The organism is Pseudomonas sp. UFMG81 (assembly GCF_015354575.1).
Classification (GTDB): domain Bacteria; phylum Pseudomonadota; class Gammaproteobacteria; order Pseudomonadales; family Pseudomonadaceae; genus Aquipseudomonas.
In genome coordinates this window covers 1-56,331 of the sequence record NZ_JACAFQ010000030.1, presented here as the reverse complement: position 1 = coordinate 56,331, position 56,331 = coordinate 1, and the positions used below count along the sequence as shown (strand labels likewise).

The following is a 56,331-nucleotide window of genomic DNA, read 5'->3' as shown; positions in this document are numbered from 1 at the left end:
TGGTCAACGGTGGTGCTGATGTCGTACCCGGTCAGGCGGCAGAAGCCTTCGTTCACTTCCAGCAGCAGGCCGTCGCTCTGGCGTGACAACAGCAGGCCATCGGGCGAGGCGTGGAAGGCCTTGGCGAACTTCTCTTCGGAGGTTTGCAGCTGTTGCTGGGTTTCTTTAAGCTGGCTGATGTCGCGCACCGCCACCACCAGGGCCTTGGTGCCGTCGAGGTCGAAGGTTTCGGCGGAGGTCAGGCCGGTGAACAGCTGGCCATTGCTGCGGCGGAAGGTCATCTCCATGTTGCGGATGCCGCCGCGCTGCAAGCGTTCGAGCAGGGCCGGGCCGCTGCCGGTGACACCCCAGACGTCGAGTTCGGTGGCGGTGCGGCCCACCACCTGATTCGGGCTGTAGCCAATCTGTTCCTCGAAGGCTTCGTTGACCTCCAGCAGGCAGCCGTCGCTTTGCCGGGCGATGACCAGGATGTCCGGGCATTGCTGGAACACCGAGGCGAACTTCTGTTCCGACAGGCGCAGGGCGTCCTCGGTGTGCTTGGTTTCGCTGATATCGATCATCAGGCCGCGCATCAGCGGCTTGTGGCCGTGCTCGATCATGCTGACGATGTTGCGTACCCACAAGGTGTGGCCGTCGGCACGGATTACCCGGTAGTCGAGGCTGTGGTCGCGCCCGGCGGCGGTTTCACTGTCGCAGTAGGCCTGGGCCCAGAGTGCGTCCTCGGGGTGCAGGATGCTGCGCCAGAACCCGGGCTTGAGCCACTCGCCCAGGGGGTAGCCGAGCAGGTCCTCGGCGTGGGGCGACACGTAGTTGTAGGTGAAGTCGTTGGCGTCGGCTTGCCAGGCGATGGCTGACAGGCTCTCGACCAGGCCGCGGTAGTGGTATTCGCTGCTGCGCAGTTCCTGTTCCAGGGCGATGCGCCGGGAGATTTCCGAGCTCAGCCGGCGGTTGATGCGGATCACCACGGCGAGGATGGCCACCAGCAGCAGGACGCCGGGCAGGCCATAGATCAGCAGGTCGTGCCAGAAAGTGCGTTGATCGACGACGTTGCCCACCCAGCGCTGCTGGATTTTGCTGATTTCGCCGCTGCTCATGTCGGCCATGACCTTGTCGAGGATGCTGACGAGGATCTTCTGGCCTTGTGGCGCCGCCATGGCCAGCTGGTAGCGGTAGGGCGTCTCGCCGCTGACATACAGGCCATCGAGCTTGAGCTGGCGCAGGCTCCAGATGCTCGAGGCGAGATCGCCGACCACCGCGTCCACCGCGTCGGTGGCCAGGGCCTGCAACGCCGAACTGACGTTGGGCATCGCCACCAGGTTGAGGTCCGGGTGATGGGTGCGCAGCAGTTCGTGGGGGGCGTAGTTCTCTACCACGGCGATCTTCAGCCCGTACAGGTCCTTGAGGCTACGCGGTTGCGCACCACCGGCGTGGGCGAGGATGACGATCGGGAAGTCGAGATAGGGGCGGGTGAACGCGAGATAGCTCTGCCGTTCCGGAGTGGACATGATCCCGGGCAGCAGGTCGATACGGTTGTGGCGTGCCTGTTCCAGTACCTCGGTCCAGCTGCTGGGCTCGATTGGCTGCAGCTTGACGCCCAGGCGTTCCTGAATAAGGGCAATGTAATCGGCGGCCAATCCCTGGTAGCGGCCTTCCTGATCGCGAAATTCGAACGGCGGCCAAGAAGCGTCGACGCCCAGGCGCAGCTGCGGGTGCGCGCTGAGCCAGGCTTGTTCCTCGTCGGTCAGGGTCAGGGCGCCGGCCGTTGTGTTCCAGGCGAGCAGGAGCAGCAACAGGAAGGCCGGCATCACGGGCATAGTGGCCTCTGGATCAGGATGTCTGCAACGAGTGTAGACGGGCATCCCGGGCGCAGGGTGGTGCGGGCCACGACCTTTTGTCACATAAGAAAAACCCCGGCCTGGGCCGGGGTTCGTCATCACTCGTCGAGGAAGGAGCGCAAGTGCTCGCTTCGCGTCGGGTGGCGCAGCTTGCGCAGCGCCTTGGCTTCGATCTGACGGATCCGCTCGCGGGTCACGTCGAACTGCTTGCCGACTTCTTCGAGGGTGTGGTCGGTGTTCATGTCGATACCGAAACGCATGCGCAGCACCTTGGCTTCGCGTGCGGTCAGGCCCGAGAGCACGTCGCGAGTCGCTTCCTTGAGGCTTTCGACCGTGGCCACGTCGATCGGGGACTGCATGGTGGAGTCCTCGATGAAGTCGCCCAGGTGCGAATCTTCGTCGTCACCGATCGGGGTTTCCATGGAGATCGGCTCTTTGGCGATCTTCAATACCTTGCGGATCTTGTCCTCAGGCATTTCCATGCGCTCACCCAGCTCTTCCGGGGTCGGTTCACGGCCCATTTCCTGCAGCATCTGCCGGGAAATACGGTTGAGCTTGTTGATCGTCTCGATCATGTGCACCGGAATACGGATGGTGCGCGCCTGGTCGGCGATCGAACGGGTGATCGCCTGGCGGATCCACCAGGTGGCGTAGGTCGAGAACTTGTAGCCGCGGCGGTATTCGAACTTGTCCACCGCTTTCATCAAGCCGATGTTGCCTTCCTGGATCAGATCGAGGAATTGCAGGCCACGGTTGGTGTACTTCTTGGCGATGGAGATCACCAGACGCAGGTTCGCCTCGACCATTTCCTTCTTGGCGCGGCGGGCCTTGGCCTCGCCGATGGACATGCGACGGTTGATGTCCTTGATTTCGGAGACGGTCAGGCCGGTCTCGGTCTCGAGGTCGATCAGTTTCTGCTGGCAGGCGACGATCGCGGCGTCTTTCTCACCCAGGGCGGCGGCCCACTTGGTGCTGCGCTTGGCCAGGTCACCGGACCAGGTCTGGTCGGTTTCGTTGCTTGGGAACAGGCGCAGGAAGTCGGCACGCGGCATGCGCGCATCACGCACGCACAGCTGCATGATTGCGCGCTCTTGCTGGCGCAGGCGATCCAGTGCACCGCGCACGCGTTCCACCAGCACGTCAAACTGTTTAGGTACCAGCTTGATCGGCATGAACAGATCGGCCAGGGTCTGCATGGCCGCGACGCTGTCGGCGTGGGCGCGGCCGTGCTTCTTCAGCACCTTGAGGGTGATGACAAGCTGGTCGGACACGGCACCGAAGCGCTGGCGGGCGATTTCCGGATCGGGGCCGCTTTCGCCCTCTTCCTCGTCGTCGCTGCTCTCTTCGCTCTCTTCTTCCTCGTCCTCTTCTTCCTTCGCGGCGGCGGTTTTGGCACCTGGAATCGGTACTTCTTCGGTCGGCGCGGCGATGTTGTCGTCAGGGTCGATGTAACCGCTGAGAACGTCGGAGAGGCGGCCACCTTCGGTGGTCACACGATCATATTCGCTGAGTATGTGGTCGACAGTGCCCGGGAAGTGAGCGATGGCGCCCATGACTTCACGGATGCCTTCCTCGATGCGTTTGGCGATTTCGATCTCGCCTTCGCGGGTCAGCAGCTCGACGGTACCCATTTCGCGCATGTACATGCGCACCGGGTCGGTCGTACGGCCGATATCGGTCTCAACGGCCGCCAACGCTGCGGCGGCTTCTTCGGCTGCGGCTTCGTCGGTGTCGGCTTCCGCCAACAACAGGGCATCCGCATCCGGAGCACTCTCGAATACGTTGATCCCCATGTCGTTGATCATGCGGATGATGTCTTCCACCTGCTCCGGATCTGAAATATCCTCTGGCAGGTGGTCGTTGACCTCCGCGTAAGTCAGGTAGCCCTGCTCACGACCGCGGGTGATCAACTCTTTGATACGAGACTGCTGTTGCGCTTTTCCGGACATAACACCCTATCCACTGAAGGTCTTGGCGGGCAAAAAACAAGCCGAGGATTATACCCGAGCATGGACCTCACGCGCCAGATGAGGTCGGGTTTTGTGCGGGAACATTCCGGCTCAGCAGCACGAGGAGCTGAGATTTTTCCTCGCTGGTCAATTCGCTTTGACGTGATTTCCTGAGCAGTTGTTCCAGGCTGCGCTCGCGTTGGCGGGCGGACAAGCTAGTTATAGTGTCGAAAAACTGTTGTTCAAGGTTCTCGACCTGGATCAGCCATTCCTTTTCGGCAAGGGCCCTCAGCAGGCGGCCTTGCTCCGTTCCGTGCCAGCGTGCAATCAACTGCATTGAGCTTAGCTTAGGATTCTTCTGTGCGGCCTCGATCAGCGCCACCAGCAGTTGGCTGTAGAGCTGGTCTTCGCCGGCAAAGTGGCTGGCGTCCTCGACCTTGCCGGCCAGCGGCGGGTGATGCAGCAGGGTGCGCAGGGCCGACAGCGTCGGAGGTTCGACCGGTGCGGGTACGCGCGGTGGCGCCTCGCCCCGCTGGCCATCGCGCTGCCAGGGTTTGCCACCCTTCTTGTCCCAGGGCTTGCCTTCCCACTGTTTCTTGCCACCGCCCTTGTTCGGCGTCCAGGGGCGTTGCTCCTGGTGCACGGGGGCGTGGTCGGGCTGATAGGTGTCGGCATAGTCCGGCGTGTAGCTGGCCATGGCGTCGTAATCGTAGCCGGGGTCGTAGTCTGGCACGCTGGCGGCAGGCGCTTGCTGTGCCAGCTGCTCCATCTGCTGTGGATCGAGGCCGGTAATCTCGCGCAGGCGATTGCGCATCAGCTGGCGCAGGTTGGCGCCGGGGATCTGCTCGATCAGCGGCGCGGCCAGCGTGGCCAGGTGCGCCTTGCCTTCCAGCGAGCGTGGGTCGGCCTCGTTGCTCAGCTGCTCGAAGAAGTAGTCGGCCAGCGGCTGGGCGTGCTGGTTGATGCGGGCATGGAAGGCGTCGGTGCCTTCGGCGCGGACCAGGCTGTCCGGATCCTCGCCTTCGGGCAGGAACAGGAAGCGTGCGCGGCGGCCGTCCTGCAGGCTCGACAAGGTCGACTCCAGGGCGCGCCAGGCGGCCTTGCGCCCAGCCTGGTCGCCGTCGAAGCAGAACAGTACGCTGGGCACTACGCGGAACAGGCGCTTGAGGTGCTCCTCGCTGGTCGCTGTGCCCAGGGTTGCCACCGCATTGCGCAACCCCTGCTGGGCGAGCGCGATCACATCCATGTAGCCCTCGACCACGATGATCTCGTCGAGGTTGCGGTTGTGTTTGCGCGCTTCGAACAGGCCGTAGAGTTCCTGGCCTTTGTGAAATACCGGGGTTTCCGGTGAGTTCAGGTACTTGGGCTTATCGTCGCCCAGCACCCGGCCACCGAACGCGATCACCCGGCCGCGACTGTCGCGGATGGGGAACATTACCCGGTCGCGGAAGCGGTCATAGCGCTTGCCGCTTTCGGCGTTCTCGATCAGCAGGCCGGCATCGATCATCACTTTCTGCTGCAGTGCGTCGGCGCCCAGGTGCTTGAGCAGGTTGTCCCAGCCGGGTGGGGCGAAACCCAGGCCGAAGTCGCGGGCGATTTCGCCGGACAGGCCGCGGCCTTTCAAATACTCCACCGCCGCCTTGCGGGTTGGGTGGCTGCGCAGGGCCTGGCGATAGAATTCACTGGCCGCCTCGAGCAGCGGGTACAGTGGCGAATCCACCGGCTGGCGCGGCTTTTGCCCGCGCCGGCCCTCTTCGCGTGGCACTTCCATGCCAGCGGCGCGGGCCAGTTCCTCTACCGCCTGGGGGAAGTCCAGGTTGTCGTGGTCCATGATGAAACCCAGCGCGTTGCCGCCGGCACCACAGCCGAAGCAGTAATAGAACTGCTTGTCGGGGCTGACGGTGAAGGAGGGCGACTTCTCCTTGTGAAACGGGCAGCAGGCGGAAAGATTCTTACCGGTCTTTTTCAGCTGAACGCGCGAACTCACCACGTCGACGATGTCGGTGCGGTTGAGAAGGTCATCGATAAAGCTTTGGGGAATCAGCCCGGCCATGGCAGCCTCGTCATCTGGCAACTGGCAAGTCTAAACGCTGGTGCGCGGGTTCTGGTGGGGTATAGCAGGAAGAGGTGTTGTGCGCGTCGCAGCCCGTAAGGGCTCGTCAGCAAGGACGTGCACACCTGGCCAAAGACCAGTTCTGACGCATTGAGGCAGGTTGCCCATGGCTTGTGCCGGGGCGCCCATGGCGCATGGCCAAGGGCTTGAAGCGACCGCTGCCATCAGCCCGGCACGAGGCCGGGCGGGGCAGAAGCTTTGCGTAGAACGCCTGTATTAGTACAGACGAACGGCGCGGCGCTGTTCGCGCTGAACTTTCTTGGCGTGACGCTTAACAGCAGCAGCTGCTTTGCGCTTACGCTCGGCGGTCGGCTTCTCGTAAAACTCGCGGCTACGAACTTCAGCCAGTACACCGGCTTTTTCGCAGGAGCGCTTGAAACGACGCAGAGCTACGTCGAAGGGTTCGTTCTCTTTAACTTTGACGGCTGGCATCCAGGGCTACCTTAATTCATTACCGGGGTAGACGTGCTCCTGGCAAAACATAAGGTGTGCTGGAGAACGTCGGTTTTCAAGGGTTGCGGATGTTAACCCTTAGCTGGCCGGAATGCAAAGCCTCTGATCGAAAACCGCTGGTCGGCACTGGGTGCGGGGACTATCATGCGCGCCTTCGAATTCAGCCTCCACAAGGCACGGACCCATGCTAGTACTGGGATTGGAAACATCCTGCGACGAAACTGGCGTCGCATTATACGACAGTGAACGCGGCCTGCTGGCCGACGCGCTGTTCAGCCAGATCGACCTGCACCGCGCCTATGGCGGCGTGGTGCCCGAGCTCGCCTCGCGTGATCACGTCAAGCGCATGCTGCCGCTGATTCGCCAGGTGCTGGAGGAGGCCGACTGTGTCGCCACCGAGATCGACGCCATCGCCTACACCGCAGGCCCTGGCCTGGTCGGCGCATTGCTGGTGGGCGCTTCGTGCGCCCAGGCCCTGGCGTTTGCCTGGGATATTCCGACGATCGGTGTGCACCATATGGAAGGCCATCTGCTGGCGCCGATGCTCGAAGAGCAGCCGCCGGAATTTCCGTTCGTCGCCTTGTTGGTGTCGGGTGGTCACACGCAGCTGGTGCGGGTCGATGGCATCGGCCAATACGAGCTGCTTGGTGAGAGCCTGGACGATGCCGCCGGCGAGGCGTTCGACAAAACGGCCAAGCTGATCGGCCTCAACTACCCGGGCGGCCCCGAGATCGCGCGCCTGGCCGAACGGGGCACCCCTGGGCGCTTCGTGTTCCCACGCCCGATGTGCGATCGGCCGGGCCTGCAGTTCAGCTTCAGCGGCCTGAAGACCTTCGCCCTCAACACCTGGCAGCAGTGCCGTGAGGCCGGAGACGACAACGAGCAAACCCGTTGCGACGTGTCGCTGGCGTTCCAGCAGGCGGTGGTGGAGACTCTGACCTTCAAGTGCAAGCGCGCCCTCAAGCAGACGGGCCTCAAGCGGCTGGTCATCGCCGGTGGCGTGAGTGCCAACCAGGCCCTGCGTGCTTCGCTGGAAGAGATGCTGGCCAGCATCAAGGGCAACGTCTATTACGCGCGTCCCCGTTTCTGTACCGACAATGGCGCGATGATCGCCTACGCGGGCTGTCAGCGTCTGTTGGCCGGGCAGCAGCAGGACCTGGCAATCAGCGTGCAGGCGCGCTGGCCGATGGAGCAATTGCCCGCGGTGTGAGGGTGGCGTTTCAGAAGTGCCGTTCGCGCCCGGCGAACAGGTCCCGCAGGTTGCTGCGGTGACGCCACACGATCATCACCGTCAGTACGGTCATCGGCAGCAGGGCCCCGGGCTCGCGCCAGGCCAGTAGCGGTAAGGTGAGTGGCGTGGCGATCAGGGCGGCGAGCGAGCTGGTGCGGGTCAGGTAGAAGGTCAGTAGCCAGGCGCCGATGGCCAGCAGTGCGGCCGGGAAGTACAGGGCCATGAGCATGCCGGCGGCAGTGGCCACGCCCTTGCCGCCCTGGAAGCGGAAGTAGATCGGGAACAGATGCCCCAGCACTGCGCAGATGCCCACCCAGGCCTGCTCTTGCACGTCCAGCCCGGCGGCCCGTGCCAGCAGCACCGGCAACATGCCCTTGCACAGGTCGCCCAGCAGCGTCAGGATCGCCAGCTTGCGCCCAGCCAGGCGCAGCATGTTGGTCGCACCGGCATTGCCCGAGCCACTGGAGCGTGGGTCGGGGCTGCCACTGAGGCGGCTCAGGACGATGGCGAAGGACAGAGAGCCAAGCAGGTAGGCAAGCAGCGCCAGTGACCAAAACATGCTAACTATTCCGGGCGAGGTTGCCCCGATTCTAACGGCGCCCGTCGCCCTTGTCGTGTTGTGGAGAGAAGTGCTTGGACAGAGTGTTCATCGAAGGCCTGGAAGTCGATACCGTCATCGGTGCCTATGACTGGGAGCGGGATATCCGCCAATGCCTGCGCCTGGACCTGAGTTTCGCCTGGGACAATCGGCCGGCCGCTGCCGGGGATGACCTGTCCCTGGCGCTGGACTACGCCAGCGTTTCGGCACGCATCCAGGCCTTTGCCGAGCAGGCGCGCTTCGAACTGGTCGAAACCTTCGCCGAGCGCCTGGTGGCGGTGCTGATGGCCGAGTTCAACATCCCCTGGGTACGCCTGAAACTCACCAAGCCGGGTGCGGTGCCTGCGGCCCGCGGTGGTGTGGGTGTGGAGATCGAGCGCGGATGTCTCTGAGCACGGTTTACCTCGGGCTGGGCAGCAACATCGACCGCGAGCGGCACCTGTGCGCGGGGCTCGACGCGCTGGCGGCGATACTCACCGACATGCGCTGCTCGCCGGCCTTCGAGAGCCAGGCGGTGGGGATCAAGAGCGGGCCGTTCATCAATTTCGTGGTGGCCGGCAAGACCGAATTGCCGCTGCTGGAGCTGGACCGCCGGCTCAAGTTCATCGAGGCCGACAATGGCCGCTATGCGCCGGACCGCAAGGGGCTGCCGCTGGATATCGATGTGCTGCTGTATGACGACCTGCACGGCACGTTCGACGGACTGGTGCTGCCACGGGCGGAAATCCTGAAGAACGCCTTTGTATTGTGGCCCTTGTCGTTGTTGGCGCCGGAGCTGGTGCACCCGGGGGTGGGCAAGCCGATGGCGCAGTTGTGGCAGGAGGCGAGCATCGACCAGGTACTGGCGCCGGTGCCGTTCGAGTGGCGGGGATTGCAGCTGATTCAGGTGTAAGTTCAAGGCCATATCGCGGGGCAAGCCCGCTCCCACGGCTCTGTGGGAGCGGGCTTGCCCCGCGATGACTCAGCCCGGCTTGTACGCTTCCAGCGTTTTCAGCCGCTGCGCTTTGAGCGCCTCGCCCAGCTGCTGGCCGGTCAGGCCTTGTTCGATCAAGGGTTTAACATCTACCGCCCGCACCGCTTCAGCCGCACCGCGCAAGTACTCGCCCTGTGGATAAGCGGCCCCCTGCGCCGCCATCTTGCATACAGCGATGAAGTCTTCGAAACGCTGCGGGCGTCGGTATACATCGAACTTCTGCAGCATTTCCAACAGCGCTGGCGGCTCCAGCGCCGGGGCGTCATCCGCTCGTTCGGCAAATTCGCCCACCAGCACCGCCAGTTCCTGGCATTCCCGCGGGGCCTTGAAGCGCTGGTTGAGCGCCTTGATGGCCGCAGGCTCCAGCCCACGCAGCAGGCACGCCCAGCGCACTGGCAGCGACTGCTGGTGCGTGGCGGCCTGGTGCAGTGCTGCCAGGGTATCGGTGCCGCGCTCCAGCTCCGGCATCAACTCCTGGAGCGCGCCGCAACTGCGCAGCACCTCGATGAATACCTGCGGCTGGCTTTCCATCAGCGCCCGCTCGATTTCCTTCCAACTGCGTTCGGCGGTCAGTGCCTGCAACTCGCCCGACTCGGCGATCTGGCGCATCAGGGCGAGGGTCTCTTCGGCTACGCGGAAACCCAAGGGTGCATAACGAGCGGCAAAGCGGGCGACCCGGAGGACACGCAAGGGATCTTCGGCGAACGCCGGAGAAACATGGCGCAAAATCCGCTCATCCAGATCGTGCTTGCCGTGGTAGGGGTCGTACAGCGTGCCCTGTTCATCCTCGGCCATGGCGTTGATGGTCAGGTCGCGGCGGATCAGGTCGTCTTCGAGGGTGACATCGGGGCTGGCGTGGAATGTGAAACCGCCATAGCCGCGCCCGCTCTTGCGTTCGGTGCGGGCCAGGGCGTACTCCTCACCGGTTTTAGGGTGAAGGAAAACCGGGAAATCAGCGCCGACCGGGCGAAAGCCTTGGGCTTGCATCTGTTCGACCGTGGCGCCCACCACCAACCAGTCGATATCACTGACCTGGCGGCCGAGCAGGCGATCGCGCACGGCGCCGCCAACCTTGTAGATCTGCATGTGAAACCTCCATTACTGGCCACAGGATACCCTGTCGCCAGTAATGGTGTGGTTCAGAGATGGTGCACCACCGCCAAGTCCATGCGCCCATAGTCGCTGGCTTCGCCATGCTCGCTGCGCGGTGGCATGTGGTGGGTCTTGACCACCTGGTCGCCTTGCACGGTCTCCAGGTGGATATCGAAACCCCACAGGCGGTGCAGGTGCTTGAGCACTTCTTCCGTCGAATCGCCCAGCGGTTTGCGGTTGTGCTGCAGGTGACGCAGGGTCAGCGAGCGGTCGCCGCGTCGATCGATGCTGAAGATCTGCACGTTGGGTTCACGGTTGCCGAGATTGTATTGCGCGGCCAGCTGCTCACGGATGGTGCGATAGCCGTCTTCGTCGTGGATCGCCGGGACCAGCAGGTCGTCGCGCTGGTCGTCGTCGAGGATGCTGAAAAGCTTGAGGTCGCGGATCACCTTCGGTGACAGGTACTGCAGGATGAAACTCTCGTCCTTGAAGCTGCTCATGGCGAACTTGATGGTCGACAGCCAATCACTGCCGGCGATGTCGGGGAACCAGCGGCGGTCCTCGTCGGTGGGGTTTTCGCACATGCGGCGGATGTCGGTGTACATGGCGAACCCCAGTGCGTAGGGGTTGATGCCGCTGTAATAGGGGCTGTCGAAGCCTGGCTGGAACACCACGCTGGTGTGCGACTGGAGAAACTCCATCATGAAGCCTTCGGTGATCAGCCCTTCGTCGTACAGGTCGTTCATCAGCGTGTAGTGCCAGAACGTCGCCCAGCCTTCGTTCATCACCTGGGTCTGGCGCTGTGGGTAGAAGTACTGGGCGATCTTGCGCACGATGCGCACCACTTCACGCTGCCAGGGTTCCAGCAACGGCGCGTGTTTCTCGATGAAGTAGAGGATGTTCTCCTGGGGTTCGGCGGGGAACCGTGCATCATCCCGTTCGCCGCCCTTTTCCGAGCCTTTGGGGATGGTGCGCCACAAATCGTTGATCTGCCGTTGCAGGTGCTCCTCACGCTCTTTCTGCCGGCGTCGCTCCTCTTCCGCGGAGATGGGGTAGGGGCGCTTGTAGCGGTCCACGCCATAGTTCATCAGGGCATGGCAGGAGTCGATCAGGTCTTCCACCGCATCGATGCCGTGGCGCTCCTCGCACTGGGCGATGTACTGCTTGGCGAACACCAGGTAGTCGATGATCGAGCTGGCGTCGGTCCAGGTGCGGAACAGGTAGTTGCCTTTGAAGAAGCTGTTGTGGCCATAGCAGGCGTGGGCGATCACCAGTGCCTGCATGCACATGGTGTTCTCTTCCATGAGATAGGCGATGCACGGATCGGAATTGATCACGATCTCGTAGGCAAGGCCCATCTGGCCGCGGCTGTAGGACTTCTCGGTGCTGAGGAACTGCTTGCCGTAGGACCAGTGGTGATAACCCAGCGGCATGCCCACCGAGGCGTAGGCGTCCATCATCTGCTCGGCAGTGATCACCTCGATCTGGTTGGGGTAGGTGTCCAGCGCGTAGCGGGCGGCCAGGCGGCTGATCTCGCGGTCGTACGTCTGGATCAGCTCGAAGGTCCACTCGGAACCGGTGGAAATGGGTTGGCGTCTCTGCTCTCTGGCGGTCATGTGGCTAACCTGCGCTGGAAGAGTTCACGGAAGACCGGGTAGATGTCGCCGGCCGATACCAACTGCTGCTGGGCGAATGTGTCGGGGTAGGCTTCGCCGATGCGTTCGTACTCGTACCACAGCGCCTGATGCTCACGGGGGGTGATCTCGACGTAAGTGTAGTACTGCACGTGGGGCATGATCTGGTTGGCCAGGATGTCGCGGCAGATCGGCGAGTCGTCGTTCCAGTTGTCGCCGTCCGAGGCTTGCGCTGCGTAGATGTTCCAGTCGCTGGCCGGGTAGCGATCGGCCATGACCTCCTGCATCAGCTTGAGCGCGCTGGAGACGATGGTGCCGCCGGTCTCGCGGGAATAGAAGAACTCTTCCTCGTCGACTTCGCGGGCACTGGTGTGGTGGCGAATGAATACCACCTCGATGCGGTCGTAGTTGCGCTTGAGGAACAGGTACAAAAGGATGAAGAAGCGCTTGGCGATGTCCTTGGTGGCCTGGGTCATGGAGCCGGAGACGTCCATCAGGCAGAACATCACCGCCTTGGAGCTGGGGTTGGGCTGCTTGACCAGCAGGTTGTACTTGAGGTCGAAGGTGTCGAGGAACGGCAGGCGGTTGATGCGCGCCTTGAGCCGCTCGATCTCGGCTTCGGTGTCCTGGATGTCGGTGAAGTTGTCCGGCTCCTCGACTTTCAAACGCTCCAGCTCTTTTTGCGCCTCGCGCAGCAACGCCCGGCTGCTGCCGGTCAGGGCGATACGTCGGGCGTGGGCCGAGCGCAGGGTGCGCACGATGTTGATGCGCGACGGGTTGCCTTCGTTGGCGATGCCGGCGCGCACGGTCTTGAAGGTGTCGGCCCCGGTGAGGTGGCGTTTGACCAGGTTGGGCAGCTCCAGGTCCTCGAACATGAACTCGAGGAATTCTTCCTGGGTGATCTGGAACACGAAGTCGTCCATGCCTTCGCCGGAGTTGCCGGCCTTGCCACGGCCGCCACCGCCACCACCGCCCTGAGGTCGGGCGATGTGTTCGCCAGCGGTGAATTCCTTGTTGCCGGGATGCACGATGGTCTGCTTGCCGCCGCGACCGTGGTGCAGCACGGGTTCGTCGATGTCACGGCCTGGGATGCTGATCTGTTCGCCATGCTCCATGTCCATGATGGAGCGGCGGCTCACGGCCTCTTCGACGGCTTTCTTGATGTGCTCGCGGTACCGCCGCAGGAAACGCTGGCGGTTGACCGTGCTCTTGTTCTTGCCGTTCAGGCGTCGGTCGATTACGTAGCTCATGATCCCTCCGGTGACTGGATGCAGCTACAAGCCTTTGAGCTACAAGCCTTGAGCTTCAAGCTGCAAGATAGAGCAGCCACCGCGGCTGCAAGCCAGGGCGCCAACGCTGGGCGTGGCGCCTCACGGCTTGCAGCTTGCGGCTTGTCGCTTGCCGCTTTACTGCGATTTGCGGACCCGCAGGTACCATTCCGAGAGCAGGCGCACCTGCTTGTCGGTGTAGCCACGCTCGACCATCCGGGTGACGAAGTCGTTGTGCTTCTGTTGATCCTCCTTGCTGGCCTTGGCGTTGAAGCTGATGACCGGCAGCAGGTCTTCGGTGTTGGAGAACATTTTCTTCTCGATCACCACTCGCAGCTTCTCATAGCTGAGCCAGCTGGGGTTCTTGCCATTGTTGTTGGCCCGGGCGCGCAGCACGAAGTTGACGATCTCGTTGCGGAAGTCTTTCGGGTTGCTGATGCCGGCCGGCTTCTCGATCTTCTCCAGTTCCTCGTTGAGGGCAATGCGGTTGAGGATCTCGCCGGTTTCCGGGTCGCGGTACTCCTGGTCCTGGATCCAGAAATCGGCGTACAGCACGTAGCGGTCGAAGATGTTCTGGCCGTATTCGCTGTAGGACTCCAGGTAGGCGGTCTGGATTTCCTTGCCGATGAACTCGATGTAGCGCGGTGCGAGATACTCTTTCAGATAACGCAGGTAGCGCTCGCGCACCTCGGCGGGGAACTGCTCCTGCTCGATCTGCTGCTCCAGCACGTACAGCAGGTGCACCGGGTTGGCCGCCACCTCGTGCGGGTCGAAGTTGAACACCTTGGAGAGGATCTTGAAGGCGAAGCGGGTCGACAGGCCGTTCATGCCTTCGTCGACGCCCGCGGCGTCACGGTACTCCTGGATCGACTTGGCTTTCGGGTCGGTATCCTTGAGGTTTTCGCCGTCGTACACCCGCATCTTGGAGTAGATGTTGGAGTTCTCCGGCTCTTTCAGGCGTGACAGCACGGTGAACTGGGCGAGCATCTTCAGCGTGTCTGGCGCGCAATGCGCCTTGGCCAGCGAGCTGTTGACCAGCAGCTTGTCGTAGATCTTGATCTCGTCGCTGACGCGCAGGCAGTACGGCACCTTGACGATGTAGATCCGGTCGATGAACGCCTCGTTGTTCTTGTTGTTGCGGAAGGTGTGCCATTCCGATTCGTTGGAGTGGGCCAGCAGGATCCCGGAGTAGGGGATCGCGCCGAGACCTTCGGTGCTGTTGTAGTTGCCTTCCTGGGTGGCCGTCAGCAGCGGATGCAGGACCTTGATGGGTGCCTTGAACATCTCGACGAATTCCATCAGGCCCTGGTTGGCCCGGCACAGCGCGCCCGAGTAGCTGTAGGCGTCGGCGTCGTTCTGCGGGAACTCCTCGAGCTTGCGGATATCCACCTTGCCGACCAGGGCAGAGATGTCCTGGTTGTTCTCGTCGCCCGGTTCGGTCTTGGCGATGGCGATCTGGTTGAGGATGGACGGATACAGCTTGACCACCTTGAACTTGCTGATGTCACCGCCGAACTCCTGCAGGCGCTTGGTGGCCCAGGGCGACATGATGGTGTTCAGGTAGCGCCGCGAGATACCGAACTCTTCTTCGAGGATCGCCCCATCCTCAGTGGCATTGAACAGCCCCAGGGGGGACTCGAATACCGGTGATCCCTTGATGGCATAGAAGGGTACTTTCTCCATCAGCTGCTTGAGTTTTTCGGCCAGCGACGATTTACCACCGCCCACCGGGCCCAGCAGATAGAGGATCTGTTTCTTCTCTTCCAGGCCTTGGGCGGCGTGGCGGAAGTAGGAGACGATCTGGTCGATGCACTCTTCCATCCCGTGGAAGTCGGCAAAGGCCGGATAGCGGCGGATCACCTTGTTGGAGAAGATCCGCGACAGCCTGGAGTTGCTTGAGGTGTCGATCAGCTCCGGTTCGCCGATGGCCAGCAACAGCCGTTCGGCCGCCGAGGCGTAGGCGCTGCGATCCTCTTTGCACAGCTCGAGGTACTCCTGCAGCGAAAGTTCTTCCTGGCGGGTGGACTCGAAACGTTGTTGGAAGTGGCTAAAAATGCTCATGACGTCACCTCGCTCGATACGTGGAGACGACGCCGGATCAGTCAGCCGATGCTGGCATGCAACCGGTTTTGCCGATTGCTGTATACCCCCCAGAACACCCTGAAACGCTACCGATGACCCGCACGCCGGTGTACCGGCTCTCCCCTTTTTTTGGATGGCCTGCGCTTAAGGATAGTTGGTTATACGAGAGGTCAAGTGCGGGGGGCGAAGAAGACGCTTGCGACCGTTCGTCAGGTCGGGCGGGAGCCCACGCAGAGCGTGGGCTGCAGGAAAAATGAAAAAATTATTCGGCGTTGCCCTGGGCGGTTTCGGCCGGGTAGGTGCTACGCCACAGCTCGAAGCCGCCGTCGATGCTGTAGACATCGGAGAAGCCTTGGCCAACCAGGTAGGCGGCGGCGCTCTGGCTGGAGTTGCCGTGGTAGCAGACCACCAGGGTCGGGGCGTCGAGGTCGGCGTTGCGGATGAACTCGGCGACCGAATGGTTATCCAGGTGGGTGGCGCCGGTGATGTGGCCGGCGGCAAAGGCTTGCGGGTCGCGAATGTCGACCACGACCGCACCTTTTGCACGCAGGGCGAGGGCCTGCTCGGGGGGGATGCGCTTGAATTCGCTCATGGGGCGTTTCCTTCAGGGCTGATCGTTGGGGCGGCCGCGGGTGCCGCCAGGCGAGGGGTGCCCTCGCGGGTGCAGTCGCAGCGGTGGTATTGGCCGCTGTCGACGTTGTACAGGGTCATCGCGCCGCCCCACACGCAGCCGGTGTCCAGGGCGATCACGCCCGGCACGTCGACGCGGCCTTCTAGGGCGGCCCAGTGGCCGAAGATGATCTTCACATGGCGTGAGCGACGGTCCGGGTGGTCGAACCAGGGCTTGTAGCCTTTGGGCGCGCTGTCCAGGCCTTCCTTGCTCTTGAGGTCGAGCTTGCCGGCGGCGGTGCAGAAACGCATGCGGGTGAAATAGTTGGTGATAACCCGCAGGCGCTCGACACCGGCGAGGTCCTTGCTCCACTTGTTCGGCTCGTTGCCGTACATGCCGTCGAGATACAGCTTGAAGCGGTTGTCGTCGCGCAGCACTTCCTCGACTTCGGCCGCCAGCTCCAGTGCCCTGCCCAAGGTCCATTGCGGTGGGATGCCGGCATGGGCCATGGCAATGCCTCGCGCCTCGTCATAGTGCAGCAGCTTCTGCTGGCGCAGCCAGTCGAACAGTTGGTCGGCGTCGGGCGCCTCGATGATCTCGCGCAGGGTGTCGCTTTTCTTCAGGCGTTCGACGTTGTGCCAGGCGGCCAGCAGGTGCAGGTCGTGGTTGCCCAGCACGCATACCAGGGCGTGGCGGATCGAGTACAGGTAGCGCAGGGTCTCCAGCGACTCCGGGCCGCGGTTGACCAGGTCGCCCACCAGCCACAGGCGGTCGACGGCCGGGTCGAAGCGTACCCGTTCGAGCAGGCACTTGAGGGGTTGCAGGCAGCCTTGCAGGTCACCGACGGCGTAGGTGGCCATCAGTGCAGTGCTCCGGGCACGGCGAGGCGGAAGGGGGCGATCTGGGCGTCGAAGCGTTTGCCGTCTTCGGCGAACATCTGGTAGCTGCCCTGCATGGTGCCGACGCGGGTGCTGATCACTGCGCCACTGCTGTAGGTGTGGCTCTGGCCGGGTTCGATCAGCGGTTGCTGGCCGACCACACCGGCGCCGCGCACCTCTTCCACTTCGCCATCACCATTGGTGATCAGCCAGTGGCGGGACATCAGCTTGGCCTTGACCGTACCGTTGTTCTGCACGGTGATGGTGTAGGCGAAGGCGAAACGACTGTTATCGGGGTCGGATTGGTCTTTGAGGTAGCGGGTCACGACGCTGACGTCGATCTGGTAGCGGGGGTCGGACATGCAAGGGCCTTGGGCGAGCTGACGCAATAATGCAGTCTAGGCCATTGGCGGGGGGAAGGGCCAGTGTGGAGGTAGGCGTGTGTTTGCACTGGCGTTATCGCCGGCAAGCCGGCTCCCACAGTTTGAATCGTACCCTGGGGGAGCTGGCTTGCCAGCGATGGGTGTTATGCGCCCTGCTGTTCGGCCAGCTTGTCGGCCAGGCGCACGAAGGCGGCCAGGTCCAACTGCTCGGGGCGCAGGCTGCCGTCGACACCCGCGGCTTCGATGGCCTGGCTGTCGAGCAGGCCCTTGAGGGTGTTGCGCAGGGTTTTGCGGCGCTGGTTGAAGGCTTCGCGCACCACGTGCTCCAGCAGTTTCGGGTTTTTCGCCGGGTGCGGCAGCACCTCGTGCGGCACCAGGCGCACGATGGCCGAGTCGACCTTCGGTGGCGGGTTGAAGGCACCCGGGCCGACATTGAACAGGTGCTCCACACGGCAGTGGTACTGCACCATGATCGACAGGCGGCCCCAGTCACCGCCACCAGGGCCTGCGGCCATGCGCTCGACCACTTCCTTCTGCAGCATGAAGTGCATGTCGCGGATCAGGTTGGCGTGGGCCAGCAAGTGGAAGATCAGCGGGGTGGAGATGTTGTAGGGCAGGTTGCCCACCACCTTGAGGCTGCGCTCGGGCACGCCCAGCTGGTTGAAGTCGAATTTCAGCGCATCGCCCTGGTGCAGGCGGAAATTGCCGCGCCCGGCGAACTTGTGCTGCAGGATCGGCACCAGGTCCTTGTCCAGCTCCACCACGTCCAGCTGTGCGCCGCTGCCCAGCAGGCCCTCGGTGAGGGCACCCTGGCCAGGGCCGATTTCCAGCAGGTGTTCGCCGGCCTTGGCGTTGATCGCCCGCAGGATGCGGTCGATGATTCCGGCGTCGTGCAGGAAGTTCTGGCCGAAGCGCTTGCGCGCCCGGTGTTGGTATTGCTCGTTCATGGTCGGTTCTCGGCCATCTGGTAGGCGGTTTGCAGGGCGACGCGCAGGCTGCCGGTGTCGACCTTGCCGCTGCCGGCCAGGTCCAGGGCGGTGCCATGGTCGACCGAGGTGCGGATGATCGGCAGGCCCAGCGTCACGTTGACCGCAGCGCCAAAGCCCTTGTACTTGAGCACGGGCAGGCCTTGGTCGTGGTACATCGCCAGCACTGCATCGCAGTGCTCCAGATATTTGGGGGTAAAGAGGGTATCGGCCGGCAGTGGACCGCGCAGGTCCATGCCCTCGGCGCGCAGGCGCTCGAGCGCGGGCTCGATGATGTCGATTTCTTCGCGGCCCAGGTGGCCGCCTTCACCGGCATGCGGGTTGAGGCCGCAGACCAGGATGCGTGGGTTGGGAATGCCGAATTTGTCGCGCATGTCCGCATGCAGGATGCGGGTCACGCGCTCCAGGCGTTCACCCGTGATGGCGTCGGCGATATCACGCAGGGGCAGGTGGGTGGTCACCAGGGCCACGCGCAGGCCATGGGTGGCCAGCATCATGACCACCTGTGCGGTATGGGTGAGCTCGGCGAGGAACTCGGTATGCCCGGAGAAGGCAATGCCACTCTCGTTGATCACGCCCTTGTGCACCGGTGCGGTGATCATGCCGGCGAAATCGCCGGTCAGGCAGCCGTTGCCGGCACGGGTGAGGGTTTCCAGCACGAACGCGGCGTTGGCTTTGTCCAGCTGCCCGGCGCTCACCGGCTTGGCCAGCGGCGTGTCCCAGACGTACAGGCTGCCGGCGGGGGCGGGCTGCTCGGGAAACTGGCCTGGCGCGACCGAAATCAGGCTGACCGCCAGCCCCAGCTGCGCGGCCCGCTCGGCGAGCAGGTCACGGCTGGTGATGGCGATCAGGGGGTGAGGCTGGGCCTCGGCGGCGAGCAGCAGGCACAGGTCGGGGCCTATGCCGGCTGGTTCGCCAGGGGTAACGGCGAAGCGCAGGGGCTTCACTGGGCGGCCTGGTCGGCGCCAGGCAGCTTGATCTCGACGTAGGCTTCGTCGCGGATCTGGCGCAGCCAGGTCTGCAGCTCTTCGTCGTACTTGCGGTTGCGCAGCACGTTCATGGCCTGCTGTTCGCGGGCCTGGTCGGTGCTGTCGGTGGCGCGGCGACCCATCACTTCCAGTACGTGCCAGCCGTACTGGGTCTTGAACGGCTTGGTCACCTGGCCTTGCTGGGCGTTGGCCATCTGCTCGCGGAACTCCGGCACCAGGCTGTTCGGGTCGACCCAGTTGAGGTCGCCGCCGTTAAGCGCGGAGCCCGGGTCTTCCGAGAAGCTCTTGGCCAGGGTGGCAAAGTCTTCGCCGTTGCTGATCCGCTCGTAGAGTCGTTCCGCCAGCTGCTCGGTGGCCGCTTCGCTGCGCACTTCGCTTGGCTTGATCAGGATGTGGCGCACGTGAACTTCGTCACGCAGGATGCTTTCGCTGCCGCCACGCTTTTCCTGCAACTTGAGGATCAGGAAACCGTTGGGAATGCGCAGTGGCTCGGTCACTTCGCCGACGGCCATGCCGCTGAGCTTGTCGGCGAGCTGGGGCGGCAACTGGCCGGCTTTGCGCCAGCCCATCTCGCCGCCTTCCAGGGCGTTCTCGCTGGCTGAGCGGGCGATGGCCAGGCGGCCGAAGTCGGCACCTTGCCTGAGCTGCTGGTAAACGTCGCCAGCCTGTTGCGCCGCTGCCTGGATGGCCGTGGAATTGGCGCTTTCCGGGGTCGGGATGAGGATGTTGGCCAGGCGGTACTCTTCCGAGAGCTGCATTTTGCCAAGGTCGGAGTTGAGGAAGTTCTTCACCTCCTGCTCGGACACCTGGATACGCTCGGCAACACGACGCTGACGCACGCGGCTGATGATCATCTCGCGCTTGATCTGCTCGCGGGCGTCGTCGTACGACAGACCGTCGTGGGCGAGGGCGGCGCGGAACTGTTCCAGCGACATGCCATTGCGCTGGGCAATGGTGCCGACGGCCTGGTTCAGCTCTTCATCGGTGATGCGGATGCCCGAGCGTTCGCCGATCTGCAGCTGCAGGTTCTCGACGATCAGGCGCTCCAGCACTTGCTGTTCCAGCACGCTGGTGGGCGGTACGCCGCCACCACCACCGCGCTTGGCGATGGTCTGCTGCACTTCGTGCACGCGTTGGTCCAGTTGGCTTTGCATGACCACGTCGTTGTCGACGATGGCCACCACGCGGTCAATCGGTTGTACAGCGGCATGCACCGCGCTACTCAGCAGTGCTGCGCCCAGCATCAGCGGGCGCAGTCGATCAATAAGCTTGGTCTTCACGTTGACGGTAACCTTGAATGCCTTTGTCCAGGAACGATTCGACCTTGTTGCCCACTACACCGCCGAGGCCCTTGAGCACGACTTGCAGGAAGATGCCGTGGTCGCCTTTTTCGTTGGTCGGGGCGGCTTGGCTGAAGTCGTCGTAATCCATCCAGTAACGGTTGATCAGGCGCAGCTTCCAGCAGCAGTTGTCGTACTCGAAACCACCCATTGCTTCCAGTGTGCGGTTGCGGTTGTAGTCGTGCTGCCAGCGGGCGATCACGCTCCATTGCGGCACGATCGGCCAGATGACCGAGAAGTCGTGCTGCTGGATCTTGTAGTAATCCTTGATGTAGTTCGGGTTGCCTGGTGTGCCATAGTCGCCACCGCCCACTTTCCAGGTACCGGTCAGCGAGTCATAGGTGATCAGGTCGTTACGGTAGCGATAACCGAGGTTGACGATCTTGTTCGGGTTGTCTTCAGGCTGGTAGTGGAACATCGCGCTCCCCGAGCGGGTGCTGCGGCTGTCCGGGTCCCAGTTGAAGTCCGAATTGAAGCGCCAGTCGCGGTTGAAGGCGTATTCGTATTCCAGCGCGTAAGGCGAGACATCCGATTGGCTGTCGGCGCGGGTACGGTAGTCGATGCCTGGCAGTTGGACCTTGCGATCCTTGAAGTAGTACGCCTGGCCGATGCTGAAACGCTGGCGTTGGAAGCCGTTGTCTTCGATCCAGCGGTTGGTCACGCCCAGCGACAGTTTGTTCTCGTCGCCAATGCGGTCGATGCTGGAGAAGCGGTTGTCGCGGAACAGCGAATTGTAGTTGAACAGCGTTTCGCCGGAATCGAAGATCGGGATGTCCTTCTGGTCCTTGTACGGGACGTAGAGGTAGAACAACCGTGGTTCGAGGGTCTGGCGATAGTTCGTCCCGAACAGCTGGGTGTTGCGGTCGAAGTACAGGCCACTGTCGACGCTGAAGATCGGGATGTCGCGGTTCAGCGCACTGTTGTAGCTGCCATAACCTGGCTGCGACGACTGGACAATGGCCTGGGCCTTGCCCTGGCTGTCGAGGTCGAGGTCGTAGTGGGTGTAGGCGTATTTCACCTTCGGCGTGATGTAGCCGTAGCTGGCCTCCATCGGCAGGCTGATCGACGGGGCGACGTTCAGGCGCGTGCCGTTGGCGCGGGCGATGCCGAATACGTTCTCGTCCAGGCGACGGCCTGCGGCGCCTGCGGTGAAGTCGGGGGTGCCGTCCTCGGTGGTGACGAAGTCGTTCTTCAGGTCACGTTCGAAACGTACTGCTTCGGTTTCATAGTCGAACTTGAAACCGTTCGGGCTGTAGGGCAGCGTGCCGTTGAAGGTGATCTGCGGCAGGCGGTCGTACGGGGTGATCTGCGACAGCGTGGCCAGCTCATAGGCGTGCACGTTGAAGCGCGCGGTGTAGCCTTCGCCGCGATACGTCAGGGCACCCTGCTGGTCGATGTAGTCTCGGCTCTCGACGCCGATCTGGTCGGATTCCAGGTCCTGGAAGTAGAACGGATCGCTGATGTCGGTGTAGTTCACCTCGGTCATCAGGCGCTCGTCCAGGCCACCCTTGTGCTGCCAGTTGACCATCCAGCGTTCTTTCTTGTAGTCCGTCTGCAGCTTGCGATCGTCGTCTTGGTCGCTCAGGTAGGCGCCGCCGAACTGGCCTTCGCTGGACTTGGTCAGGTAGCGGAACTCGCCTTCCATGAGCATGCCGCGCTTGGCCATGTAGCGCGGGTACAACGTGGCGTCGTAGTTCGGTGCCAGGTTGAAGTAATACGGGGTGACCAGCATGAAGCCGGTGTCGCTGGTGCTGCTGAACGACGGCGGCAGGAAGCCGGACTGGCGACGGTCGTCGATCGGGAAATAGATGTACGGCGTGTAGAAGACCGGGAAGTCTTTCACACGCAGGGTGACGTTGGTCGCGGTACCGAAGCCGGTGGCCGGGTTAAGGGTGATGTTGTTGCCCTTGAGCTGCCACGCGTTGCTGCCCGGCTCACAGGTGGTATAGGTACCGTCCTTGAGGCGGATGATGGCGTTTTCCGCACGCTTGGCGTACAGCGCGTTGCCGCGGATGTGCGACTTGTGCATCACGTATTCGGCGTTGTCGACCCGGGCTTCGCCGGTGTCGAGCTGGATCTCGGCCTGATCGCCGACTACCAGTGAGCCGTTGTCGCGAATCTTGACGTTGCCCTTGAGCTCGCCGCGGTTCTCGGCCTGGTACAGGTTGGCTTCGTCGGCCTCGGCCTGCATGCTGCCCTGGCGCATGACCACGTCACCGGCCAGCGTGGCGATCTGCTGCTCCTGCTGGTACTTGGAGACCTTGGCGTTGATGTAGGTCGGCGCTTCGTCCTTGGGCGTGGTGTCGTCCATGCCAGGGCGAGCGGGCTCAATGTAGGCGCCGCCGCAATACGGGCCGGTCTCGGCCAGCTGCGCAGCCGTGAGCTTCTCGCGTGGGACCCAGTCGAGGTGACTGTAGTCTTCGCTGCGCGATTTCAGGCCGCGGCCCTTGCTCTCGGTGACCAGCACAGGCTTGTCGGCCTGTGCCTCGGCGACTTCAGCCGATGTCTCGGCACCCGTGCCGGCAGCGGCAGCGCCCGGATGGACCGGGCGCGGTGGCAGGTTGTCTGCGGTCTTGGGCTTGCAGTCCCAGCCGCCGGAGGCGGACACTTGGCAGTCGAACTGTTCGGCCGCCACCACGTAGGACGTGGCCAGAGGTTGCAGGGCCAGCAGACCGCCAGTCACCAGCAATGGAAACTTTCTACGAAACGCGGGGGATTTCAATGCCATCTTATTAGTCCGGGCTTCCTGCGTGCCATCTGCCCGCGTGTGGGGGCCGCACGCCTCTCGATGGTCTGAAAAAGATGCTGGATAATAAAGCATGACCCGCTTGACGGCTAGGGCCGTCGGAGACCCTTGTAATGCCTGATCACGATGTACGCCTGCAACAACTGACTGCCTGGCTTGATGAGCAACTCGAGAAACTATTCCAAGACAACGCTTGGGGCGATGTGCCCACAGGCAGCCTGACCGCCGCCAGCAGCGATGCGAGTTTCCGTCGTTACTTCCGCTGGGAAGGCGCTGGCCACAGCTTTGTGATCATGGATGCGCCGCCTCCCCAGGAAAATTGCCGCCCATTCGTCGCTATCGACCACCTGCTGGCCACGGCCAGTGTGAACGTGCCGGTCATCCATGGGCAGGACCTGGAGCGTGGCTTCCTGCTGCTGGGTGACCTGGGGCGCCAGACGTATCTGGACATCATCGATCAGGACAACGCCGACCCACTTTTCACCGACGCCATCGATGCGCTGCTGGCCTTCCAGCGCCTGCCTATGGCGGCGCCGTTGCCCAGCTACGACGATGCCCTGCTGCGCCGGGAAGTCGAACTGTTCCCCGAGTGGTACGTGGGGCGTGAGCTGGGCCTGACGTTCAGCGACGCGCAGAAGGCGAGCTGGCAACGGGTCAGCCAACTGCTGATCGACAGCGCGCTGGCGCAACCGAAGGTAGTGGTGCACCGCGACTACATGCCGCGCAACTTGATGCACAGCACCCCCAACCCCGGGGTGCTGGATTTCCAGGACGCGGTCTACGGCCCGGTCACCTACGACATCACCTGCCTGTTCAAGGATGCCTTCCTCAGCTGGCCGCAGGCGCGGGTCGAAGGTTGGCTGCGCAGTTATTGGGACAAGGCGCGCGCCGCCGGTATCCCGGTGCAGGCGACGTTCGAGGAATTCCAGCGCGCCAGTGACCTGATGGGGGTGCAACGGCACTTGAAGGTCATCGGCATCTTCGCCCGTATCTGCCACCGTGATGGCAAACCACGCTATCTCACCGACGTACCGCGATTCTTCGCCTATATAGATGAAGTGATTGGTCGTCGTCCGGAATTGGCCGAACTCGGCGAGCTGATCGCAGCACTCAAGGCCGAGGCACGTTCATGAAGGCAATGATCCTCGCAGCGGGCAAGGGCGAGCGAATGCGCCCGCTGACCCTGCATACCCCAAAACCGCTGGTGCCGGCCGCGGGCAAGCCGTTGATCGAATACCACCTGGAGGCGCTGGCTAAGGCCGGTTTCAAAGAGGTGGTGATCAACCACGCCTGGCTGGGCCAGCAGATTGAAAACCACCTGGGCGATGGCCACCGTTTCGGCTTGAGCATCCGCTACTCGCCAGAAGGCGAGCCGTTGGAGACAGGTGGTGGCATCTTCCAGGCATTGCCGCTGTTGGGTGATGCGCCGTTCCTGCTGGTCAACGGTGATATCTGGACCGATTACGACTTCACCCAGTTGCGCAGCCCTGTGCAGGGCCTGGCCCATCTGGTGCTGGTGGACAATCCCGGGCATCACGGGCACGGTGACTTCCGCCTGCGGGGCGGGCAAGTGACCGATGGCGACGAGGCACCGGGCACGCTGACCTTCAGCGGCATTTCGGTCCTCGACCCGGCGCTGTTCGACGGCTGCCAGGCCGGTGCGTTCAAGCTGGCGCCGCTGCTGCGCCAGGCGATGGCCGAAGGCCGGGTCAGCGGTGAGCACTTCAACGGGCGCTGGGTGGATGTCGGCACCCTGGAGCGCCTGGCCGATGTCGAGCGCCTGATCGGCGAGCGAGCCTGATATGTGGTGGCCAAGCACAGTGATTGGTGCCGGGGCCGGTTTTGCCATGGCCAGCATCCCCGGCGCATTGCTCGGGGCGTTGCTGGGCCAGGCCATGGATCGGCGATTGCGTCTGCAAGGATGGGACGATATGCGCGAGCGCCTGGGTGGGCGCCCGGCGCTGCGTGATGACGAACTGCTGTTCGTGCTGCTCGGGCGCTTGGCCAAGAGCGATGGGCGGGTGGTCGATGGGCATATCCAGCAGGCTCGTCAGGAGATGACGCGCCTGGACCTGGCCGAGCCTGCCCGCTTGCGGGCGATTGCCGCGTTCAACCGGGGCAAGGCCGGCAAGGACCGGCTGAGCCATCACCTGCGACGCATCAAACTGCAACCCCACGCCGCCGAAGGCACCTTGCGCGCCTGCTGGCGGATGGTCTGGGCCGACGGCAAGGCCGGGCGCCATGAGCGCGACCTGCTGCTCAGGTGGGGTGAGCAGTTGGGGCTGAGCCGCAAACAGGTGCACGCGTTGTCGCTGGAGTACGAGCCGCGCAAGTCGGCAGTCGAGAACGGCACCATGACCTATGCGGCGGCGCTGCGTTTGCTGGGGGTCGAACCGGACACCGAGGTCGACAAGGTCAAGCAGGCCTACCGTCGGCTGGTCAGCCGCCATCACCCGGACAAGCTGGTGGGCAGCGGCGCCAGCGAGGCCAAGGTGCGCGAGGCGACCGAGCATACCCGTGAACTGCACCAGGCTTACGCCATGATTCGCAAGCGGCGCGGCCTCTAGGCCCGCGCTGAATCCGCAGGAGCCAGCAAGGCTGGCTCCTGCGGAACGCGGTGTGCCGGGGTTATTCCTGCGGCGACAACCAGCCACGCACCCGGCGCAGCAACTGCTCCTGCTCGGCTGCCTTGTTGCCTGGCATGGCGATCAGCGACAGCTGGCGGTACTGGCTGTCCTTCTGCCGCTTGCTGGCCTGCAACCGCTGTTGTGCGGCCAGACGGTCCTGGGTGCGGGTGGCGTAGTAGATGTCGGCGGTCGGCACTTTCAGCGTTGGGGTCAGGCTCAGCAGGTCGTGTTCGACCCGCGCTGGCGTCTGTGCGGCGACCATCACCAGCTTCTGCACCTGGGGCGGTTGTTTCTCGCTGAGATAGCGCGCGGCCCAATAGGCGCCGCTACCGTTGCCCAGCAGCACGATGCTGCGCGCGTTCTGCTGCTGGGCGTAGGCCACGGCAGCGTCGAGGCGGGCAAAGATGCGCTCGGCATCCGCTTCGCTGCCGTGTTCATCAGCCGCGACCGCGTCGGTGCTCTCGGCGGCGTCCGCGTCGGGGGCGGTCGCCTGGGCTACGTTGGCGTTGGCATCGGCTGGGGTATCCTTGGCCGGCGCGGTTTCACCCTCTTGCGGCTTCGGTTCGGCCGCAGGCTTGGCTTCGACGCGCGCCTGCGGGCGCTCGGCCAGCAGGTCGGGCAGGCTCAGGCTCAGGGTGCCCCAGCCGACATCGGGGAAGCCGCGGCGCAACGGGCCGACGGTGGTGGGCCAGTCGGCGCTTTCGCCAGCGCCGGGGACGATGATCAGCGCGCCTTGCGGGTCGCTGTCGTTGGCCGGTTTCCACAGCGCCAGGAAGGGTTCGCCATTGGCTTGCAACGATTGCTGCTCGGCTTTTGGTACCTGGCGCTCAAGTGCCAGGGCGTCGTCCTGGCTGCGCTCGACCATTGCCGGGCGCGGCGTGGCGACGGGCGCGGCGGCCTCGGTGGCCTCCTGCGGTTTTTCAGGCTCGGCGGCCTGAGCACCGAGCGGCAGTAGCGACGCCATGCAGAACATGGCCAGCGTCGTGCGATAAAGTGTGAACATGAATCGGTCCAAGGCCAGAAAGATACCGGCAGCCTAATAGTATTTGTCCGCGACGGCCACGCCAGGTGGCCGCCCTTGCCAAGACGAGCGTATAGATGAAGCGAGTGCGTTGCCTGTGGGTTATCGGCTGGTTGTGTCTACCCTTGATCGCCTTGGCGCGTCCCGATGCACCGCCTGCCGTTGTGCTGGAACCCGCCCAGCAGCAATGGCTGGACAGCCATCGCAGCCTGCGTGTGGGCCTGGTGCTGCAAGCACCCTATGCCCAGTTCGACCGGCGCCTGCAGCAGTTCTATGGCGCCAACGTCGAGTTGGTCAGCGCCTTGGCCCAGTCGCTCAGGCTTGACCTGACCTGGCGCGGCTTCAGCGACGAAGCCGCGCTCGAGCATGCCTTGCAGGCCGGCGAGATCGACTTTGCCCCAGGCCTCACCCAAACCCCCGCGAGCCTGCGCAACTGGCTGTTCAGCGACCCCTACATGCGCGTCCCGCAGCTGGTGGTGGGGATGCGCAGCGGTGCGGTGGCGGTGGAGCTGGAAACCCTCGGTGCCAATGACCGGGTGGCGGTGCGCATGCCGTCCAGGCTCGCCGACTACCTGCGCGGCAACTACGGCAACCTCAACTTGCAGGGCGTACCCAACGAGCGTGAAGCCTTGCAACTGGTGCTTGGCGGGCAGGCAGGCTTCGCTGTGCTGGATGAGGCGCAGCTCAGCCGCCTGTCCCGCGAAAGCGAGTTCGGTGACCTGGCCGTGGTCGGTGATATCGGCCTGCCGCAGTTGCTGCGGGTGGGGTCGCGGCGCGATTGGCCGCTGCTGGCCGACGTGCTCGAGCGTGGTTTGCAGGCCATGCCGGCCAAAAGCCTGGAGCAAATGCACCAGCGCTGGCTGCAACCGAAGTACCCGCGCTTCTCCGAGTCGGCCGGTTTCTGGCAGAACCTGGCCATGCTGTTTGGCCTGTTGCTGTTGTGCGCGCTGGCCACGCTGGTGTGGCAGCGCCGCCAGCAGCGCGGGCTCGAGCGTGGGCTGCTGGCGGCCCGGGAGAGCCTGGCCGAGCGCCAGACCCGCGAGCAGGCACTGCGCCTGAGCCAGTTCTCCATCGACCAGAGCACGGTCGGTATCCTTTGGGTCAACTGGGACAGCCACATCCGTTACGCCAATCATGCCATCGCACGCATGCTCGGCTTTGCCGAGGGCGCATTGCTGGAGCGCCCGCTGATCGACATCGAGCCCAACCTGAACATGGACCGCTGGCTGGAGCTGTGGAAGCGTGCCCGCAGCGGTGACGGCGGCGAGCTGCAGTTCGAGAGCCAGTGTCGCTGCGTCGACGGCAGCCTGCTGCCGGTCGACTTGTCGTTGTCGTTCCTGCGTTTTCGTGATGCCGAATACCTGGTGGTATTCCTCACCGATGTCACCGAGCGCCGCCGGGCGCTGGCGGCCTTGCGCGAAAGCGAGGCGCGGCTCAAGGGGATTGCCGGCAACGTGCCGGGGTTGGTCTTTCGCCTGGAGCGCGACGTCGCCGAGGGCGAACTGGAGTTTCCCTACATCAGTGAAGGCAGCGAGGCACTGGTGGGCTACAGCCCGGCGGCGATCCAGCACCCTGACATGGGCCTGCGCAACCTGGTCCACCCCCTGGACCGCGCGGACTATCACCGGGTCCAGGACATGGCGTTGGCCAGCGACCAGGACTGGTCGTGGCAGGGCCGTATTGTCACGCGCCAGGGCGAGCAGCGCTGGGCCGATATCAAGGCCACCACCCGCCGCCTGGCCGATGGCCGGGTGGTGTGGGACGGTGTGGTCTGGGACATTACCCAGGGCAAGCAGGCCGAGTTGGCGCTGGCGGGGTCCCAGGAGCAGTTGCGCGAGCTGTCGGCGCACCTGGAAAGCGTGCGCGAGGAGGAAAAGGCCCGCATCGCCCGTGAAGTGCACGATGAACTGGGGCAGATGCTGACCGTGCTCAAGCTGGAGGTGTCGATGTGCGAGCTGGCGTTCGCCGAATTGGACCCAGGGCTCAATGAACGCCTGACCAGCATGAAGCGCCTGATCGCCCAGCTGTTCCAGCTGGTGCGCGATGTGGCCACCGCCTTGCGCCCGCCGATTCTCGACGCAGGTATCGCCTCGGCGATCGAATGGCAGGCCCGGCGTTTCGAGGCACGCACGCAGATCCCCTGCCTGGTGCAGGTGCCGGACAATCTGCCACCCTTGAGTGATGCCAAGGCCATCGGCCTGTTCCGTATCCTGCAGGAGGCGCTGACCAACGTCATGCGCCATGCCCAGGCGCACACGGTGCAGATCGAACTGCTGCGCGAGGCCGGGCAGTTGCGCATGACCGTGATCGACGACGGTGCGGGGTTTACCGTGGACGCGGCGCGGCCGACATCGTTCGGCCTGGTGGGTGTACGTGAGCGGGTGCTGATGCTCGGTGGCAGCATGAACCTGGACAGCGAGCCGGGCGAGGGCACCAGCCTGAGCGTGGCGATTCCATTGATGCAGGAGAAACAAACGTGATTCGAGTGCTGGTGGCCGAAGACCACACCATTGTCCGGGAAGGGATCAAGCAGTTGATCGGCCTGGCCAAGGACATGCAGGTGGCAGGGGAGGCCGGTAACGGTGAGCAATTGCTCGAGTCCCTGCGCCACACCCCTTGCGAGGTGGTGCTGCTGGATATCTCCATGCCTGGAGTGAACGGCCTGGAGGCGATCCCGCGGATTCGCGCACTGAACAACCCGCCGGCGATCCTGATGCTGTCGATGCACGACGAGGCGCAGATGGCGGCGCGGGCGTTGAAAGCCGGGGCGGCGGGCTATGCCACCAAGGACAGCGACCCGGCGCTGCTGCTCACCGCTATTCGCCGGGTGGCCGGGGGTGGGCGCTATATCGACCCGGCGTTGGCCGACCGCATGGTGTTCGAGGTGGGCCTGACCGAGACCCGGCCCTTGCACACACTGCTCTCGGAGCGCGAATTCTCGGTGTTCGAGCGCCTGGCCCAGGGTGCCAACGTCAACGACATCGCCCAGCAACTGGCGCTGTCGAGCAAGACCATCAGTACCCACAAGGCGCGGTTGATGCAGAAGCTCAAGGTCAATTCGTTGGCGGAGCTGGTGAAGTACGCCATGGAGCACAAGCTGGTGTGACTGTTCTGGTTGCGACAGCTGCCATCTTCAGGACACCGAAGAACCCTGTGGGAGCGGGCTTGCCCGCGAATGGGCCTGGCCTGCCGTTAGCGGTGCCTGGGCTGGCCTCTTCGCGGGCAAGCCCGCTCCCACAGAGATTTGGGTGTGTCCTGAAAACGCCATCCTTGTAGGGCGATCCCTACAGCAAGTCTTCCATCCGGATGATGGCATTCTCTCAGCAGCCCCGATTTGCGGGGGCTTTCGCCTCTTCTACGCTGTTGCCCACGCAGTCATTCCAACAAGAAGGTGCAGGGCATGAGCGAGGCGAATTCGAACGAGACGCTGGTCAGCTTCCGTGGTGTACAGAAGAGCTACGACGGCGAATCGCTGATCGTCAAAGACCTCAACCTGGACATTCGCAAGGGCGAGTTCCTCACCCTGCTCGGCCCTTCCGGTTCGGGCAAGACCACCAGCCTGATGATGCTGGCCGGCTTCGAGACCCCCACCGCCGGCGAAATCCAGCTGGCCGGGCGCTCGATCAACAACGTGCCGCCGCACAAGCGCGACATCGGCATGGTGTTCCAGAACTACGCGTTGTTCCCGCACATGACAGTGGCCGAGAACCTGGCCTTCCCGCTGACCGTGCGCAACCTGAGCAAGACCGACGTCAGCGAGCGGGTCAAGCGGGTACTCAACATGGTCCAGCTCGATGCCTTCGCCAAGCGCTACCCCGGTCAGCTGTCCGGTGGCCAGCAGCAGCGTGTGGCCCTGGCCCGTGCCCTGGTGTTCGAGCCGCAACTGGTGCTGATGGACGAACCCCTCGGGGCCCTGGACAAGCAACTGCGCGAACACATGCAGATGGAGATCAAGCACATCCACCAGCGCCTGGGCGTGACCGTGGTGTACGTGACCCACGACCAGGGCGAGGCGCTGACCATGTCCGACCGGGTGGCAGTGTTCCACCAAGGCGAGATCCAGCAGATCGCCGACCCGCGCACCCTCTACGAAGAGCCGTGCAACACCTTCGTCGCCAACTTCATCGGTGAGAACAACCGCATCAACGGCACCCTGCTGGCCAGCGATGGCAAGCGTTGCCAGGTGCAACTGGGCCGCGGCGAACGGGTGGAGGCGCTGGCGGTGAATGTTGGCCAACCCGGCGAGCCGGTCACCCTGTCGATCCGCCCCGAGCGCGTGCGCCTCAACGGCCACAGCGAAAGCTGCGTGAATCGGTTCTCCGGCCGGGTGGCCGAGTTCATCTACCTGGGTGACCACGTACGGGTGCGCCTGGAGGTTTGCGGCAAGGCCGACTTCTTCGTCAAGCAGCCGATCGCCGAACTCGACCCGGCCCTGGCCGTGGGCGATGTGGTACCGCTGGGCTGGGAGGTGGAGCACGCTCGCGCGCTCGATCCGATTGCACACGCCCACTGATGGATTGCTTCACCAACCCTGTACTGTGGAGAGAATAATAATGCGCAAGCAGTTGAAACTGACCGCCCTGGCCCTGGGGCTGTTCGCCGCCGGCCAAGCCATGGCCGCGGACCTGACCGTGGTGTCGTTCGGGGGCGCGAACAAGGCGGCCCAGGTCAAGGCGTTCTACGAGCCGTGGGAGAAGGCAGGCAAGGGCAAGATCGTCGCCGGTGAGTACAACGGCGAGATGGCCAAGGTCAAAGCAATGGTCGACACCAAGAGCGTGAGCTGGAACCTGGTGGAGGTCGAGTCCCCTGAGCTGGCGCGCGGTTGCGACGAGGGTATGTTCGAGGAGCTCGACCCGGCCCTGTTCGGCAACGAAAGCGATTACGTGCCGGGTGCCATCCAGCCTTGCGGTGTGGGCTTCTTCGTCTGGTCCACGGTCATGGCCTACAACGCCGACAAGCTCAAGACCGCGCCCACCAGCTGGGCCGATTTCTGGGACACGAAGAAATTCCCGGGCAAGCGCGGCCTGCGCAAAGGCGCCAAGTACACCCTCGAATTCGCCCTGATGGCTGACGGTGTCGCCCCCAAAGAGGTGTACACCGTGCTGGCCACCAAGGAAGGCCAGGACCGCGCCTTCAAGAAGCTCGATGAGCTCAAGCCGAGCATCCAGTGGTGGGAAGCCGGTGCCCAGCCACCGCAGTACCTGGCCTCGGGTGACGTGGTCATGAGCTCGGCCTACAACGGCCGCATCGCCGCCGTGCAGAAAGAGAGCAACCTGAAGGTGGTGTGGAACGGCGGCATCTACGACTTCGACGCCTGGGCCATCCCGAAAGGCGCCAAGGATGTGGAAGAGGCGAAGAAGTTCATCGCCTATACCGTCCAGCCCCAGCAGCAGAAGACCTACTCCGAGAACATTGCCTACGGCCCGGCCAACAGCAAGGCCGTGGACCTGCTCTCGGCCGAGGTGAAGAAGGACATGCCGACCACGCCTGAGAACATCGCCAACCAGGTGCAGATCGACGTGGCGTTCTGGGCCGACAACAGCGAGCAGCTCGAGCAACGCTTCAATGCCTGGGCGGCGAAGAAGTAAACGACGTGAAGCCGCTCAGTCCGTGAAGCCTGTAGGAGCGGCCTTGTGTCGCGAAAGGGCTGCAAAGCAGCCCCGGCATTATTTGCATCACGGCTGAGATCCTGGGGCCGCTTCGCGGCCCTTTCGCGACACGAGGCCGCTCCTACAGGCACCGCGTCAAGCCTCAAAGTTTCCCTGTTTTCTCGGAGTTCGCCATGGCCATTGCAGTGCCACTCAACGAAGGCGCAGGCCCAAGCCTCAAACAGCGCCTCAAGCATGCCGAGCGGGTCAACCGCTGGAAGGCGCAGGCGTTGATCGCGCCGCTGGCGCTGTTTCTCCTGCTGGTGTTCCTGGTGCCGATCGCGGCGCTGCTGTTCAAGAGCGTCGGCAACCCGGAAGTGGTCGGGGGGCTGCCGCGCACGGTCGAGGTGATCAGCCAGTGGGACGGCAAGAGCCTGCCCGGCGAGGACGCCTACAAGGCGCTGAGCCAGGACCTGGCCGAGTCGCGCAAGAACCAGACCCTGGGCGATTTGTCCAAGCGCCTGAACATGGAGCTGGCCGGCTACCGCAGCCTGCTGGCCAAGACTGCGCGGGCGCTGCCGTTCAAGGCAGAACCTGCTTCTTATAAAGATGCCCTGCAAACGCTGGACGAGCGCTGGGGCGACCCGGCCTACTGGCAGGCGATTCGCCGCAACACCAGCAACGTCACGCCGTTCTACCTGCTGGCGGCCCTCGACCACCGTATCGACGACCTCGGTGAGCTGGCCAAGGCCACCCCTGACCAGGCCATCTACCTCGACATCTTCGCCCGCACCCTGTGGATGGGCGTGGTGATCACCGTGATCTGCCTGGTGCTGGCTTACCCGCTGGCCTACTTGCTGGCCAACCTGCCGACCCGGCAGAGCAACCTGTTGATGATCCTGGTGCTGCTGCCGTTCTGGACCTCGATCCTGGTGAGGGTGGCGGCGTGGATCGTGTTGCTGCAATCGGGCGGGTTGATCAACAGTGCGCTGATGGCCATGGGCTTCATCGACCAGCCGCTGGAACTGGTGTTCAACCGCACCGGCGTGTACATCGCGATGGTGCACATCCTGCTGCCGTTCATGATCCTGCCGCTGTACAGCGTGATGAAGGGCATCTCGCCCAGCTACATGCGCGCGGCGATCTCGCTGGGTTGCCACCCGTTCGCCAGCTTCTGGAAAGTGTACTTCCCGCAGACCTACGCCGGCGTAGGTGCTGGTTGTCTGCTGGTGTTCATCATCTCCATCGGCTACTACATCACCCCGGCGCTGCTGGGCAGCCCGAACGACCAGATGGTCAGCTACTTCGTCGCCTTCTTTACCAACACCAGCATCAACTGGGGCATGGCCACCGCCCTGGGCGGGTTGCTGCTGCTGGCCACCGTGGTGTTGTACCTGATCTATAGCTGGCTGGTCGGCGCCAGCCGCCTGCGCCTGAGCTGAGGAGCCTTGTCATGCTGAGCCCCTACATGTCGCCCGTGGAGCGGGTGTGGTTCTACACCTTGCGCATTCTCTGCGGGCTGGTGCTGCTGTTCCTGGTGTTGCCGGTACTGGTGATCGTGCCGTTGTCGTTCAATAGCGGGAGCTTTCTGGTCTATCCGCTGCAGGGCTTCTCGCTGCACTGGTACCAGGACTTCTTCGCCTCGGCCGAGTGGATGCGCTCGCTGAAGAACAGCATCATCGTCGCCCCGGCGGCGACGGTGCTGGCCATGGTGTTCGGCACCCTGGCCTCCATCGGCTTGACCCGGGGCGACTTCCCCGGCAAGTCGCTGGTGATGGCGCTGGTCATTTCACCGATGGTGGTGCCGGTGGTGATCATTGGCGTGGCCAGCTACCTGTTCTTCGCCCCGCTGGGGATGGGCAACAGCTTCATTTCGCTGATCCTGGTGCATGCGGTGCTGGGTGTGCCGTTCGTCATCATCACCGTGTCGGCCACGTTGCAAGGTTTCAACTACAACCTGGTGCGTGCAGCGGCCAGCCTGGGTGCCTCGCCATTGCTGACCTTCCGTCGGGTGACCTTGCCGCTGATCGCGCCTGGGGTCATCTCTGGTGCACTGTTCGCCTTTGCCACCTCGTTCGACGAAGTGGTGGTGACGCTGTTCCTCGCCGGGCCCGAGCAGGCCACCCTGCCGCGGCAGATGTTCAGCGGTATCCGCGAGAACCTGAGCCCGACCATCGCGGCGGCGGCGACCCTGTTGATCGCGTTTTCGGTGGTCTTGTTGCTGACGCTTGAGTGGCTGCGTGGGCGCAGTGAGAAGCTGAGGACCCAGCAGCCGGGCTGATGTTGATTGCCTGTACCGGCCCCTTCGCGGGCAAGCCCGCTCCCACAGGATTACCGTTGCCTCTGAGGGCAGCGCTGAACCTGTGGCAGCGGGCTTGCCCGCGAAAGGGCCGGTAAAGCGATCGAAGGTGCGGTGGTCGACACCGATTGACACCAATCAGCCCCGATTCGCTTCCCTGAGTTACAATGCGCGCCACCGTGATTCTGCCCAACAGGTGCGCCATGCAGCCCTACGCTATTGCCCCCTCCATTCTGTCCGCCGATTTCGCCCGCCTGGGCGAGGATGTGGACAAGGTCCTGGCCGCCGGGGCCGACATCGTCCACTTCGATGTCATGGACAACCACTACGTACCCAACCTGACCATCGGCCCGATGGTCTGCAGCGCCCTGCGCAAGTACGGCGTGACCGCGCCGATCGACGTGCACCTGATGGTCAGCCCGGTCGACCGCATCATCGGCGACTTCATCGAAGCCGGTGCCACCTACATCACCTTCCACCCGGAAGCGTCGCAGCACATCGACCGTTCGCTGCAACTGATCAAGGACGGCGGTTGCAAGGCCGGCCTGGTGTTCAACCCGGCCACCAGCCTGGATGCGCTGAAGTACGTGATGGACAAGATCGACATGGTCCTGCTGATGAGCGTCAACCCAGGCTTCGGCGGGCAGAAGTTCATCCCCGGCACCCTCGACAAGCTGCGCGAGGCCCGCGCGCTGATCGACGCCAGCGGCCGTGACATCCGCCTGGAGATCGACGGCGGCGTCAACGTCAACAACATCCGCGAGATCACCGCCGCTGGCGCCGATACCTTCGTGGCCGGTTCGGCGATCTTCAATGCCCCGGACTACAAGGAAGTGATCGACAAGATGCGTGCCGAAATGGCGCTGGCACGCGCATGAGCGGCTTCGAGCAGCTGTTCCCGGGGACGCTGCCCAGGCTGGTGATGTTCGATCTGGATGGCACCCTGATCGACTCGGTACCGGACCTGGCCGCAGCCGTCGACCGCATGCTGCTCGAACTTGGGCGCAAGCCCGCCGGGCTCGAGGCCGTGCGCCACTGGGTCGGCAACGGCGCCCAGGTGCTGGTGCGCCGGGCGCTGGCCGGCGGCATCGACCATGAAGCGGTGGACGATGCGCTGGCCGAGCGTGCGCTGGCGCTGTTCATGGAGGCCTATGCCGACAGCCATGAACTGACTGTGGTCTACCCCGGTGTACGCGACACCCTGCGCTGGCTGCGCAAGCAGGGGGTGGAGATGGCGCTGATCACCAACAAGCCCGAACGCTTCGTCGCCCCCTTGCTCGACCAGATGAAGATTGGCCGTTACTTCCGCTGGATCATCGGTGGCGACACGCTGCCGCAGAAAAAGCCTGACCCGGCGGCGCTGCTGTTCGTCATGAAGATGGCTGGCGTCGCGCCGCAGCAGGCGCTGTTCGTCGGCGACTCGCGCAGCGATGTGCTGGCGGCCAAGGCGGCCGGGGTGCAGTGCGTCGGCCTGACCTACGGTTACAACCATGGTCGCCCCATCGATGAGGAATCTCCCAGCCTGGTGCTCAGCGACCTGCGCCTGCTGCTGCCCGGTTGCTTAGTCACTGACACTGGGATAACGTTGGCGGACCTTCAAGCCCCGCACAGCAGAGACAACGACGTGGTGGTTACCGGCAAATTCTGGATGAAAGTCATCAAGGCCCTGGCCCGCTGGCGCTGGCGCGCCTGACTCCTGCCCGCCGGCGCCTGCCGGCCCGTCCGCTTGCCCGACCCCATTGCTGCTTGCCACGAGGCTAAACATGACCCGCGAAGAATTCCTGCGCCTGGCCACTGCCGGCTACAACCGTATCCCCCTGGCCCGCGAAACCCTGGCCGACTTCGACACGCCGCTGTCGATCTACCTGAAGCTGGCTGACCAACCCAACTCCTACCTGCTCGAATCGGTGCAGGGCGGCGAGAAATGGGGGCGTTATTCGATGATCGGCCTGCCGTCGCGCACCGTGATGCGGGTACACGGCTACCACGTCAGCATCCTGCAGGATGGCGTCGAGGTGGAAAGCCATGACGTCGAGGATCCGCTGGCCTTTGTCGAAACCTTCAAGGACCGCTACAAGGTGGCCGACATCCCGGGCCTGCCGCGTTTCAATGGCGGCCTGGTCGGATACTTTGGCTACGACTGCGTGCGTTATGTGGAAAAGCGCCTGGGTGCCTGCCCGAACCCGGACCCGCTGGGGGTGCCGGACATCCTGCTGATGGTCTCCGATGCGGTGGTGGTGTTCGACAACCTGGCCGGCAAGATGCACGCCATCGTGCTGGTCGACCCGAGCGACGAGCAGGCCTTCGAGCAAGGCCAGGCCCGGCTGGAGGCGCTGCTGGACAAGTTGCGCCAGCCGATCACGCCGCGTCGGGGCTTGGACCTGAGCGGCCCGATGGCCGCCGAACCTGCGTTCCGCTCCAGCTTCACCCAGGCGGATTACGAACGTGCGGTGGACACCGTCAAGGAGTACATCCTGGCGGGCGACTGTATGCAGGTGGTGCCGTCGCAGCGCATGTCCATCGATTTTGCGGCCGCGCCCATCGACCTGTACCGCGCCCTGCGTTGCTTCAACCCGACGCCGTACATGTACTTCTTCAACTTCGGCGACTTCCACGTGGTCGGCAGTTCGCCGGAAGTGCTGGTGCGGGTCGAGGACAATCTGGTCACGGTGCGCCCGATTGCCGGTACCCGTCCGCGTGGTGCTACCGAAGAGGCCGACCGCGCCCTGGAAGACGACCTGCTGTCGGACGACAAGGAAATCGCCGAGCACCTGATGCTGATCGACCTGGGGCGCAACGACGTGGGGCGTGTGTCGTCCACTGGTAGTGTGCGCCTGACCGAGAAGATGGTGATCGAGCGCTATTCCAACGTCATGCACATCGTGTCCAACGTCACCGGGCAATTGCGCGAAGGCCTGACCGCCATGGATGCGCTGCGCGCGATCCTGCCGGCCGGGACCTTGTCGGGTGCGCCGAAAATCCGTGCGATGGAAATCATCGATGAGCTGGAGCCGGTCAAGCGCGGTGTCTACGGCGGTGCCGTGGGCTACTTCGCCTGGAACGGCAACATGGACACCGCTATCGCCATTCGCACTGCGGTGATCAAGGATGGCGAGCTGCATGTGCAGGCCGGTGGCGGTATCGTCGCCGACTCGGTGCCAGCGCTGGAGTGGGAAGAAACCATCAACAAGCGCCGCGCGATGTTCCGCGCGGTGGCATTGGCTGAGCAGAAGCCGGTTAAGGATTGATGGGGCAGGGGCTGCTGCGCAGTCCTTTCGCCCAAAACCTTGCACGGCCCGTGCAGGAGCGGCCTTGTGTCGCGAATGGGCCGCAGGGCGGCCCCAGTGATCTTGGGAGTACTCGAGATCCTGGGGGCGCTGCGCACCCCGTTCGCGACACAAGGCCGCTCCTACAGGAAAGCCGTGCAAGACAGTTACGTGCGTAAACTTGTAGGGGCCGGAAAGGGCCGCAAAGCGGCCCCCGTAACTCAGAAATCGACGCTGAGCGCCACGCTCACCCCCTGCTGCCTCAGCTCATCGCTTTTACGCCAGTTGTAGTTCCCCCGCAGATTCACGCCCGGCGTCAGCTCGTGCACCACCCCCAGGCTGGCGCGGGTCAGGTTGCTGTCCGGCGTATAGCCGGTCAGGGTGAAGTCGTTCGCCGGCAACGTGGTCAGGCGTATGTTCACATCCTGTTGGTCATCCTCGAACTCATGCTCGCGCGCAACCTCGGCGAACAGCCGGGTGCTCGGCAAAACCTGCACGCTACCCAGCAACCCGGCCCCCAGGCGTCGGGATGTACGCTCCTGGTCATCGTAGCCAAGTGCAGTGGCACGGCCGCTCTTCTCGTCGTAGCCATCGACCTTGACCCGTGCATAGTCGGCGCTGATGAACGGCGCCAGTTGCCAGGTGCTGCCCTCTGCGGCCAGGTTGTAGCCAAGGCGGCTGGTAATGGCCCAGGCCTCGCCGTCGGTGTCGCCTTTCTCGCTACGCTCGTTCACCCCCAGGGCGAAGGTGCGCTTGAGGTCGTGGAAGTCCAGGTGCCCGACGGAAAGCGCCGCGTCTGCCCACCAGCGGTCCTGGCGGAACTGGGCGAAGGCGCTGGCCAGGTAGCTGTCGAGCTTGTAGTCCGAGTCCTGCTGGCCGGCCTCCAGCTTCTGCCGGTAGACCCCCCCAGCCAGGCCAAGGCGCCAGGCGTCATCCAGCCGATAGCTGCCACCGAGGGTGAGGTTATAGCCGCGCCCATCGCCGCTGGCGCTGCTGCGCTGGCTATCGAAGTCCAGGTCCTGGGCGCCGGTGGCGACGAACGCCTGCCACTGCCCGGTCGCCTGCCAGGGCGTTTGCCACTGATTGCGCAGCTCGTCCTGGTGCGCGCGAATGCTGGCATGGGCGATTTCCGGCAGTAGCGTGAGCTCCCAGGGGGCGGCGAGGATGGAATAGGCGTAGTCGGCGATCAGGCGTTGGCCGGCGATGGTGGGGTGCACCGCATCGTTGAACAGCAGGCGGGTGGGGTCGGGATTGCTGCCGTTCAGGCCATACACCGGGTTGCCCACGCAGCTGTTGCCGCTATAGCAGGTGCCGATCAAGTTCTGGTCGGTGGCGAGGCCGAACTGTGCTGGGCTGGCGATGGCCTCGCGCAACAGAACGGGTACGTTCAGCGGGATGATTTCGGCATCGACGGTGGCGAGCCGGCTGACCAGTGCCTGGTTGAACACGGTGGACAACTGCGACAACGGTCCCTGCTGCGGGGTGCCGCTGAAGTTGGGCGTCTGCCCCAGGTCTGGTAGCAGCCAGACCATGATGTAGCGGGCACCCCCGTGTTGCAGCGCCTGGGCGCTCGCCGCCAGCCGCGCGCCAGCGGCTGCGGCATCGGTGGGGCTGTTGACCAGGCCCTGGAGGAAGTCGTTGCCGCCGCCGGTCAAGTAATAGAGGGCGTTGGGGTCGGCCCGCAGGCCGTTGGCCAGGTAGCCGGGGCGCTCGCGCAGCACCGTGCCGGCGCCGGGGTTTCCGGGTGGGATGACCAGCCGTGAAGTGCCGGTGATCGAGTCCAGGATCTGTTGTGTGGTGTAGCCGCCGACCGCCCAGTTGTTACCGTCGGGACGAACGCCAAGCGATGTGGAGGGGTTGAGGTCGGTGGCCGAGACACCCAGCTTGCCGCCAAGAATCATCGGTGAAACTGGCGCGAAATTGCCGTTGGCGTCGCGGTTGGTGAAGCGCATGCCTGCACTGGCGCCGGTGAGGTCGGGAAACTGCCCGGCGTCGCTGAGGCTGTCGCCGAAGACGATGAGTGATGAATAAGGAGCGGGGGAGGCCATGGCCTGGCCGCAAGCGAGGGCCAGGATGGCGAAGGTCGTGCGCAAGGACGCAGCTTTGTACATGAAGATATCCTTTTCTTTGTTTTTATCGTGGCCAGCCGCATGACCCTAGCAGATACAGGGGCTTTGTCTGCCGTTGCATTCGTTACCCCGTGTTTACGGGCGTATTGCACCCGCCGCGTCGGTAGGCTACTGTGCCCAGACGTATGAACGAGACCTATCCCGTGTTGATCGTCAGCAAACTCTTGATGCGCGTTATCAAGGCCCACGCCCGTTGGCGTTGGCGCGCCTGACTTTTCCCCTGCCGGCTCGCCCGGCCCGCTTGCTTCCCTTCCTTTCGCTTCAATCGTCGCCTCGTGCGGGATCGCCCGCGCCCATGGCTGGCAGCGCAAGGCTCGAATCAAAAGTCAGTATTCAAGAGGTTCGTTCCAGATGTTACTGATGATCGACAACTACGACTCCTTCACCTACAACGTCGTGCAGTACCTCGGCGAGCTGGGTGCCGAAGTCAAGGTCATTCGCAATGACGAAATGACTATCCAACAAATCGAAGCCCTCAACCCCGAGCGCATCGTGGTATCCCCAGGCCCCTGCACCCCGAGCGAAGCCGGCGTGTCCATCGAGGCCATCCTGCACTTCGCCGGCAAACTGCCGATTCTTGGCGTATGCCTGGGCCATCAGTCCATCGGCCAGGCCTTCGGCGGCGATGTGGTGCGTGCGCGCCAGGTGATGCACGGCAAGACCAGCCCTGTGCTGCACCGGGACCTGGGCGTATTCGCGGGCCTGAACAACCCGCTTACCGTCACCCGCTACCACTCGCTGGTGGTCAAGCGCGAAACCCTGCCCGAGTGCCTGGAAGTCACCGCCTGGACCGCCCACGAAGACGGCGCGGTCGACGAGATCATGGGCCTGCGGCACAAGACCCTGAACATCGAAGGGGTGCAGTTCCACCCTGAGTCCATCCTCACCGAGCAGGGCCACGAGCTGTTCGCCAACTTCCTCAAGCAGACCGGCGGCCGCCGCTAAGGATCGACCATGGATATCAAGAGTGCGTTGAGCCGTATCGTCGGCCATCTGGACCTGTCCACCGAGGAAATGCGCGACGTCATGCACCAGATCATGACCGGCCAGTGCAGCGAGGCGCAGATCGGCGCTTTCCTGATGGGCATGCGCATGAAGAGCGAGAGCATCGACGAGATCGTCGGCGCGGTGTCGGTGATGCGTGAGCTGGCCGACAAGGTCGAACTGCAGACCCTCGACGGCGTGGTCGACATCGTCGGCACCGGTGGCGACGGCGCCAACATCTTCAATGTTTCCACCGCGTCGGCCTTTGTCCTGGCGGCGGCGGGCTGCACCGTGGCCAAGCATGGCAACCGTGCGGTGTCCGGCAAGAGCGGCAGCGCCGACCTGCTGGAGGCTGCCGGCATCTACCTGAACCTGACGCCGGTGCAAGTGGCACGCTGCATCGACAGCCTGGGGATCGGCTTCATGTTCGCCCAGAGCCATCACAAGGCGATGAAATATGCCGCGGGTCCGCGTCGTGACCTGGGGCTGCGTACCCTGTTCAACATGCTCGGCCCGCTTACGAATCCGGCCGGTGTGAAGCACCAGGTGGTCGGGGTGTTCACCCAGGCCCTGTGCCGCCCGTTGGCCGAGGTGCTACAGCGCCTGGGCAGCAAGCATGTGCTGGTGGTGCATTCGAAGGATGGCCTGGACGAGTTCAGCCTGGCCGCGCCGACCTTCGTCGCCGAGCTGAAGAATGACCAGATCACCGAGTACTGGGTCGAGCCCGAAGACCTCGGCATGAAGAGCCAGAGCCTGCACGGCCTGGCGGTCGAAGGGCCGCAGGCGTCGCTGGAACTGATCCGCGATGCGTTGGGGCGGCGCAAGACCGAGAACGGCCAGAAGGCTGCCGAAATGATCGTGCTCAATGCCGGCGCGGCACTGTATGCCGCCGATCACGCCATGACCCTGGCGCAGGGCGTGGAGTTGGCTCACGACGTGCTGCACACCGGGCTGGCCTGGGAGAAATTGCAGGAGCTGGGCGCATTTACCGCGGTATTCAAGGTGGAGAACGAAGCATGAGCGTGCCGACGGTGCTGGAAAGAATCATCGCTCGCAAGTTCCAGGAAGTGGCCGAGCGCAGCGCGCGGGTCAGCCTGGCCGAACTGGAGCGCCTGGCGAAGGCCGCCGATGCCCCTCGCGGCTTTGCCAAGGCGCTGATCGAGCAGGCCGGGCGCAAGAAACCGGCAGTGATCGCCGAGATCAAGAAAGCGTCGCCGAGCAAGGGCGTGATCCGCGAGGACTTCGTGCCAGCGGACATTGCCGTCAGCTACGAAAAGGGTGGGGCGACCTGCCTGTCGGTGCTCACCGACGTGGATTACTTCCAGGGTGCCGACCTCTATCTGCAACAGGCTCGCGCCGCGGTATCGCTGCCGGTGATCCGCAAGGACTTCATGGTCGACCCGTACCAGATCGTCGAGGCTCGCGCCCTGGGTGCCGACTGTGTGCTGTTGATCGTCTCGGCGCTGGACGACGTGAAGATGGCCGAGCTGGCCGCCACCGCCAAGGATGTCGGCCTCGACGTGCTGGTGGAAGTGCACGACGGCGATGAGCTGGAGCGTGCGTTGAAAACCCTCGACACGCCGTTGGTCGGCGTCAACAACCGCAACCTGCACACCTTCGAAGTCAGCCTGGAAACCACCCTCGACCTGCTGCCGCGCATCCCTCGTGATCGCCTGGCCATCACCGAGAGTGGCATCCTCAATCGCGCCGATGTCGAACTGATGGAAATCAACGAGGTGTATTCGTTCCTGGTCGGCGAGGCATTCATGCGCGCCGAGCAGCCGGGGTTGGAGTTGCAGCGGCTTTTCTTCCCTGACCAGATGAAGAAGACCGTTCAGGCACTGGACTGATCGAACAGCAAGCCGGCATTCGTTGCCGGCTTTTTTGTAGGCCTGTTCTGGCCTCTTCGCGGGCAAGCCCGCTCCCACAGGGTTTGCATTTGTGGGAGCGGGCTTGCCCGCGAAGAGGCCGATAAATCCAACATCTTAGGTGGCTCAATGACCAACCAACCCTTGGCCCTCACCGTCGAACAGGGCCTGCATGCCGAGCAGGAGCTGCTGGCCGCGGTGTGCCGTGGCGAGCGTGACGCTGGCGTGCTGTTCTGGCGCCCGACCGACCATGCGCTGGTGATGCCGCGCCGCATGAGCCGGCTGGACAACTTCGAAGCCGCCTGCGCCGAGCTGGCGATTGCCGGCTGGCCGGTGCTGTTGCGTGAAACCGGCGGTGAGCCGGTGCCGCAATCCCACGCGACGGTGAACGTCGCGCTGGTCTATGTGGCGCCGCGCAGCGAAGGCGACCATGGCCGTATCGAAAATGCCTATGAACGCCTGTGCCTGCCACTGTGCGACGTGCTGCGTGAATGGGGCGGTGTAGCCTCGGTGGGGGAGATCGACGGCGCCTTCTGCGATGGCCGCTACAACGTCAACCTCAATGGTCGCAAGCTGGTCGGCACTGCCCAGCGCTGGCGCCAGGGGCTGGGCGGCAAGCGCCCGGTGGTGCTGGTGCATGGCGCGCTGTTGCTGGACAACGAGCGCGAGTCGATGGTCGCGGCGGTCAATCGTTTCAATGAATGCTGCGAGCTGGAGCAGCGCTGCCGGGCCGACAGTCATATCGCCCTGCACGAGGTGGCGCCCGCAGTGCCCTGGTTCGAGCGCTTGTCGCAGGCCTACGGCGAGGTGATCGCGGCGTTGCCCAAGGATTAACGGGTGCCGTAGACCACCATGGTCTTGCCCTTCACCTGGACCAGGCTGCGCTCCTCGAGATCTTTCAGCACGCGGCCGACCATCTCCCGCGAGCAACCGACGATGCGGCCGATCTCCTGGCGGGTGATCTTGATCTGCATGCCGTCGGGGTGGGTCATGGCGTCCGGTTGCTTGCACAGGTCGAGCAGGCAGCGGGCGACGCGCCCGGTGACATCGAAGAAGGCCAGGTCGCCAACCTTGCGCGTGGTGTTGCGCAGGCGCTGGGCCATCTGGCTGCCCAGTGCATAGAGGATTTCCGGGTCCTGGCGGCCCAGTTCACGGAACTTGTCGTAGCTGATCTCGGCCACTTCGCATTCGGTCTTGGCGCGTACCCAGGCGCTGCGCTGGTGTTCCTGGCCGGCGGGTTCGAACAGGCCCAGCTCACCGAAGAAATCGCCGTTGTTGAGGTAGGCGATGATCATTTCATGGCCGTCGTCGTCTTCGATGAGGATGGTCACCGAGCCCTTGATGATGAACGACAGCGTCTCGGCCCGGTCGCCCGCGCAGATGATGTTGCTCTTGGCCGCGTAGCGGCGGCGCTGGCAGTGGGCCAGGAGCTTGTCGATGTTCTTTATCTTGGGGGCAAGGGCAGAGGAGACCATCACGAAATCCTGTTCGATGCGACGCATTGGCTTTTATATAGGCGGTCTGGCGCAATGTGCCAGTGAATTGGCGCCAGCTTAACAGACACTCCGCTTTCTATCGGCATGAAAGCGGCACGTCTTGAGCTTTTCCGACAGGCCTACAAGGTCTAAGCTGGCACCCTTTTCAAAGAATCGGGAGTCCGGATAGATGAAGGCACGCATCCAGTGGGCCGGTGAAGCGATGTTCCTCGGCGAGTCGGGGAGCGGCCATGTCGTGGTGATGGACGGCCCACCCGAGGCCGGGGGCCGCAACCTGGGCGTGCGCCCGATGGAGATGCTGCTGCTTGGCCTGGGCGGCTGCAGCAGCTTCGATGTGGTCAGCATCCTGAAGAAGTCGCGCCAGGCGGTGGAGAGCTGCGAAGCCTTCCTTGAAGCCGAGCGCGCCAGCGAAGACCCGAAGGTGTTCACCAAGATCCACATGAATTTCGTGGTCAAGGGGCGTGGGCTCAAAGAGGCCCAGGTCAAGCGTGCGGTGGAGCTGTCGGCCGAGAAGTATTGCTCGGCGTCGATCATGCTCGAGCGCGCCGGGGTGGAAATCACCCATGGTTACGAGATTGTCGAACTGGGTTGAGGTTCGGCCGCAGCAGAGCGCGGGGCAAGCCCGCCCCCACGGAGGTTGACCTGTGGGAGCGGGCTTGCCCCGCGATGTTTTGTGCGCTCAGCGGCGCAAGGCTGGCAGTGCCTGCAGCAACCAGCCCGGTAACCGTGCCCGCAACCCTTGGCTAAGGCGCTCCCGCCGCTTTTGGTACTGCAAGCCGAGCGCAATCACGCCCAGCCCGATCAGGGTAATCACCAACGGGAACAGCAGCGAGTCGGCGAACACCTCGTACGAGAGGTAGCCCAGGTACATCGCCACCCCCATCGCCCCGAACACCATGAACACCGGCCGGCGCAACAGCACCGCCAGGCCCATCAGCCCCAGGTTGATCAGGCAGTACAGCGCCTTGCCCAGTTCACTGGCGCTTTCCATCGAGGTCAACCCGCCCCAGAACGCCAGCAGGCCGGCCAGGTAGCCCCAGCCGGCATAGTCTTGCCGGGTACGGCCGTCCACGACGATGAACGCCAGCAGCAGGGCCAGGCCAAACCAGATCGATACCGTGCGTCGCTGCTCCCAGCTGAACAAGTCGCCATATACCCATTCGCTCAGGTCCATGGACATGAACCACAGGGCCACGGCGATTGGCATGACGATGAACGGGAAGGGAATCAGCCGCAGCATCAGCAGGCCGGCGAGTACGGTAGCAGCCTCCATGGCCAGCCAGCCGCCCTGCACGTAGGTGTAGTACTGGTGATAGTCGCTTTGTGCATCGTCCAGCGGCCACCAGCCCACCAACCGCTCCACGGCGAATATCGCCAGTGGCACGATGCTCACCGCCACGGCTGCCAGCACGCCGGCAGCGACGGGCTGCCCACGGCGCTGCAAGCCCAGTGCGAACAGGGTGAGCGCGGTGATGTAGAGGAAGGCGATGACCAGCAATGCGCCATCGCCGATGCGCATCCACGCCTCGGTGAGCAGCCAGCCCATCGCCCCCATGATCAGGAGGGCGCCGAAGTAGAAGGCGACATGGGCCAGTTGGAAGCTGCCGCGGCTTGGCGGCTGCTGGCGAAGGAAGTCCAGCAGCGCCTGGTCCTGGCCTTGTTGCAATACGCCAGCCTCCACCGCGCGAGCCAGGTCCTTGGCGTCGAAGCGTTCCATGGGCTGGGCCTCAGATACGGTAGGTGCTCTTGGTCATGACCTTGGCCATCAGGCTCATGCCGAAGCGAATGGGGGCCGGGAAGCGATAGCCGCCTGCTTCCAGGGCCGATTCGGCGTGGTGCTCCTCGTCGACGCGCATCTGTTCGAGGATGGCGCGCGACTTGCCGTCGCTCTCGGGGATCTGCTCGAGGTGCTCGTCCAGGTGCTTGCACACCTGATGCTCGGTAGCGGCGACGAAGCCCAGGCTGACCTTGTCGCTGACCAGGCCGGCGAGGGCGCCGATGCCGAACGACATGCCGTAGAACAAGGGGTTGAGCACACTGGGGTGGCTGTTGAGCTGGCGAATACGCTGCTCGCACCAGGCCAGATGGTCGATTTCTTCTTCCGCCGCGTGCTCCATGGCCTTGCGCACCTGGGGCAGCTTGGCGGTCAGGGCCTGGCCTTGATAGAGCGCCTGGGCGCAGACTTCACCGGTGTGGTTGATGCGCATCAGGCCGGCGACGTGACGGGATTGTTGCTCGTCGAGCTCGGTATCCGGTTGAACGATTGCCGGCGACGGGCGAGAAGGTTGGCCGCTGAAGGGGAGCAAGGTGCGCATGGCGGTATCGGCCTGCAGCAACAAGCGGTCGAGCGGCGAATAGTGACGTTCGGTAGCCATCGGGCACCTCCGCAAGAGTGTGCCCGACAGTTTACCGCAATTGGCTGGAGGGGGCTTGCCCTGGATCAGCCCGGTGGCCAGTGCATCTGGCGCTGGCCGAGCACATGCATGTGGATGTGGTAGACGGTCTGGCCGCCTTTGGGGTTGCAGTTCATGACAACCCGGAAACCTTCTTCGCAGCCCTGCTCGATGGCCAGCCGCTGGGCAGTGAACAGGATGTGGCCAGCCAGGGCCTTGTCCTCTTCGGTCAAGTCGTTGAGGGTGCGGATGTGTTTCTTCGGGATGACCAGGAAATGGACCGGCGCCGCGGGGGCGATATCCTTGAAGGCCAGGATCTGGTCATCTTCGTAGATGATATCCGCCGGGATTTCCCGGTTGATGATTTTGAGGAATAGATCGTCCACAGCACGTGCTCCATGGTGAGTGTCCGGGCCGAGTGTACTGAGCCCGCTGCCACTCGCCCAGTGCTTATTCCATGCCGAGCGGGCAGTAGCGACGGTGGATCACGCCGGCCAGCTTGCGCACCAACCAGCGCGGCAACAGGCGTGGGGCCAGGGCCAGCCAGCGGTTGCGGCGGCCGGGGATGATCAGCGCACGGTTCTTGTCCAGCGCGCGCACGGTGTACAGCGCGATCTCTTCGGGGCTCGGGCTGCTGGCGTCGAGGCGGGGAATACGCCGGCGCGACGAGCGCACCGGCCCGGGGCACAGTACCGATACCTTGATGCCGGTACGCCCGAGTTCTTCACGCAACGCTTCGCTGAAACTGAGCACATAGGCCTTGCTGGCGGCATAGGCGGCCATCCAGGGGCCGGGTGCGACGCCGGCAAGGCCCGCGACATTCAGGATCTGCCCGCCACCCTGGACGGCCATCAGGTTGCCGATGGCGTGGCACAGCCGGCTCAGGGCCAGGATGTTGACCTCCAGCAGGTCCTGCTCGTAGGCCCACTCATGGGCGAGGAACGGCCCGTAGGTACGTTGCCCTGCGCAGTTGACCAGCAGGTCGATGCGCCGCTCGCCTTCTTCGAGCTCCAGCACGAAGCCGGACAGGCGCAACGGCTGGCTGAGGTCGCAAGCACGGAACAATACTTCCACGCCAAAGCGTTGGGTCAGTTCGATGGCCACCGGCTCCAGCGTCTCGCGCTGGCGTGCCACCAGGATCAGGTTGCGCCCGCGCCGCGCCAGGGCCTCCGCCAGGGCCAGGCCCAGGCCGCTGGAAGCACCAGTGATCATGGCGTAACGGGTCATGCAAGGCTCCTGGGGGGTAAGGGGCGCCTAGTGTACAGCCTGGCCATTTTGCTACAAGGCGTTGCCGCGCAGCTGTTGCGCACGGCCCAGGGCGGCCCGGTATTCGACCTGCAAGCGTTCGATCAACTGCGCCGCGCTGGGCAGGTCGTGGATCCCTCCGACGCCCTGGCCTGCGGACCAGACGGTCTTCCAGGCCTTGGCCTCCTCATCCAGCGGCTTGAGCTTGCCGGTTTCGGGGTTGCTTTTGAGTGCCGCAAGGTCGTAACCGGCCTGCTCCAGGCTCTGGCGCAGAAAGCTGGCGGGAATGCCCGAGACGGCCGGCGTATGGACGATTTCCACGGCACTGGCGCTGAGGATCATCTGTTTGTAGGCTTCCTGCGCGTGGCTCTCGCGGGTGGCGATGAAACGGGTGCCCATATAGCCCAGGTCCGCACCCAGCAACTGCGCGGCCAGTAGTTCATGGCCGTGGTTGAGGCAGCCGGCCAGTAGCAGGGTCTTGTCGAAGAACTGGCGGATCTCCGCGATCAGGGCGAACGGGCTCCAGGTCCCGGCATGGCCGCCCGCGCCGGCGGCCACGGCGATCAGCCCGTCGACGCCGGCCTGCGCAGCTTTCTCCGCATGCCGCCGGGTAGTGACGTCGTGGAACACCACGCCGCCATAGCTGTGCACGGCATCGACCACCTCCTTGACCGCGCCAAGGCTGGTGATGACGATGGGCACGCGGTGCTCGACGCACAGGGTCAGGTCGGCTTGCAGGCGCGGATTGGTCGGATGGACGATGAGGTTGACGGCATAAGGGGCTGGCGCCTGTAGTTGCGCCAGGCCCGCCTCGATCTCTTGCAGCCAGGCCTTGAAGCCGGCGCTGTCACGCTGGTTCAACGCCGGGAAACTGCCCACTACGCCATTGGCGCAGCAGGCCAGTACCAGTTGCGGGTTGGAGATCAGGAACATCGGTGCGGCCACCAAGGGCAAGCGCAGGCGTTGTTCGAGCGAGGCGGGCAAGGACATGGCGAAGCTCCAGTTGAGGTTGGCTTATGCTCAGAACGGTTTGACCACCACCAGAATTACGATACCCAGCAGGATGACCACCGGCACTTCGTTGAACCAGCGGTAGTAGACATGGCTGCGGGTGTTGGTGCCGGCGGCGAAGCGTTTGCGTTGGGCGCCGCAGATATGATGGTAGGCGGTCAGCAGCACCACCAGGGTCAGTTTGGCGTGCAGCCAGCCTTGGCTCAGCCAACCAGGGTTGAGGTACAGCATCCAGCCGCCGAACACGTAGGTGGCGATCATCGCCGGGTTCATGATGCCGCGGTACAGCTTGCGCTCCATGGTGGTGAAGCGTTCCTGGCTGATGCTGTCCTGGCTTTGGGCGTGGTAGACGAACAGGCGTGGCAGGTAGAACAGGCCGGCGAACCAGCACACCACGCTGACGATGTGCAGTGCCTTGATCCATAGGTAGAGCATGGGATGTTCCTTCAGGTTTTCACGGTCGTCCGAATAGTAGTGGGCAAGCGCCGAAGGGTCATGCGAAGAGTTGTTACAGACGGGCGCGGCCCCTATTATCGTGCGCTTTCCAGTGGGTTCGTTGATAAGGGGCAAGCGTTATGATCAAGGTCGGTATCGTCGGCGGCACGGGCTACACCGGTGTCGAACTGCTGCGTCTGCTGGCGCAGCATCCACAGGCCGAGGTGGCGGTCATCACCTCGCGCTCCGAGGCGGGCGTGGCGGTTGCCGACATGTATCCGAACCTGCGCGGTCACTATGACGGGCTGGCCTTCAGCGTGCCGGACAGCAAGGCCCTTGCGGCCTGTGACGTGGTGTTCTTCGCCACCCCGCACGGCGTGGCCCACGCCCTGGCGGGCGAGCTGCTGGCGGCTGGAACCAAGGTCATCGACTTGTCCGCCGACTTCCGCCTGCAGGACGCGGTTGAGTGGGGCAAGTGGTACGGCCAGCCGCATGGCGCGCCGGAGCTGCTCAAGGATGCGGTGTACGGCCTGCCGGAAGTGAACCGTGAAAAGATCCGCCAGGCTCGTCTGATCGCCGTGCCGGGTTGCTACCCGACGGCCACCCAGCTGGGCTTCCTGCCGCTGCTGGAGGCCGGCTTGGCAGACCCTTCGCGGCTGATCGCCGACTGCAAGTCGGGCGTGAGTGGTGCCGGCCGTGGCGCGGCGGTGGGCTCGCTGTTCTGCGAGGCTGGCGAGAGCATGAAGGCCTATGCGGTCAAAGGGCATCGCCACCTGCCGGAAATCAGCCAGGGCCTGCGCCTGGCTGCCGGCAAGGACATCGGGCTGACCTTCGTACCGCACCTCACACCAATGATCCGTGGCATTCATGCCACGCTCTACGCCAACGTCGTGGACACCTCGGTCGACCTGCAGGCCCTGTTCGAGAAGCGCTACGCCAACGAACCGTTCGTCGACGTGATGCCGGCCGGCAGCCATCCGGAAACCCGTAGCGTGCGTGGCGCCAACGTCTGCCGTATCGCCGTGCATCGGCCACAGGGCGGCGACCTGGTAGTGGTGCTGTCGGTCATCGACAACCTGGTCAAGGGCGCGTCGGGCCAGGCGGTGCAGAACCTGAACATCCTGTTTGGCCTGGACGAGCGCATGGGCCTGTCCCATGCCGGCCTGCTGCCGTAAGCCAGGCGCATGTTCAAAGGCCCGCCCTGTGCGGGCCTTTTTGTGTGCGCGACTAAAGCCGCACAATTGTTGACCGATTTTCTCGGAGAAGCGGATAATGCGCGGCATCGAGTTTTATGGCGGCACTGCGCCGGGAGAATCAACATGAGCGTCGAAACCTTCACCCCTACGGCTTTGGAATTCACCCCAGGGGCTGCGCACAAGGTCAAGACCCTGGTCAGCGAAGAGGGTAACGACCGTCTGAAGCTGCGTGTGTTCGTGACGGGCGGGGGCTGCTCGGGCTTCCAGTATGGCTTCACCTTCGATGAAGATGTGGCCGAGGATGACACCATCGTCGAGCGCGAAGGCGTTGCCCTGGTGGTCGACCCGATGAGCTACCAGTACCTGGCGGGCGCCGAGGTGGACTACCAGGAAGGCCTGGAAGGTTCGCGCTTCGTGATCAAGAACCCGAATGCCACCACGACTTGTGGTTGCGGTTCGTCGTTCTCGATCTGACCGTCCAGCTGTAATGAAAACGCCGCGCAATTGCGCGGCGTTTTGCATTCTGTGATGGGCTTATGCGGGGTAGATCGCGCCGAGAATACGCAGGCCCCTGGCGGCGGTCACGCTGGGGCGGTTGGCGGGGATGCCTTCGAGACAGCAGTGGGCCAGCCAGGCGAAGGCCATGGCCTCGACCCAGTCAGCATCGATACCGTGCGCTGCCGTGCTGGAGGTCTTCGCTCCCGGCAACAGCTGCGCCAGGCGCGCCATCATTGCCCCGTTGCGGGCGCCACCCCCGCACACCAGCAAGGCTTCGGTGCCCGTCTGGGCTTGGCGCAGTGAGTCGATGATGCTTGTTGCGGTCAGCTCCAGCAGGGTGGCCTGCACATCTTCGTCGCGATAACGGGGCAGGCCGGCGAGGTGCCCGTCCAGCCAGGGCAGGTTGAACACTTCGCGACCGGTACTTTTCGGGCCACTGCCGGCGAAGAACGGGTCGCTCAGTAACGTGCTCAGCAGGGCTTGCTGAACGACCCCGCTGGCTGCCCAGGCACCATCGCTATCGAACGCCTGGCCACGCTTGCGCTCGATCCAGGCATCCAGCAGCACGTTGCCCGGCCCGCAGTCGAAGCCGTGCACCGGCTTGTCCCGCTCGATCAGGCTCAGGTTGCTGAAGCCACCCACGTTCAGGACCGCCAGGTGCTGGCCCAGGTGGCCGAACAAGGCCTCGTGGAACGCCGGCACCAGTGGTGCGCCCTGGCCGCCGGCCGCCACGTCACGGCGGCGGAAGTCGCCCACCACGCAAATGCCCGTCAGCTCTGCCAGTAGGGCCGGGTTGCCGATCTGCACAGTGAAGCCGCGGGCGGGTTCGTGGCGGATAGTCTGGCCATGGCTGCCGATGGCGCGAATCGCATCTGCTTGGAGGCCTTGTGTGGCCAGCAAGTGGTTGATGCCCTGGGCGGCCAGGGTGGCCCAGCGGTTCTCCGCCAGCGCTGCGCGGGCGATTTCGTCCGGGCCGCTGCTGCACAGGGCCAGTAGCTCCTGGCGCAAGTCGGCAGGCATGGGGAGGTAGCGGGTGGCGAGCAGCCGGGGCTGCTCACTTTGCTCGATCAGGGCGATGTCCAGGCCATCGAGGCTGGTGCCGGACATCACCCCCAGGTAGAGCGCCATACCGTCAGCGCTTGTTGGCAGCGAGCAGGGTGGCCTTTTCCTGATCCATGCGAGCGATCAGGGGTTGGCTCTGCTGGTTGAAGCGCGCGCGCTCCGACTTGGCGATCGGGTCGGCCATCGGCACCTTCTGGCTCAGAGGGTCGACGTGCACGCCGTTGACCTGGAACTCGTAGTGCAGGTGCGGGCCGGTCGACAGGCCGGTGGTGCCGATATAGCCGATGACCTGGCCCTGCTTGACGCTGCTGCCGGTCTTGATGCCCTTGGCGAAGCCCTGCATATGGCCGTAGAGCGTTTTGTAAGAGTTGCCGTGGGCGATGATCACGGTATTACCGTAGCCGCCGCGACGGCCGGCCAGCTCGATGCGACCATCGCCCGCAGCCTTGATCGGTGTGCCGCGCGGGGCGGCATAGTCCACACCCTTGTGGGCGCGGATCTTGTTCAGGATGGGGTGCTTGCGGCCGGCGGAAAAGCGTGAGCTGATGCGGGCGAAGTCTACCGGCGTGCGGATGAACGCCTTGCGCAGGCTGTTGCCGTCGGCGGTGTAGTAGTTGGTGTTGCCCTGCTTGTTGGTGTAGCGCACGGCGGTGTACGTCTTGCCGCGGTTGGTAAAGCGGGCGGAGAGAATGTTGCCGGTGCCGATGACCTTGCCGTCCATCACCTTCTGCTCGTAGACCACGTCGAACTCGTCGCCAGGGCGGATGTCCTGGGCGAAGTCGATGTCGTAGCCGAGGATGCGCGCCATGTCCATGGTCATGCTATGGGACAGGCCGGCACGTTGGGCGGAGGCGGACAGCGAGCTTTTGATCACGCCGTGGGCGTAGGCGCTACGTACCACCGGCTTGCTGACTTCACGATCGAAGCTGAAGCCTTTGTCGGTACGGGTGAGGCGGATGGTCTCGAGGTTGCTGACCTTGCTGTGCAGGCTGGTAAGCTGGCCGTCCTTGTCCAGTTCGAACTGCAGCACTTGGCCGTGCTTGAGCTGGCTGAACTGCTTGGCTTGCTTGTTGCTCGCCAGTACGTCATGGACCACGTTGGCTGGCAAGCCGACCTTGTTGAAGAGGGTCGACAGGGTATCGCCACGGGAAACCACGACTTCGCGGTGGCCAGGGGCCTTGTCTTCCTGTTTGGCGACCGGGGTGGGCGCTGGCTTGGTTTCGGTCTTGGCGGTTTCGGCTTCGTCGTCTTCGATCTGGGCGAAGGGCGAGTCGCTGTTCTGCTCGGCCTGCAACAGAGGCGCGCTCCGGGCTTCGTCCTTCAGCTGATCGGCCGGGCTTTCGAGCTCCAGGCTGAGGGTGGTTTTCTTGGCTTCCACTTCACTGGAAGGGAAGACCAGCAGCGCCAGGCTGAGTAGGGCGGCGATGCCACTGGCGGCCAACAGATGGCTCTTCGGATAAAGCGGGGGCGCTTTAGGCGGTTCGTTGGTCATAGGTGAGGTGACTTTGAAAAAGGTGAAATGGAAAAGATGAATGACATGATGAAGATGAAATAACTGTATAAAATATAACCAAATCCATTCTCACGCAAGGGCGCGTAGACGTTGCGCTGCGCCGTTCGGGTCACATTCCTTTGCGAAACTTGTATTTGATGGCCGATCTTGTATGGTTGGCTCCCCTTGAATCTGAGCCTTGCGGGTCTGTCTATGAAGTCGGTTGAAGAGCAGCTGGCGCTTATCAAGCGCGGTGCGGAAGAGGTATTGGTCGAGTCGGAACTGGTGGAGAAGCTCAAGCGCGGCCAACCGCTGCGCATCAAAGCGGGCTTCGACCCAACCGCGCCTGACCTGCACCTGGGGCACACGGTGCTGATCAACAAGCTGCGACAGTTCCAGGAGCTGGGGCACCAGGTGATCTTCCTGATCGGCGACTTCACCGGCATGATCGGCGACCCGAGCGGCAAGAGCGCCACTCGTCCGCCGCTGACCCGCGAGCAGGTGCTGGACAACGCTGAGACCTATAAGCAGCAGGTGTTCAAGATCCTTGATCCGGCAAAGACCGAAGTGGCGTTCAACTCCACCTGGATGGACAAGCTCACGCCTGCCGACTTCATCCGCCTGGCTTCGCAGTACACCGTCGCGCGTATGCTTGAACGTGACGACTTCGACAAGCGTTACACCAGCAACCAACCGATCGCGATCCATGAGTTCCTTTACCCGCTGGTGCAGGGTTATGACTCGGTGGCGTTGCAGGCGGATGTGGAGCTGGGTGGTACCGATCAGAAGTTCAACCTGCTGATGGGGCGCGAGTTGCAGCGCTCGTATGGTCAGGAGGCGCAGAACATCGTCACCATGCCGCTGCTCGAAGGCCTCGACGGCGTGAAGAAGATGTCCAAGTCGCTGGGCAACTATGTCGGTATCCAGGAAGCGCCGGGAGTGATGTACAGCAAGCTGGTGTCGATCCCGGATACCTTGATGTGGCGTTACTTCGAACTGTTGAGCTTCCGTTCCATGGAAGAGATCGATCAGTTCCGGGCTGATGTTGCGGGTGGTGCGAACCCGCGTGATATCAAGATCAAGCTGGCGGAAGAGATTGTTGCGCGTTTCCATGGTGAAGAGGCTGCGGCCAATGCGCACCGTGCAGCGGGTAACCGGATGAAGGAAGGCGAGCTGCCGGAAGATCTGCCGGAGGTCGAAGTGACTTCGGCTGAGGATCTGCCGATCGCTGCTGTGCTGAACCGGGCTGGCCTGGTGAAGAACTCGGCGCAGGCGCGGGATCTGCTCAGTGGTGGTGCGGTCAAGGTTGATGGTGCAGTGGTTGAGCGTGACTTCATGTTTGCCATTGGCGCGACCCATGTATGCCAGGCGGGCAAGAAGGCGTTTGCTCGGGTTACGCTGAAGGCTGAGTGATTGGCGGGTGGTGTAGCTATATAGAAGCGGGGAGGCCGGTAGGCCTCCCCGCTTTCGTTGGGGGCGTGGGGTGGTTGGCTATAGGCAGTGTGAGGGCTGCCAGGCGCCTGCCATTGTTTCTACAGAGCCCTTGAAGTCGAGCGCCGCGCGGGCGGCGCTCGATCTGATGGACGTAGCACGGGGTGCGGCAAGCCCCTGGCGGCCGTTGCACGGTCTTTTCCCCTTATATTTCAATTTCTTGAAATCAAAGGTTGACGCGCTTTCAGATCCCCTTATAATGCGCCCCACTTCCAGCGACAACGAAACGCGAAACTCCTTGAAAATCAACGAGTTAAGCGATTCGAAAGCTCCGGAGGTGCTTCGGTCTCACGATCGATAGCGGTGAAAAAAGGTGGTTGACAGCAGGTTGTAATGCTGTATGATTCGCCTCCCGCTACGAGAGATCGCAGCGAGTCAAGTGTTTGAAGCTAAACGAGTTTCTCGGAAAAACTTCAAAATAAACGCTTGACAGCAAATGAGGAAAGCGTAGAGTGCGCGCCTCGGCTGAAGCGAAACGCTAAAGCCAACCGCTCTTTAACAAATTGAATCAAGCAATTCGTGTGGGTGCTTGTGAGTACGGACTGATAGTCACAAAGATTATCAGCATCACAAGTGACCATGCGAGAAATCACATAGTCATTTGAGATTGCTGAGCCAAGTTTAGGGTTTCTTAAAAACCCAAGCAGTATTGAACTGAAGAGTTTGATCATGGCTCAGATTGAACGCTGGCGGCAGGCCTAACACATGCAAGTCGAGCGGATGACGGGAGCTTGCTCCTTGATTCAGCGGCGGACGGGTGAGTAATGCCTAGGAATCTGCCTGGTAGTGGGGGACAACGTTTCGAAAGGAACGCTAATACCGCATACGTCCTACGGGAGAAAGCAGGGGACCTTCGGGCCTTGCGCTATCAGATGAGCCTAGGTCGGATTAGCTAGTTGGTGAGGTAATGGCTCACCAAGGCGACGATCCGTAACTGGTCTGAGAGGATGATCAGTCACACTGGAACTGAGACACGGTCCAGACTCCTACGGGAGGCAGCAGTGGGGAATATTGGACAATGGGCGAAAGCCTGATCCAGCCATGCCGCGTGTGTGAAGAAGGTCTTCGGA

The 56,331-nt window shown here is 63.6% G+C and carries 50 protein-coding genes and 1 rRNA gene (1 of these 51 only partly in view); 24 read left to right on the top strand and 27 right to left on the bottom strand.

The annotated features are described in order from the left end of the window. The 4 genes from IX761_RS20200 to rpsU form a co-directional block, all read right to left on the bottom strand. On the bottom strand, positions 1-1,814 hold the start of the coding sequence (locus IX761_RS20200) for a bifunctional diguanylate cyclase/phosphodiesterase (RefSeq protein ID WP_194791276.1). The gene continues 1,930 nt to the left of window position 1, outside the view; only the first 1,814 of its 3,744 coding nucleotides appear in the window; the start codon lies at positions 1,812-1,814; its stop codon lies off the left edge, out of view. A gap of 119 nt (positions 1,815-1,933) precedes the next feature. Continuing rightward, positions 1,934-3,784: an RNA polymerase sigma factor RpoD gene (rpoD, locus tag IX761_RS20195; protein WP_194791275.1), complete on the bottom strand. Its 1,851-nt coding sequence runs from the start codon at positions 3,782-3,784 to the stop codon at positions 1,934-1,936. A gap of 67 nt (positions 3,785-3,851) precedes the next feature. Beyond that, positions 3,852-5,837 (bottom strand): DNA primase, encoded by a 1,986-nt coding sequence (gene dnaG, locus IX761_RS20190; protein WP_194791274.1) that lies wholly within the window; start codon positions 5,835-5,837, stop codon positions 3,852-3,854. Positions 5,838-6,113: 276 nt separating this feature from the next. Beyond that, complete coding sequence (rpsU, locus tag IX761_RS20185; RefSeq protein ID WP_003255575.1) at positions 6,114-6,329, bottom strand: 30S ribosomal protein S21; 216 nt, start codon at positions 6,327-6,329, stop codon at positions 6,114-6,116. A gap of 205 nt (positions 6,330-6,534) precedes the next feature. Between rpsU and tsaD the strand changes: the two genes are divergently transcribed. Continuing rightward, positions 6,535-7,560: a tRNA (adenosine(37)-N6)-threonylcarbamoyltransferase complex transferase subunit TsaD gene (tsaD, locus tag IX761_RS20180; protein WP_194791273.1), complete on the top strand. Its 1,026-nt coding sequence runs from the start codon at positions 6,535-6,537 to the stop codon at positions 7,558-7,560. A gap of 10 nt (positions 7,561-7,570) precedes the next feature. Here tsaD and plsY read toward each other — a convergent pair whose 3' ends face one another. Next, on the bottom strand, positions 7,571-8,140 hold the full coding sequence (gene plsY, locus IX761_RS20175) for a glycerol-3-phosphate 1-O-acyltransferase PlsY (protein ID WP_194791272.1): 570 nt from the start codon (positions 8,138-8,140) through the stop codon (positions 7,571-7,573). 74 nt (positions 8,141-8,214) lie between these two features. Between plsY and folB the strand changes: the two genes are divergently transcribed. Together folB and folK are read left to right on the top strand one after the other, a co-directional pair. Further along, on the top strand, positions 8,215-8,571 hold the full coding sequence (gene folB / locus IX761_RS20170) for a dihydroneopterin aldolase (protein ID WP_046857386.1): 357 nt from the start codon (positions 8,215-8,217) through the stop codon (positions 8,569-8,571). Beyond that, entirely contained in the window at positions 8,562-9,071 is a 510-nt protein-coding gene (folK, locus tag IX761_RS20165; RefSeq protein ID WP_194791271.1) for a 2-amino-4-hydroxy-6-hydroxymethyldihydropteridine diphosphokinase, read from the top strand. Before folB ends, folK begins: the two co-directional genes overlap by 10 nt. Positions 9,072-9,140: 69 nt before the next feature. Here folK and IX761_RS20160 read toward each other — a convergent pair whose 3' ends face one another. The 11 genes from IX761_RS20160 to IX761_RS20110 form a co-directional block, all read right to left on the bottom strand. Continuing rightward, positions 9,141-10,238, bottom strand: a complete 1,098-nt coding sequence (locus IX761_RS20160; RefSeq protein ID WP_194791270.1) for a multifunctional CCA addition/repair protein — start codon at positions 10,236-10,238, stop codon at positions 9,141-9,143. Between the two features lie 53 nt (positions 10,239-10,291). After that, complete coding sequence (locus tag IX761_RS20155; RefSeq protein WP_194791269.1) at positions 10,292-11,860, bottom strand: SpoVR family protein; 1,569 nt, start codon at positions 11,858-11,860, stop codon at positions 10,292-10,294. Continuing rightward, positions 11,857-13,128 carry a YeaH/YhbH family protein gene (locus tag IX761_RS20150; RefSeq protein ID WP_194791268.1) on the bottom strand — a complete coding sequence of 424 codons (1,272 nt, stop codon included), beginning with the start codon at positions 13,126-13,128 and terminating at the stop codon, positions 11,857-11,859. Before IX761_RS20150 ends, IX761_RS20155 begins: the two co-directional genes overlap by 4 nt. 156 nt (positions 13,129-13,284) lie before the next feature. Continuing rightward, positions 13,285-15,207, bottom strand: coding sequence for a PrkA family serine protein kinase (locus tag IX761_RS20145; protein ID WP_194791267.1), 1,923 nt, complete (start codon positions 15,205-15,207; stop codon positions 13,285-13,287). A 283-nt stretch (positions 15,208-15,490) separates the two neighbouring features. Continuing rightward, entirely contained in the window at positions 15,491-15,820 is a 330-nt protein-coding gene (gene glpE, locus IX761_RS20140) for a thiosulfate sulfurtransferase GlpE (protein WP_194791266.1), read from the bottom strand. Next, positions 15,817-16,698 carry a symmetrical bis(5'-nucleosyl)-tetraphosphatase gene (locus tag IX761_RS20135; RefSeq protein WP_194791265.1) on the bottom strand — a complete coding sequence of 294 codons (882 nt, stop codon included), beginning with the start codon at positions 16,696-16,698 and terminating at the stop codon, positions 15,817-15,819. Before IX761_RS20135 ends, glpE begins: the two co-directional genes overlap by 4 nt. Then, positions 16,698-17,078, bottom strand: a complete 381-nt coding sequence (apaG, locus tag IX761_RS20130) for a Co2+/Mg2+ efflux protein ApaG (protein ID WP_194791264.1) — start codon at positions 17,076-17,078, stop codon at positions 16,698-16,700. Before apaG ends, IX761_RS20135 begins: the two co-directional genes overlap by 1 nt. 164 nt (positions 17,079-17,242) lie before the next feature. Next, entirely contained in the window at positions 17,243-18,046 is an 804-nt protein-coding gene (gene rsmA, locus IX761_RS20125) for a 16S rRNA (adenine(1518)-N(6)/adenine(1519)-N(6))-dimethyltransferase RsmA (RefSeq protein WP_194791263.1), read from the bottom strand. Further along, positions 18,043-19,032, bottom strand: a complete 990-nt coding sequence (pdxA, locus tag IX761_RS20120) for a 4-hydroxythreonine-4-phosphate dehydrogenase PdxA (protein ID WP_194791262.1) — start codon at positions 19,030-19,032, stop codon at positions 18,043-18,045. The genes rsmA and pdxA overlap by 4 nt, the downstream gene beginning before the upstream one ends. Next, complete coding sequence (gene surA / locus IX761_RS20115; RefSeq protein WP_194791261.1) at positions 19,029-20,354, bottom strand: peptidylprolyl isomerase SurA; 1,326 nt, start codon at positions 20,352-20,354, stop codon at positions 19,029-19,031. The genes pdxA and surA overlap by 4 nt, the downstream gene beginning before the upstream one ends. After that, positions 20,335-23,142, bottom strand: coding sequence for an LPS-assembly protein LptD (locus IX761_RS20110; RefSeq protein WP_194791260.1), 2,808 nt, complete (start codon positions 23,140-23,142; stop codon positions 20,335-20,337). The genes surA and IX761_RS20110 overlap by 20 nt, the downstream gene beginning before the upstream one ends. A 131-nt stretch (positions 23,143-23,273) precedes the next feature. Here IX761_RS20110 and IX761_RS20105 point away from each other — a divergent pair, with 131 nt between their 5' ends. The 3 genes from IX761_RS20105 to IX761_RS20095 are packed head-to-tail and all read left to right on the top strand — an operon-like array spanning position 23,274 to position 25,727. Beyond that, positions 23,274-24,293, top strand: coding sequence for an aminoglycoside phosphotransferase family protein (locus IX761_RS20105; RefSeq protein WP_194791259.1), 1,020 nt, complete (start codon positions 23,274-23,276; stop codon positions 24,291-24,293). Further along, entirely contained in the window at positions 24,290-24,961 is a 672-nt protein-coding gene (gene murU, locus IX761_RS20100; protein ID WP_194791258.1) for an N-acetylmuramate alpha-1-phosphate uridylyltransferase MurU, read from the top strand. Before IX761_RS20105 ends, murU begins: the two co-directional genes overlap by 4 nt. 1 nt (position 24,962) lies before the next feature. Next, a complete protein-coding gene (locus IX761_RS20095) occupies positions 24,963-25,727 on the top strand; it encodes a TerB family tellurite resistance protein (RefSeq protein ID WP_194791257.1) in 765 nt (254 codons plus the stop codon). Between the two features lie 61 nt (positions 25,728-25,788). Here the strand turns inward: IX761_RS20095 and IX761_RS20090 are convergent, their stop codons facing one another. After that, positions 25,789-26,790 carry an alpha/beta hydrolase family protein gene (locus IX761_RS20090; RefSeq protein WP_194791256.1) on the bottom strand — a complete coding sequence of 334 codons (1,002 nt, stop codon included), beginning with the start codon at positions 26,788-26,790 and terminating at the stop codon, positions 25,789-25,791. A 95-nt stretch (positions 26,791-26,885) separates the two neighbouring features. Between IX761_RS20090 and IX761_RS20085 the strand changes: the two genes are divergently transcribed. The 9 genes from IX761_RS20085 to trpE all read left to right on the top strand — a co-directional run bounded on the left by IX761_RS20085 (position 26,886) and on the right by trpE (position 37,943). Then, a complete protein-coding gene (locus IX761_RS20085; RefSeq protein WP_194791255.1) occupies positions 26,886-29,288 on the top strand; it encodes a PAS domain S-box protein in 2,403 nt (800 codons plus the stop codon). Continuing rightward, complete coding sequence (locus tag IX761_RS20080) at positions 29,285-29,914, top strand: response regulator (RefSeq protein WP_194791254.1); 630 nt, start codon at positions 29,285-29,287, stop codon at positions 29,912-29,914. The genes IX761_RS20085 and IX761_RS20080 overlap by 4 nt, the downstream gene beginning before the upstream one ends. Before the next feature lie 294 nt (positions 29,915-30,208). Next, the gene (locus IX761_RS20075; RefSeq protein ID WP_194791253.1) at positions 30,209-31,321 is read left to right on the top strand and encodes an ABC transporter ATP-binding protein; all 1,113 of its coding nucleotides are present in this window, start codon (positions 30,209-30,211) and stop codon (positions 31,319-31,321) included. A gap of 40 nt (positions 31,322-31,361) precedes the next feature. Further along, positions 31,362-32,396 carry an ABC transporter substrate-binding protein gene (locus IX761_RS20070; RefSeq protein ID WP_194791252.1) on the top strand — a complete coding sequence of 345 codons (1,035 nt, stop codon included), beginning with the start codon at positions 31,362-31,364 and terminating at the stop codon, positions 32,394-32,396. A gap of 194 nt (positions 32,397-32,590) precedes the next feature. Further along, the gene (locus IX761_RS20065; RefSeq protein ID WP_194791251.1) at positions 32,591-33,838 is read left to right on the top strand and encodes an ABC transporter permease; all 1,248 of its coding nucleotides are present in this window, start codon (positions 32,591-32,593) and stop codon (positions 33,836-33,838) included. 11 nt (positions 33,839-33,849) lie between these two features. Next, the gene (locus IX761_RS20060) at positions 33,850-34,677 is read left to right on the top strand and encodes an ABC transporter permease (RefSeq protein ID WP_125462360.1); all 828 of its coding nucleotides are present in this window, start codon (positions 33,850-33,852) and stop codon (positions 34,675-34,677) included. Positions 34,678-34,898: 221 nt separating this feature from the next. Further along, the gene (gene rpe, locus IX761_RS20055) at positions 34,899-35,573 is read left to right on the top strand and encodes a ribulose-phosphate 3-epimerase (RefSeq protein ID WP_031315131.1); all 675 of its coding nucleotides are present in this window, start codon (positions 34,899-34,901) and stop codon (positions 35,571-35,573) included. Then, positions 35,570-36,388, top strand: a complete 819-nt coding sequence (locus IX761_RS20050; RefSeq protein ID WP_194791250.1) for a phosphoglycolate phosphatase — start codon at positions 35,570-35,572, stop codon at positions 36,386-36,388. The genes rpe and IX761_RS20050 overlap by 4 nt, the downstream gene beginning before the upstream one ends. 70 nt (positions 36,389-36,458) lie before the next feature. Beyond that, positions 36,459-37,943 (top strand): anthranilate synthase component I, encoded by a 1,485-nt coding sequence (gene trpE / locus IX761_RS20045; RefSeq protein ID WP_194791249.1) that lies wholly within the window; start codon positions 36,459-36,461, stop codon positions 37,941-37,943. A 239-nt stretch (positions 37,944-38,182) separates the two neighbouring features. Here trpE and estP read toward each other — a convergent pair whose 3' ends face one another. After that, a complete protein-coding gene (gene estP / locus IX761_RS20040) occupies positions 38,183-40,072 on the bottom strand; it encodes an esterase EstP (RefSeq protein ID WP_194791248.1) in 1,890 nt (629 codons plus the stop codon). 369 nt (positions 40,073-40,441) lie between these two features. Between estP and IX761_RS20035 the strand changes: the two genes are divergently transcribed. The 4 genes from IX761_RS20035 (at position 40,442) to IX761_RS20020 (ending at position 43,776) form a co-directional block, all read left to right on the top strand. Further along, the gene (locus IX761_RS20035) at positions 40,442-41,035 is read left to right on the top strand and encodes an aminodeoxychorismate/anthranilate synthase component II (protein WP_194791247.1); all 594 of its coding nucleotides are present in this window, start codon (positions 40,442-40,444) and stop codon (positions 41,033-41,035) included. 9 nt (positions 41,036-41,044) lie between these two features. Then, positions 41,045-42,094, top strand: a complete 1,050-nt coding sequence (gene trpD / locus IX761_RS20030) for an anthranilate phosphoribosyltransferase (protein WP_194791246.1) — start codon at positions 41,045-41,047, stop codon at positions 42,092-42,094. Further along, entirely contained in the window at positions 42,091-42,924 is an 834-nt protein-coding gene (gene trpC, locus IX761_RS20025; protein WP_194791245.1) for an indole-3-glycerol phosphate synthase TrpC, read from the top strand. Before trpD ends, trpC begins: the two co-directional genes overlap by 4 nt. A gap of 147 nt (positions 42,925-43,071) precedes the next feature. After that, on the top strand, positions 43,072-43,776 hold the full coding sequence (locus IX761_RS20020) for a lipoate--protein ligase family protein (RefSeq protein ID WP_194791244.1): 705 nt from the start codon (positions 43,072-43,074) through the stop codon (positions 43,774-43,776). Here IX761_RS20020 and crp read toward each other — a convergent pair. Further along, on the bottom strand, positions 43,773-44,417 hold the full coding sequence (gene crp / locus IX761_RS20015; protein ID WP_194791243.1) for a cAMP-activated global transcriptional regulator CRP: 645 nt from the start codon (positions 44,415-44,417) through the stop codon (positions 43,773-43,775). The two genes, IX761_RS20020 and crp, sit on opposite strands and share 4 nt — an antisense overlap. 190 nt (positions 44,418-44,607) lie before the next feature. Between crp and IX761_RS20010 the strand changes: the two genes are divergently transcribed. Continuing rightward, positions 44,608-45,030: an OsmC family protein gene (locus tag IX761_RS20010; protein WP_004376171.1), complete on the top strand. Its 423-nt coding sequence runs from the start codon at positions 44,608-44,610 to the stop codon at positions 45,028-45,030. Between the two features lie 87 nt (positions 45,031-45,117). On the opposite strand, the gene IX761_RS20005 is transcribed toward IX761_RS20010, so the two are convergent. The 6 genes from IX761_RS20005 to hemJ form a co-directional block, all read right to left on the bottom strand. Further along, positions 45,118-46,155 (bottom strand): DUF2157 domain-containing protein, encoded by a 1,038-nt coding sequence (locus IX761_RS20005; RefSeq protein WP_194791242.1) that lies wholly within the window; start codon positions 46,153-46,155, stop codon positions 45,118-45,120. A gap of 10 nt (positions 46,156-46,165) precedes the next feature. Continuing rightward, positions 46,166-46,813 (bottom strand): 2-polyprenyl-3-methyl-6-methoxy-1,4-benzoquinone monooxygenase, encoded by a 648-nt coding sequence (gene coq7, locus IX761_RS20000; RefSeq protein ID WP_194791241.1) that lies wholly within the window; start codon positions 46,811-46,813, stop codon positions 46,166-46,168. A gap of 65 nt (positions 46,814-46,878) precedes the next feature. Next, positions 46,879-47,217, bottom strand: a complete 339-nt coding sequence (locus IX761_RS19995) for a histidine triad nucleotide-binding protein (RefSeq protein ID WP_153785970.1) — start codon at positions 47,215-47,217, stop codon at positions 46,879-46,881. A gap of 64 nt (positions 47,218-47,281) precedes the next feature. Further along, positions 47,282-48,058: an SDR family NAD(P)-dependent oxidoreductase gene (locus tag IX761_RS19990; protein ID WP_194791240.1), complete on the bottom strand. Its 777-nt coding sequence runs from the start codon at positions 48,056-48,058 to the stop codon at positions 47,282-47,284. 51 nt (positions 48,059-48,109) lie between these two features. Next, positions 48,110-49,066 (bottom strand): NAD(P)H-dependent flavin oxidoreductase, encoded by a 957-nt coding sequence (locus IX761_RS19985; protein WP_194791239.1) that lies wholly within the window; start codon positions 49,064-49,066, stop codon positions 48,110-48,112. A gap of 30 nt (positions 49,067-49,096) precedes the next feature. Next, positions 49,097-49,522: a protoporphyrinogen oxidase HemJ gene (gene hemJ, locus IX761_RS19980; RefSeq protein ID WP_194791238.1), complete on the bottom strand. Its 426-nt coding sequence runs from the start codon at positions 49,520-49,522 to the stop codon at positions 49,097-49,099. A gap of 140 nt (positions 49,523-49,662) precedes the next feature. On the opposite strand from hemJ, the gene argC reads away from it, so the two are divergent. Both argC and erpA read left to right on the top strand, forming a co-directional pair. Then, complete coding sequence (gene argC, locus IX761_RS19975; RefSeq protein WP_194791237.1) at positions 49,663-50,697, top strand: N-acetyl-gamma-glutamyl-phosphate reductase; 1,035 nt, start codon at positions 49,663-49,665, stop codon at positions 50,695-50,697. 144 nt (positions 50,698-50,841) lie between these two features. Continuing rightward, positions 50,842-51,192 (top strand): iron-sulfur cluster insertion protein ErpA, encoded by a 351-nt coding sequence (gene erpA, locus IX761_RS19970; RefSeq protein WP_186522465.1) that lies wholly within the window; start codon positions 50,842-50,844, stop codon positions 51,190-51,192. A 60-nt stretch (positions 51,193-51,252) separates the two neighbouring features. On the opposite strand, the gene IX761_RS19965 is transcribed toward erpA, so the two are convergent. After that, positions 51,253-52,344 carry an anhydro-N-acetylmuramic acid kinase gene (locus IX761_RS19965; protein WP_194791236.1) on the bottom strand — a complete coding sequence of 364 codons (1,092 nt, stop codon included), beginning with the start codon at positions 52,342-52,344 and terminating at the stop codon, positions 51,253-51,255. A gap of 4 nt (positions 52,345-52,348) precedes the next feature. Beyond that, a complete protein-coding gene (locus IX761_RS19960) occupies positions 52,349-53,770 on the bottom strand; it encodes a peptidoglycan DD-metalloendopeptidase family protein (RefSeq protein ID WP_194791235.1) in 1,422 nt (473 codons plus the stop codon). 213 nt (positions 53,771-53,983) lie between these two features. Between IX761_RS19960 and tyrS the strand changes: the two genes are divergently transcribed. Both tyrS and IX761_RS19950 read left to right on the top strand, forming a co-directional pair. Beyond that, positions 53,984-55,183 carry a tyrosine--tRNA ligase gene (tyrS, locus tag IX761_RS19955; protein WP_194791234.1) on the top strand — a complete coding sequence of 400 codons (1,200 nt, stop codon included), beginning with the start codon at positions 53,984-53,986 and terminating at the stop codon, positions 55,181-55,183. Between the two features lie 729 nt (positions 55,184-55,912). Further along, positions 55,913-56,331, top strand: a 16S ribosomal RNA gene (locus tag IX761_RS19950); the annotation flags it as partial.

What these genes read in the sequence shown, in the direction of transcription:
- rpoD (WP_194791275.1), bottom strand. Translation starts at nt 3,784, where the DNA reads ATGTCCGGAAAAGCGCAACAGCAGTCTCGTATCAAAGAGTTGATCACC.
- dnaG (WP_194791274.1), bottom strand. Translation starts at nt 5,837, where the DNA reads ATGGCCGGGCTGATTCCCCAAAGCTTTATCGATGACCTTCTCAACCGC.
- rpsU (WP_003255575.1), bottom strand. Translation starts at nt 6,329, where the DNA reads ATGCCAGCCGTCAAAGTTAAAGAGAACGAACCCTTCGACGTAGCTCTG.
- tsaD (WP_194791273.1), top strand. Translation starts at nt 6,535, where the DNA reads ATGCTAGTACTGGGATTGGAAACATCCTGCGACGAAACTGGCGTCGCA.
- plsY (WP_194791272.1), bottom strand. Translation starts at nt 8,140, where the DNA reads ATGTTTTGGTCACTGGCGCTGCTTGCCTACCTGCTTGGCTCTCTGTCC.
- folK (WP_194791271.1), top strand. Translation starts at nt 8,562, where the DNA reads ATGTCTCTGAGCACGGTTTACCTCGGGCTGGGCAGCAACATCGACCGC.
- IX761_RS20160 (WP_194791270.1), bottom strand. Translation starts at nt 10,238, where the DNA reads ATGCAGATCTACAAGGTTGGCGGCGCCGTGCGCGATCGCCTGCTCGGC.
- IX761_RS20155 (WP_194791269.1), bottom strand. Translation starts at nt 11,860, where the DNA reads ATGACCGCCAGAGAGCAGAGACGCCAACCCATTTCCACCGGTTCCGAG.
- IX761_RS20150 (WP_194791268.1), bottom strand. Translation starts at nt 13,128, where the DNA reads ATGAGCTACGTAATCGACCGACGCCTGAACGGCAAGAACAAGAGCACG.
- IX761_RS20145 (WP_194791267.1), bottom strand. Translation starts at nt 15,207, where the DNA reads ATGAGCATTTTTAGCCACTTCCAACAACGTTTCGAGTCCACCCGCCAG.
- glpE (WP_194791266.1), bottom strand. Translation starts at nt 15,820, where the DNA reads ATGAGCGAATTCAAGCGCATCCCCCCCGAGCAGGCCCTCGCCCTGCGT.
- IX761_RS20135 (WP_194791265.1), bottom strand. Translation starts at nt 16,698, where the DNA reads ATGGCCACCTACGCCGTCGGTGACCTGCAAGGCTGCCTGCAACCCCTC.
- apaG (WP_194791264.1), bottom strand. Translation starts at nt 17,078, where the DNA reads ATGTCCGACCCCCGCTACCAGATCGACGTCAGCGTCGTGACCCGCTAC.
- rsmA (WP_194791263.1), bottom strand. Translation starts at nt 18,046, where the DNA reads ATGAACGAGCAATACCAACACCGGGCGCGCAAGCGCTTCGGCCAGAAC.
- IX761_RS20110 (WP_194791260.1), bottom strand. Translation starts at nt 23,142, where the DNA reads ATGGCATTGAAATCCCCCGCGTTTCGTAGAAAGTTTCCATTGCTGGTG.
- IX761_RS20105 (WP_194791259.1), top strand. Translation starts at nt 23,274, where the DNA reads ATGCCTGATCACGATGTACGCCTGCAACAACTGACTGCCTGGCTTGAT.
- murU (WP_194791258.1), top strand. Translation starts at nt 24,290, where the DNA reads ATGAAGGCAATGATCCTCGCAGCGGGCAAGGGCGAGCGAATGCGCCCG.
- IX761_RS20095 (WP_194791257.1), top strand. Translation starts at nt 24,963, where the DNA reads ATGTGGTGGCCAAGCACAGTGATTGGTGCCGGGGCCGGTTTTGCCATG.
- IX761_RS20090 (WP_194791256.1), bottom strand. Translation starts at nt 26,790, where the DNA reads ATGTTCACACTTTATCGCACGACGCTGGCCATGTTCTGCATGGCGTCG.
- IX761_RS20085 (WP_194791255.1), top strand. Translation starts at nt 26,886, where the DNA reads ATGAAGCGAGTGCGTTGCCTGTGGGTTATCGGCTGGTTGTGTCTACCC.
- IX761_RS20075 (WP_194791253.1), top strand. Translation starts at nt 30,209, where the DNA reads ATGAGCGAGGCGAATTCGAACGAGACGCTGGTCAGCTTCCGTGGTGTA.
- IX761_RS20070 (WP_194791252.1), top strand. Translation starts at nt 31,362, where the DNA reads ATGCGCAAGCAGTTGAAACTGACCGCCCTGGCCCTGGGGCTGTTCGCC.
- IX761_RS20065 (WP_194791251.1), top strand. Translation starts at nt 32,591, where the DNA reads ATGGCCATTGCAGTGCCACTCAACGAAGGCGCAGGCCCAAGCCTCAAA.
- IX761_RS20060 (WP_125462360.1), top strand. Translation starts at nt 33,850, where the DNA reads ATGCTGAGCCCCTACATGTCGCCCGTGGAGCGGGTGTGGTTCTACACC.
- rpe (WP_031315131.1), top strand. Translation starts at nt 34,899, where the DNA reads ATGCAGCCCTACGCTATTGCCCCCTCCATTCTGTCCGCCGATTTCGCC.
- IX761_RS20050 (WP_194791250.1), top strand. Translation starts at nt 35,570, where the DNA reads ATGAGCGGCTTCGAGCAGCTGTTCCCGGGGACGCTGCCCAGGCTGGTG.
- trpE (WP_194791249.1), top strand. Translation starts at nt 36,459, where the DNA reads ATGACCCGCGAAGAATTCCTGCGCCTGGCCACTGCCGGCTACAACCGT.
- estP (WP_194791248.1), bottom strand. Translation starts at nt 40,072, where the DNA reads ATGTACAAAGCTGCGTCCTTGCGCACGACCTTCGCCATCCTGGCCCTC.
- IX761_RS20035 (WP_194791247.1), top strand. Translation starts at nt 40,442, where the DNA reads ATGTTACTGATGATCGACAACTACGACTCCTTCACCTACAACGTCGTG.
- trpD (WP_194791246.1), top strand. Translation starts at nt 41,045, where the DNA reads ATGGATATCAAGAGTGCGTTGAGCCGTATCGTCGGCCATCTGGACCTG.
- trpC (WP_194791245.1), top strand. Translation starts at nt 42,091, where the DNA reads ATGAGCGTGCCGACGGTGCTGGAAAGAATCATCGCTCGCAAGTTCCAG.
- IX761_RS20020 (WP_194791244.1), top strand. Translation starts at nt 43,072, where the DNA reads ATGACCAACCAACCCTTGGCCCTCACCGTCGAACAGGGCCTGCATGCC.
- crp (WP_194791243.1), bottom strand. Translation starts at nt 44,417, where the DNA reads ATGGTCTCCTCTGCCCTTGCCCCCAAGATAAAGAACATCGACAAGCTC.
- IX761_RS20010 (WP_004376171.1), top strand. Translation starts at nt 44,608, where the DNA reads ATGAAGGCACGCATCCAGTGGGCCGGTGAAGCGATGTTCCTCGGCGAG.
- IX761_RS20005 (WP_194791242.1), bottom strand. Translation starts at nt 46,155, where the DNA reads ATGGAACGCTTCGACGCCAAGGACCTGGCTCGCGCGGTGGAGGCTGGC.
- coq7 (WP_194791241.1), bottom strand. Translation starts at nt 46,813, where the DNA reads ATGGCTACCGAACGTCACTATTCGCCGCTCGACCGCTTGTTGCTGCAG.
- IX761_RS19990 (WP_194791240.1), bottom strand. Translation starts at nt 48,058, where the DNA reads ATGACCCGTTACGCCATGATCACTGGTGCTTCCAGCGGCCTGGGCCTG.
- IX761_RS19985 (WP_194791239.1), bottom strand. Translation starts at nt 49,066, where the DNA reads ATGTCCTTGCCCGCCTCGCTCGAACAACGCCTGCGCTTGCCCTTGGTG.
- hemJ (WP_194791238.1), bottom strand. Translation starts at nt 49,522, where the DNA reads ATGCTCTACCTATGGATCAAGGCACTGCACATCGTCAGCGTGGTGTGC.
- argC (WP_194791237.1), top strand. Translation starts at nt 49,663, where the DNA reads ATGATCAAGGTCGGTATCGTCGGCGGCACGGGCTACACCGGTGTCGAA.
- erpA (WP_186522465.1), top strand. Translation starts at nt 50,842, where the DNA reads ATGAGCGTCGAAACCTTCACCCCTACGGCTTTGGAATTCACCCCAGGG.
- IX761_RS19965 (WP_194791236.1), bottom strand. Translation starts at nt 52,344, where the DNA reads ATGGCGCTCTACCTGGGGGTGATGTCCGGCACCAGCCTCGATGGCCTG.
- IX761_RS19960 (WP_194791235.1), bottom strand. Translation starts at nt 53,770, where the DNA reads ATGACCAACGAACCGCCTAAAGCGCCCCCGCTTTATCCGAAGAGCCAT.
- tyrS (WP_194791234.1), top strand. Translation starts at nt 53,984, where the DNA reads ATGAAGTCGGTTGAAGAGCAGCTGGCGCTTATCAAGCGCGGTGCGGAA.